This is a genomic window from Dokdonella sp. (assembly GCF_035703485.1).
Taxonomy (GTDB): Bacteria; Pseudomonadota; Gammaproteobacteria; order Xanthomonadales; family Rhodanobacteraceae; genus Dokdonella.
This window is the reverse complement of sequence record NZ_DASSYD010000127.1, coordinates 1-53897: the sequence shown is the minus strand read 5'-3', so window position 1 is coordinate 53897 and position 53897 is coordinate 1. Positions and strand designations below refer to the sequence as shown.

Annotated in this window: 48 protein-coding genes; 17 read left to right on the top strand and 31 right to left on the bottom strand. The window is 61.3% G+C overall.

What is annotated here, in order from left to right; genetic code table 11:
* Positions 1-196: hypothetical protein (locus VFN25_RS09805; RefSeq protein ID WP_325141336.1), on the top strand; the 196-nt coding region annotated here is incomplete at its 5' end.
* Between the two features lie 92 nt (positions 197-288).
* Positions 289-924, top strand: a complete 636-nt coding sequence (locus VFN25_RS09800; RefSeq protein WP_325141335.1) for a DUF4124 domain-containing protein — start codon at positions 289-291, stop codon at positions 922-924.
* Positions 925-976: 52 nt separating this feature from the next.
* Here the strand turns inward: VFN25_RS09800 and VFN25_RS09795 are convergent, their stop codons facing one another.
* The 3 genes from VFN25_RS09795 to coaBC form a co-directional block, all read right to left on the bottom strand.
* Entirely contained in the window at positions 977-3343 is a 2367-nt protein-coding gene (locus VFN25_RS09795) for a phosphomannomutase/phosphoglucomutase (RefSeq protein ID WP_325141333.1), read from the bottom strand.
* A 181-nt stretch (positions 3344-3524) separates the two neighbouring features.
* A complete protein-coding gene (gene dut / locus VFN25_RS09790; RefSeq protein WP_325141331.1) occupies positions 3525-3983 on the bottom strand; it encodes a dUTP diphosphatase in 459 nt (152 codons plus the stop codon).
* Positions 3980-5203, bottom strand: coding sequence for a bifunctional phosphopantothenoylcysteine decarboxylase/phosphopantothenate--cysteine ligase CoaBC (coaBC, locus tag VFN25_RS09785; protein WP_325141329.1), 1224 nt, complete (start codon positions 5201-5203; stop codon positions 3980-3982). The genes dut and coaBC overlap by 4 nt, the downstream gene beginning before the upstream one ends.
* Positions 5204-5324: 121 nt before the next feature.
* Here coaBC and radC point away from each other — a divergent pair, with 121 nt between their 5' ends.
* Positions 5325-5987 carry a RadC family protein gene (radC, locus tag VFN25_RS09780; protein WP_325141327.1) on the top strand — a complete coding sequence of 221 codons (663 nt, stop codon included), beginning with the start codon at positions 5325-5327 and terminating at the stop codon, positions 5985-5987.
* 19 nt (positions 5988-6006) lie between these two features.
* Here radC and VFN25_RS09775 read toward each other — a convergent pair whose 3' ends face one another.
* Entirely contained in the window at positions 6007-6243 is a 237-nt protein-coding gene (locus tag VFN25_RS09775) for a hypothetical protein (RefSeq protein WP_325141325.1), read from the bottom strand.
* A 149-nt stretch (positions 6244-6392) separates the two neighbouring features.
* Here VFN25_RS09775 and VFN25_RS09770 point away from each other — a divergent pair, with 149 nt between their 5' ends.
* The 5 genes from VFN25_RS09770 to VFN25_RS09750 all read left to right on the top strand — a co-directional run bounded on the left by VFN25_RS09770 (position 6393) and on the right by VFN25_RS09750 (position 12973).
* Positions 6393-7418, top strand: coding sequence for a hypothetical protein (locus VFN25_RS09770; protein ID WP_325141323.1), 1026 nt, complete (start codon positions 6393-6395; stop codon positions 7416-7418).
* A gap of 416 nt (positions 7419-7834) precedes the next feature.
* On the top strand, positions 7835-9517 hold the full coding sequence (argS, locus tag VFN25_RS09765; RefSeq protein WP_325141321.1) for an arginine--tRNA ligase: 1683 nt from the start codon (positions 7835-7837) through the stop codon (positions 9515-9517).
* A 70-nt stretch (positions 9518-9587) separates the two neighbouring features.
* Positions 9588-10190, top strand: a complete 603-nt coding sequence (locus tag VFN25_RS09760) for an SPOR domain-containing protein (RefSeq protein WP_325141319.1) — start codon at positions 9588-9590, stop codon at positions 10188-10190.
* Positions 10191-10369: 179 nt separating this feature from the next.
* Entirely contained in the window at positions 10370-11362 is a 993-nt protein-coding gene (locus tag VFN25_RS09755; protein ID WP_325141317.1) for a mechanosensitive ion channel family protein, read from the top strand.
* Between the two features lie 210 nt (positions 11363-11572).
* Positions 11573-12973, top strand: coding sequence for a choice-of-anchor Q domain-containing protein (locus tag VFN25_RS09750; protein ID WP_325141315.1), 1401 nt, complete (start codon positions 11573-11575; stop codon positions 12971-12973).
* 44 nt (positions 12974-13017) lie between these two features.
* Here VFN25_RS09750 and VFN25_RS09745 read toward each other — a convergent pair whose 3' ends face one another.
* The 16 genes from VFN25_RS09745 to fusA form a co-directional block, all read right to left on the bottom strand.
* The gene (locus VFN25_RS09745) at positions 13018-14268 is read right to left on the bottom strand and encodes a hypothetical protein (RefSeq protein ID WP_325141314.1); all 1251 of its coding nucleotides are present in this window, start codon (positions 14266-14268) and stop codon (positions 13018-13020) included.
* 68 nt (positions 14269-14336) lie between these two features.
* Complete coding sequence (locus tag VFN25_RS09740) at positions 14337-15104, bottom strand: phosphatase PAP2 family protein (protein WP_325141312.1); 768 nt, start codon at positions 15102-15104, stop codon at positions 14337-14339.
* 5 nt (positions 15105-15109) lie between these two features.
* Positions 15110-17071 (bottom strand): LTA synthase family protein, encoded by a 1962-nt coding sequence (locus VFN25_RS09735; RefSeq protein ID WP_325141310.1) that lies wholly within the window; start codon positions 17069-17071, stop codon positions 15110-15112.
* Positions 17072-17142: 71 nt separating this feature from the next.
* Entirely contained in the window at positions 17143-18456 is a 1314-nt protein-coding gene (locus tag VFN25_RS09730; protein WP_325141308.1) for a HAMP domain-containing sensor histidine kinase, read from the bottom strand.
* The gene (locus VFN25_RS09725; protein WP_325141306.1) at positions 18453-19151 is read right to left on the bottom strand and encodes a response regulator transcription factor; all 699 of its coding nucleotides are present in this window, start codon (positions 19149-19151) and stop codon (positions 18453-18455) included. The genes VFN25_RS09730 and VFN25_RS09725 overlap by 4 nt, the downstream gene beginning before the upstream one ends.
* A 55-nt stretch (positions 19152-19206) precedes the next feature.
* On the bottom strand, positions 19207-20058 hold the full coding sequence (locus tag VFN25_RS09720) for an alpha/beta hydrolase (RefSeq protein WP_325141304.1): 852 nt from the start codon (positions 20056-20058) through the stop codon (positions 19207-19209).
* A gap of 10 nt (positions 20059-20068) precedes the next feature.
* Entirely contained in the window at positions 20069-21037 is a 969-nt protein-coding gene (gene egtD, locus VFN25_RS09715) for an L-histidine N(alpha)-methyltransferase (RefSeq protein ID WP_325141302.1), read from the bottom strand.
* Entirely contained in the window at positions 21034-22314 is a 1281-nt protein-coding gene (gene egtB, locus VFN25_RS09710) for an ergothioneine biosynthesis protein EgtB (RefSeq protein ID WP_325141300.1), read from the bottom strand. Before egtB ends, egtD begins: the two co-directional genes overlap by 4 nt.
* An 88-nt stretch (positions 22315-22402) precedes the next feature.
* The gene (locus VFN25_RS09705; protein ID WP_325141298.1) at positions 22403-23017 is read right to left on the bottom strand and encodes a carbonic anhydrase; all 615 of its coding nucleotides are present in this window, start codon (positions 23015-23017) and stop codon (positions 22403-22405) included.
* Positions 23018-23141: 124 nt separating this feature from the next.
* Entirely contained in the window at positions 23142-23525 is a 384-nt protein-coding gene (locus VFN25_RS09700) for a thioredoxin family protein (RefSeq protein ID WP_325141296.1), read from the bottom strand.
* Positions 23503-28062, bottom strand: coding sequence for a DEAD/DEAH box helicase (locus VFN25_RS09695; RefSeq protein ID WP_325141294.1), 4560 nt, complete (start codon positions 28060-28062; stop codon positions 23503-23505). Before VFN25_RS09695 ends, VFN25_RS09700 begins: the two co-directional genes overlap by 23 nt.
* A 77-nt stretch (positions 28063-28139) precedes the next feature.
* The gene (locus VFN25_RS09690) at positions 28140-28547 is read right to left on the bottom strand and encodes a DUF3037 domain-containing protein (protein ID WP_325141293.1); all 408 of its coding nucleotides are present in this window, start codon (positions 28545-28547) and stop codon (positions 28140-28142) included.
* Positions 28525-29301 carry a HipA family kinase gene (locus tag VFN25_RS09685; protein WP_325141341.1) on the bottom strand — a complete coding sequence of 259 codons (777 nt, stop codon included), beginning with the start codon at positions 29299-29301 and terminating at the stop codon, positions 28525-28527. The genes VFN25_RS09690 and VFN25_RS09685 overlap by 23 nt, the downstream gene beginning before the upstream one ends.
* 92 nt (positions 29302-29393) lie before the next feature.
* Positions 29394-29870: a VOC family protein gene (locus VFN25_RS09680; RefSeq protein ID WP_325141291.1), complete on the bottom strand. Its 477-nt coding sequence runs from the start codon at positions 29868-29870 to the stop codon at positions 29394-29396.
* A 57-nt stretch (positions 29871-29927) separates the two neighbouring features.
* Complete coding sequence (locus VFN25_RS09675; RefSeq protein ID WP_325141289.1) at positions 29928-31091, bottom strand: acyltransferase; 1164 nt, start codon at positions 31089-31091, stop codon at positions 29928-29930.
* 417 nt (positions 31092-31508) lie between these two features.
* Positions 31509-33638 (bottom strand): elongation factor G, encoded by a 2130-nt coding sequence (fusA, locus tag VFN25_RS09670; protein WP_325141340.1) that lies wholly within the window; start codon positions 33636-33638, stop codon positions 31509-31511.
* 497 nt (positions 33639-34135) lie between these two features.
* Between fusA and VFN25_RS09665 the strand changes: the two genes are divergently transcribed.
* The 3 genes from VFN25_RS09665 (at position 34136) to VFN25_RS09655 (ending at position 37414) form a co-directional block, all read left to right on the top strand.
* Positions 34136-34921: a hypothetical protein gene (locus VFN25_RS09665; protein WP_325141287.1), complete on the top strand. Its 786-nt coding sequence runs from the start codon at positions 34136-34138 to the stop codon at positions 34919-34921.
* Between the two features lie 39 nt (positions 34922-34960).
* Positions 34961-36205 (top strand): exosporium glycoprotein BclB-related protein, encoded by a 1245-nt coding sequence (locus VFN25_RS09660; protein WP_325141285.1) that lies wholly within the window; start codon positions 34961-34963, stop codon positions 36203-36205.
* Between the two features lie 114 nt (positions 36206-36319).
* Positions 36320-37414, top strand: a complete 1095-nt coding sequence (locus VFN25_RS09655) for a glycosyltransferase (RefSeq protein ID WP_325141283.1) — start codon at positions 36320-36322, stop codon at positions 37412-37414.
* Positions 37415-37562: 148 nt separating this feature from the next.
* Here the strand turns inward: VFN25_RS09655 and VFN25_RS09650 are convergent, their stop codons facing one another.
* Positions 37563-38324 carry a type 1 glutamine amidotransferase gene (locus VFN25_RS09650; protein WP_325141281.1) on the bottom strand — a complete coding sequence of 254 codons (762 nt, stop codon included), beginning with the start codon at positions 38322-38324 and terminating at the stop codon, positions 37563-37565.
* Positions 38325-38445: 121 nt separating this feature from the next.
* On the opposite strand from VFN25_RS09650, the gene VFN25_RS09645 reads away from it, so the two are divergent.
* Positions 38446-38853: a YchJ family protein gene (locus VFN25_RS09645; protein ID WP_325141279.1), complete on the top strand. Its 408-nt coding sequence runs from the start codon at positions 38446-38448 to the stop codon at positions 38851-38853.
* 70 nt (positions 38854-38923) lie between these two features.
* Entirely contained in the window at positions 38924-40876 is a 1953-nt protein-coding gene (locus VFN25_RS09640; RefSeq protein ID WP_325141277.1) for a S9 family peptidase, read from the top strand.
* Between the two features lie 65 nt (positions 40877-40941).
* Here the strand turns inward: VFN25_RS09640 and VFN25_RS09635 are convergent, their stop codons facing one another.
* The 10 genes from VFN25_RS09635 to trmY form a co-directional block, all read right to left on the bottom strand.
* Positions 40942-41313 carry a tudor domain-containing protein gene (locus VFN25_RS09635; protein WP_325141275.1) on the bottom strand — a complete coding sequence of 124 codons (372 nt, stop codon included), beginning with the start codon at positions 41311-41313 and terminating at the stop codon, positions 40942-40944.
* Between the two features lie 171 nt (positions 41314-41484).
* Positions 41485-41670 carry a hypothetical protein gene (locus VFN25_RS09630; RefSeq protein WP_325141272.1) on the bottom strand — a complete coding sequence of 62 codons (186 nt, stop codon included), beginning with the start codon at positions 41668-41670 and terminating at the stop codon, positions 41485-41487.
* 107 nt (positions 41671-41777) lie between these two features.
* Complete coding sequence (locus VFN25_RS09625; RefSeq protein WP_325141270.1) at positions 41778-43130, bottom strand: sensor histidine kinase; 1353 nt, start codon at positions 43128-43130, stop codon at positions 41778-41780.
* A gap of 16 nt (positions 43131-43146) precedes the next feature.
* Positions 43147-43827: a response regulator transcription factor gene (locus VFN25_RS09620; protein ID WP_325141268.1), complete on the bottom strand. Its 681-nt coding sequence runs from the start codon at positions 43825-43827 to the stop codon at positions 43147-43149.
* Positions 43828-43988: 161 nt separating this feature from the next.
* Positions 43989-45836, bottom strand: coding sequence for an ABC transporter ATP-binding protein (locus VFN25_RS09615; protein WP_325141265.1), 1848 nt, complete (start codon positions 45834-45836; stop codon positions 43989-43991).
* A 94-nt stretch (positions 45837-45930) separates the two neighbouring features.
* Positions 45931-47031 carry a succinylglutamate desuccinylase/aspartoacylase family protein gene (locus VFN25_RS09610; RefSeq protein WP_325141263.1) on the bottom strand — a complete coding sequence of 367 codons (1101 nt, stop codon included), beginning with the start codon at positions 47029-47031 and terminating at the stop codon, positions 45931-45933.
* Positions 47028-47933, bottom strand: coding sequence for a 30S ribosomal protein S6--L-glutamate ligase (rimK, locus tag VFN25_RS09605; RefSeq protein ID WP_325141261.1), 906 nt, complete (start codon positions 47931-47933; stop codon positions 47028-47030). Before rimK ends, VFN25_RS09610 begins: the two co-directional genes overlap by 4 nt.
* 30 nt (positions 47934-47963) lie before the next feature.
* On the bottom strand, positions 47964-48539 hold the full coding sequence (locus VFN25_RS09600; protein WP_325141259.1) for an ATP-dependent zinc protease: 576 nt from the start codon (positions 48537-48539) through the stop codon (positions 47964-47966).
* Positions 48540-48718: 179 nt separating this feature from the next.
* Positions 48719-49072: a YkgJ family cysteine cluster protein gene (locus VFN25_RS09595; RefSeq protein WP_325141257.1), complete on the bottom strand. Its 354-nt coding sequence runs from the start codon at positions 49070-49072 to the stop codon at positions 48719-48721.
* Positions 49073-49294: 222 nt separating this feature from the next.
* Positions 49295-49897: a tRNA (pseudouridine(54)-N(1))-methyltransferase TrmY gene (gene trmY, locus VFN25_RS09590; RefSeq protein ID WP_325141255.1), complete on the bottom strand. Its 603-nt coding sequence runs from the start codon at positions 49895-49897 to the stop codon at positions 49295-49297.
* Positions 49898-50184: 287 nt separating this feature from the next.
* Here trmY and VFN25_RS09585 point away from each other — a divergent pair, with 287 nt between their 5' ends.
* From VFN25_RS09585 to VFN25_RS09570, 4 genes are all read left to right on the top strand, one after another.
* Positions 50185-51432, top strand: coding sequence for a DUF819 domain-containing protein (locus tag VFN25_RS09585; RefSeq protein ID WP_325141253.1), 1248 nt, complete (start codon positions 50185-50187; stop codon positions 51430-51432).
* 282 nt (positions 51433-51714) lie between these two features.
* Positions 51715-52335, top strand: a complete 621-nt coding sequence (locus VFN25_RS09580; RefSeq protein ID WP_325141251.1) for a CDP-alcohol phosphatidyltransferase family protein — start codon at positions 51715-51717, stop codon at positions 52333-52335.
* Positions 52332-52931 carry a lysophospholipid acyltransferase family protein gene (locus tag VFN25_RS09575; RefSeq protein WP_325141249.1) on the top strand — a complete coding sequence of 200 codons (600 nt, stop codon included), beginning with the start codon at positions 52332-52334 and terminating at the stop codon, positions 52929-52931. Before VFN25_RS09580 ends, VFN25_RS09575 begins: the two co-directional genes overlap by 4 nt.
* Positions 52928-53869, top strand: coding sequence for a phosphatidate cytidylyltransferase (locus VFN25_RS09570; RefSeq protein ID WP_414648923.1), 942 nt, complete (start codon positions 52928-52930; stop codon positions 53867-53869). Before VFN25_RS09575 ends, VFN25_RS09570 begins: the two co-directional genes overlap by 4 nt.
* The last annotated feature ends 28 nt before the right edge of the window (positions 53870-53897 follow it).

Sequence of the window (53897 nt, the reverse complement as noted above, 5' to 3'; positions counted from 1 at the left end):
TCGCGGCGCGCTGGCGCAGATGCACTGGCCGTGCTTCAAGCCAGCGCAACAAAGAGCTGCGCGCAGACAGGTGTCGCCTAACCGATTGTTTTTGTTGAAACAGGTGGCATCCAGAAGGTCCGCCAGCCGCACCGCGCGGCTCGTCAAGGCAACCAGCCTTCACTTCGCCACGCAGCACGTCCGGCGAACCTTCTGAATGCCATGACGGTTGGGCCACTTGATCAGCGTTGCCTTAAGCTGCGAACCGCCGCGCTCTCACCTATACTCGTTGTTCGAGGAGTTCAGCTCATGGCTAAAATTCATTTCCGCTTTTTCCTGGTCGTGGTTGTATGCATCGCCAGCGTTTCGGCCCTTGCGGCCGGCTCGGTGCGCTACAAATGGCGTGATGTGGAAGGCAACCTCCACTACACCGACAGCCTCCCCGACAACGCCAACGTCATTGGCTATGACGTCATCAACAGCCAGGGCATTCTGGTCAAGCGGGTTGCGCCGGCCCTGACAGCCGAGCAAAAGGAGGAGGCGAAAGTTGAAGCTGCCGCCGAGCGCTCCGCTCAGGCCGATGCCGAACGCCAGGCCCGCGAAGATCAGCAGTTGCTTGCAGCCAATCCAACTGAAGCGGATCTTCTCAATACGCAGCAGCAACAGATCGAGATGATCGACCTGCAGATCAAGAGCCTGCAAACCGTGCTGCAAAGCCTGGAGCGAAACCTGACTGACCTGCTCGGTCGAGCGGCCGAACTGGAGCGCGCGAATTCCTCGGTTCCAGCCAAGCTCACTTCTCAAATCGCCGATGTGCGCGGAAAAATCGATCATCAGCACGAGTTGCTGGAACGGCAACAAGCCGGCAAAGAGAAGGCGACCAACGGCTTCCACGCTGAACTTGAGCGCTATCGGGCATTGCGTGAGAAATACAAGCAGCGCTAGCAGCCTGTCGGGCTTTGCCAGGCGTTCATGAATGGTTCCGGAATGGTCCGGGCTAGAACGGCAATGCCATGTCAGGCGCGACGGCGAGCAATTGAGCACGGAACTCGGCCTGAATTCGCTTCAACGCGACTTCGTTGTCGGCGTCGAATCGCAAGACCAGTACCGGGGTTGTGTTGGAGGCGCGGACCAAGCCCCAGCCGTCCGGCCAATCGGCACGGATACCATCGATGGTCGTCAGGCGGGCATCCTCGAAGTTTGCCTTGGCCTTGAACGCATCGATGAACTTGTAGTGCTCGCCCTCGACCATCTCGATCTTCAGTTCGGGCGTCGACACACCCTTGGGCAACGCGGCGAATATCTGCTCCGGCGTGCGTTCGTCCAGATCTCCGGCAAGAATTTCAAGCAATCGCGCGGCGGCATAAATGGCATCGTCGAAGCCATACCAGCGCTCGGCAAAGAAGAAGTGTCCGCTCATCTCTCCGGCCAGTTGGGCCGAGGTTTCGCGCATCTTGGCCTTGATCAATGAGTGACCTGTGCGCCACATGATCGGGCTGCCGCCGTGTTGCAGGATCAGCGGTTGCAGATGGCCGGTGCACTTGACGTCGTAGATGATGGTGGCGCCCGGGTTGCGGCTCAGCACATCGATCGCGAACAACATGAGAAGTCGATCAGGGTAGATCACTTCACCGGTCTTGGTGACCACGCCGAGTCGATCGCCATCACCGTCGAAGGCAAGGCCGATGTCGGCGCCGGTCTGTTTCACCGACAGGATCAGATCCTGAAGGTTGTCGAGATCAGACGGGTCAGGATGATGATTCGGGAAGGTGCCATCGACCTCGCAATAGAGTTCATGCACCTCGCAGCCGATACCTTCAAGCACCGCCGGCGCAACGCCACCGGCGACGCCGTTGCCACAATCGACAACCACCTTGAGCTTCTTTTCAACCTGAATGTCGTCGGTGATGCGGGTCAGGTAATCGCCCCCCAGATCCATCACCTGCAGACCACCCGAGCCACTGCTGAAGTGATCTTCCGCGATTCGCCCATAGAGATCCTGGATGGCTCCTTCGGACAGGGTTTCGCCGCCAAGCACGATCTTGAAACCGTTGTAGTTGGGCGGATTGTGGCTGCCGGTTACCGACACGCAAGAACCGGTTTGCAAGTGGAAGGCACCAAAATAGGTCAGCGGCGTCGGCGCCACCCCGATATCGATGACATCGCAGCCAGCCGCACGCAGGCCCTCGATCAGTGCCGCGGACAGATCCGGTCCGGACAGACGACCATCGCGGCCAACGACAATTTCGCGCAAGCCGCGATGCTGTGCCTCGCTGCCGATGGCACGCCCGATCTGGCGCGCAACATCGTCGGACAGGGTTTCGCCGAGGATTCCGCGAATATCGTAGGCGCGGAAAATGCTGCGATTGACGCTGATCGGCTTGGCCTTGGCCTTGGCTTCTGCCTTGGCCGCGGGAGGCGCGGCACCCTTGGGCAAATCCCTGGCGTCATCGGCCTCGCGTTGAAGCGTTTCGGCGAAGGTCATGCCACTGCCAGTATCTTGCTTGCCGGGCCTTAGTTTGTCGGCCACGCCCTGCATGCCTACCTGGCGCAACCAGAGGGCGAAGAAACCGCCGAGCAGGCAAATCGCCGTCAATGGAATGAGAATCCAGAGATTGTGGGTAAGGAAGATTTTCGTTTCCGGATCGGCAATGGCAACTCGCAGTTGCGAACCCGGAATCGGCAAGCCCAGATCACTGGTCGAATTGCCACCCGATGAGCCCGCGCTGGCCATGACCGTATCGCCACGGCCATCACCCTGGCGCAAATCAATGCGCGTGCCGTTCCGGTTCATTTGCGTAAGCGTATCGACAATGAGTGACGCAGGCAGTGAAAGATAGGCATAGGCGCGCGGCTGCGGGCCGGACATCACCGGGATGGCGAGGACCAGTACCTGAGCGCCACTGGCTGACTTGCGCATTTGCGCCGGCGCCGGCTTTTTTTCAATCTGCGCCTGCATCAGCATCTGCGCGCGCGAATAACCAAAAGCCTTCAAGTCATCTTCGCGCACTTCAAGCAAGGCGGCGTCATAAAACTCCGCACCGACCAGCTCAGGCCAGGCCGCACGCATCGCCGCTGCCGCCTGAGTCAGGCCATCTTCCCCGAGCAGCGCACTTTGCACGGGTTCGGATGCGGCGATAGCCAACGCCTTTTCATCGAATTTCTTGATCTGTTCGGCGATTGCCTTGACGCTGCGATCCCGGCCCGATTCGGCGGCCGCAAAGTTGCCGCTTTCGTTCCAGGCCAGTGACGACTGCCAGAGCAGGAAGAAACCGAACACCATCAACACCGTGGCCGCGGCCAGGGGCAACAGAATCTTCAGCATCGGCTGAATGTCGGCAAGGATATTTGCGCGCTTCGGCATTTTCTTTTTCGTTGGGGTTGCCGGCTGATTTTCGCCTGCCATGTGTTCTGCCCTTGATTCGCAACGACGGCTATCCGACCCGATAGCCAAGTGTAGTGGTTCATTGCCGATGACACATCCAGTATGCCATCAGTATTTTGGTACAACGCGAAGCTGGCAGCCTGTTGGACTGGCTGGACTGCTAGTCGCGACCGGAACTGCCAAATCCACCGCTACCCCGTTGCGTTGGATCGAACGAATCAACCAGCTCGAACCGTGCTCGCGTGACCGGCATCAAAACCAGCTGCGCGATGCGCTCACCCGGTTTCAGCGCGAAGGCCTCGTTCGAGCGGTTCAGGCAGGAGATCATCAACGGACCTTGATAGTCGGCATCGATAAGGCCCACACCATTGCCAAGCACGATGCCATGCTTGTGGCCCAAACCTGACCGCGGCAGCACAATCGCACACAGTGACGGGTCACCGATATGGATGGCCATGCCGCTGGCAATCAGCAGGGATGCGCCGGGCTCCAGGGTCATCGGCGCATCGATCATCGCACGCAGATCCATGCCGGCCGAAGCGACAGTTGCGTAGTCCGGCAGTGGAAAATCACGGCCGAGGCGCGGATCGAGGATCTTCAATGCAACCGGGATGCTCATGCGCTCACCACCACGGGACGTGTTGCCCGGTAGCGTTCGGCAATCCGCTCGACCAGGGATTGCGCAAGCACGCGCTTGTCAGCGAGCGCGAGTTGTTCGCTGCCGCCTGACCAGATCAGCAGCAAGGCGTTCTCGCCACACTCGAACCCTTGCGCTTCGCCAACCTGGTTGGCGGCGATCATGTCGAGCCGCTTGCGCTCCAGCTTGCCGCGCGCGTAATGCTCAAGATCGTTGGTTTCGGCGGCGAACCCGACCAGGAATGGCGGCTGTGCCGATTGCCCGACCTCGGCAAGAATATCCGGGTTCTGGATCAACTCCAGGGCCAGCGCCTTGCCGGATTTCTTGAGCTTGGTCGGGGCGGTAGTTTCGGGTCGATAGTCGCCAACGGCGGCGGCCGAAATGAAGATGTCAGCGTCAGCCGCGGCAGCGATGACGGCATCGCGCATCTGGCGGGCACTGCGCACATCGATGCGCTCGACACCCGCTGGCGTGGACAAGCTCACCGGACCGGCGATCAGGCGCACCTCCGCTCCGGCCTGCGCCGCTGCGGCAGCCACGGCGAAGCCCATTTTTCCAGAGCTGCGGTTGCCGATGAATCGCACCGGGTCGATATCCTCGTAAGTCGGCCCGGCGCTGACCAGCACACGCAAGCCATCAAGCGAGCGCGGACCGCGCGCAGCGACCAAAGCCGCGATCAGTTCGTCAACTTCGAGCAGTCGGCCTTCGCCGGTCTCACCGCAAGCCTGGCTGCCGGCGGCCGGACCCAGCACGCGCACCTTGCGCTGACGCAGTCGCTCGACATTGGCCTGGGTCGCGGGATGCGCCCACATCTGCTGGTTCATGGCCGGTGCCACCGACACCGGCGCGGCTGTCGTCAGAACCAGAGTGCTGAGCAGATCGCCAGCGAACCCGTGAGCGAGACGCGCAATGAGATCGGCGCTGGCTGGGGCAATGATCACCTCGTCGGCCCAGCGGGCGAGTTCGATGTGACTCATCGCGGCCTCGGCGGATTCATCCCAGAGGCTGCTGCGGACCGGATTTCCGGACAACGCCTGAAACGTGACCGCGCCGACAAAGCGCGTTGCGTTCTCCGTCATGACTACACGAACCTCGGCACCCGCATCACGCAAACGGCGCACCAATTCCGCAGCCTTGTACGCCGCAATGCCGCCGCCGACCCCGAGCAGCACATGGACACGATCCAGCGAAGCATTACTCATGTAGGAAATTTCTGACATCGCAAAGGGGGACAAGCTTACCCAAAATCACGGCCCAGGCTGCTGCCGGATTGATGATTCATGGCCCAGGATGGTATTTCCGAGACCAAAGACAGCGACAGCGATGAGCATCCGAGACTGGCCAGATGGCGAAAGACCCCGCGAGAAGCTGCGCGCCCGGGGCAGCGGATCGTTATCTGATGCCGAGTTGCTTGCAGTGTTCATCGGCTCCGGTCGGCGAGGTGCCAGTGCCGTGGACATGGGTCGCGAATTGCTGATTCGTGCGGGCGGACTCAAACCCTTGCTGCACTGTGCACAGAAAAATTCCGGGTTGGGGCCGGTCGCCTGGTGCCGCGTTCAGGCCGCCCTGGAAATCGGTCGCCGCTACCTCGATTCCGAATTGCGCGAGAACGAGGCGCTGACCGATCCCGCCGCCAGCGCCCGATTCCTCAAATCACGCCTGGCGGCCTATCCCTATGAAGTGTTCGCCTGCCTGTTCCTCGACAACCGTCATCGCGTGATTGCCTTCGAGGAACTGTTCCGCGGCACCATCGACGGTGCCAGCGTGCATCCTCGCGAAGTCGTCCGACATTGCCTTGAACACAACGCAGCTGCAGTGATTTTTGCGCATAACCATCCATCTGGCGTTTCCGAACCGAGCGCGGCCGATCGCGCGATCACGCTGCGCCTGCGCGATGCCCTGGCCCTGGTCGATATCCGCGTCCTTGACCATTTCGTCATTGGCAGCGGTGATCCGACCTCACTGGCAAGGCGTGGCTGGATTTAGCAAGTTGCTCGAATTCTCCTCAGGCGGTCTGACACGTCTGCAAAACGCCCCTCAAATACGCATTTGCCGTATCGCTGATTGCGTCGAAGACAGCGGTATCGGGTCGCCAAAGCGCCTCGCCGACGGGAGCCCCCGAATGATGAAAAGGGGCAAAGGCTAATCCAGTGAGGCGGCGCAGCAGGATCAAACGCGCTGCGCTGCGCGATGCCAAAGCCGCATCTACCCGCAATCGCCATTCCTGCTCTCGTTTGCTCATGCGAACCCGGATGCAAGCCTGAGTTTCGAGAAATCTCGATACGAGGGTGTCCATCCGCCGAGTGCGCACTATACTCAGGCACGAGAACGAACCAGGGGTCCTCGCACTACGTGATATTCGACTTTCCAAAATCCTTTCCTGCGGACACCGTGGAACAGGCCGTTCCGGATCTTGCAGCCGCGCGCGCGCGCGCAGGTGACCTTCTTGATCCACTCGAAGCGATACTGGATCGGCGCCACCAACAACTGGCGCCGTTGCTTTCCACGCACACCAATGCCCGCGACCTGCTCGCCCGCTGCGCAAACGTCATTCGCATCGCCTATGTGCGCCTCGCGGTCCGTCACGGCAGCCTTGGCGAGGATTTCCACGCTTATCACAACGAAGGACATATCCTCGATATTCTCGGCAGCCGCATTGACCGCCTGATCGCGGCCAGCGGCTTGCACGCGCTCGGCCTGGTGGACTGGTGCGTGTTGAATCTGTTTGCCGCCTGCCACGATCTGCGCCAGCGTGAAACCTCGATGTATGAAGCCGGTGTCGGCGCCAATGAACGTGCCAGCATCGAGGAGGCGTTTCGTCTGCTTGACCACTGCGGCTTCAGTCGTGAGCAGCATGCCGACATCTATACCGCGATTGATCTGACCATCAGCGGCAGCACCTTCGATGCCCGCCCTCCGCCAGGCGGCGCGGCGTTCAATGCCGCTGAATTGGTGCAGTCCGGCGGTGCGCTGGCGGCCAAGCTGGAACAGAAACTCGACAAGCATCGAGCTGGCTGGCGTGATGACGCTCGCATCGTCCATGCGCAGAAGCTCGCCCTGATTGCGGCGGATCTGGATACGGCCAATGTCGCCGAACCGTTCGCCCGCTTTGCCGACAGCGCGGAAAATCTTTGTCTCGAACGTGAAATGTTGTGTCAGCGCGATCTCGATGCGAATGAAAGCGCGCAGCCGGTTCTCGGCTTTCTGACTGACGGCCAGGACCGCTTCTTCTTCGACTTGCACCGCTTCAATTCGGAATTGGGTCGGCAATCATTTGCTTCGACCAAGGACGAAAATGCCGCGCGATTGAAATCCCTGAGCCTCGGTCTACGCGCCCGTATCGCCATGCGTGGCCGCCCGGAAAGTGGTCGGCAGGTGCTCAAAGCTTATGCCGAAACCGTTGCAGGCCTTGTCTGACACGGCCTTGGGCGGCCTTGCCCCGCGCAAACCTATACACATGGCGAGACGATCCTGCAATCGCATGGTCACTTAGTGACGAAATCTGTTGCACGGCAACAAGCACGCAATAGAATCAACCACTTACAATCGTCGCTTTAGCGGATATTCAGCCAAGTGATTGATTTTTTTAGACTCCGCGTGAGCATTCGCAGATTCTTTCCCACAGAGTTATCCACAGCCCGCCCTGACTCACGACACGGCGAAATTGTCAATCGACACGGAGATCTGCCTTTCCCTGCCGGAAGCCAGGCCCGCTCGATGCGCACGCTGGACAAGCCGGAACACACGCGGTCACACGGACGTATCAGAATGCGGCTTTGGGAAAGCGGTCACGCAGCCTACAATAGCCAGCCCGTTTCCAGTTGAATCCCGCCGTGAAAGACGCCCTGCGCGAGCTGATCCATGGAGCGCTCGCTACCCTGCGTGCGCAACAGACCCTGCCTGACGATGTGACGCCGAGTTTCGTCGTCGAGCGTACACGCAATCGCGAGCACGGCGATTTTGCCTGCAATGTTGCCTTGACCCTGGCCAAACAAGCCGGTCGCAAGCCGCGGGACATCGCCATGGCGATCATCGCGGCGATCGATGATCCGCGTGTCGAGCGCATCGAGATCGCCGGACCCGGCTTCATCAATTTCCATCTTGGCTCGGCGGCCGTGCACGCTGAAGTCCTGACGATCCTCGACAAGGGTCGCGAGTACGGCCGCAATGCCAGTGGTGCAGGCCGCAAGGTGCAAATCGAGTTCGTTTCGGCGAATCCGACCGGCCCCTTGCATGTCGGCCATGGTCGCGGTGCAGCGGTCGGCGACAGCCTCGCTCGCGTCCTTGATGCGAACGGCTGGTCGACGACCCGCGAGTTCTACTACAACGATGCCGGCGCTCAGATCGAGAATCTGGCCTTGTCAGTGCAGGCGCGCTGCAAGGGCATCGAACCCGAACATGCAGACTGGCCTGATGATGGTTATCGCGGCGACTACATCAAGGATGTCGCCCGCGATTTCCTCGACCGCGGAACCGTGCATGCCGATGGCAAGGATGTCAGCGCCAGTGGCAATGCCGATGATTTCGATTCGATCCGCCGCTTTGCTGTCGCCTGGCTGCGCCGCGAGCAGGATCTGGATTTGCGCGCGTTCGGCGTCGAGTTCGATGTCTATTTCCTTGAATCCTCGTTGTACAACGACGGCAAGGTCGAGCAAACGGTCAAGGCCTTGATCGCCACCGGACATACCTACGAACAGGATGGCGCGCTGTGGTTGAAGACCACCGACTTTGGCGATGACAAGGATCGGGTCATGCGCAAATCCGAGGGCGGCTACACTTATTTCGTACCCGATGTCGCTTACCACGAAGGCAAATGGCAGCGTGGCTTCGAGCGCGTCATCAACGAGCAGGGCGCCGATCATCATTCGACCGTCAACCGCGTTCGCGCCGGATTGCAGGCGCTCGATGTCGGCATCCCGAAAGGCTGGCCGGAGTACGTGCTGCACCAGATGGTCACGGTGATGCGCGGCGATGAGGAAGTGAAGCTGTCCAAGCGTGCCGGCAGCTATGTGACCTTGCGTGATCTGATTGACGAGGTCGGTCGCGATGCAACGCGCTATTTCCTGGTCGCGCGCAAGACCGATTCGCAGCTGATTTTCGATATCGATCTGGCTCGTGCGCAGACCAACGACAATCCGGTCTACTACATCCAGTACGCCCATGCGCGCGTGTGCAGCGTGCATCGCCAACTCGCCGAGCGTGGCATCATCATCGATTCCGACGCCGGTCTCGGCGCGCTTGATCGCCTCGATGGCGAACATGAGCGCACGCTGATGAGCGAACTGTCGCGTTTCCCGGAGGTGGTCGAAGCCGCTGCCGTCAATCTCGACCCGCAACTCGTCGCACAATATCTGCGTGAGGTTGCAGCGGCGTTCCACGCCTACTACAACGCACATCAGTTCATCGTTGATGACGCGGTACTGCGCGATGCACGCATTGCGCTCGCCGATGCGGCGCGTGTGGTCCTCGCCAATGGTCTCGATCTGCTTGGCGTTTCCGCGCCGGAGAGCATGTGACGACCACTTGTTCACGTTTCTGCACGACGCCGGAATCGTCGCGCAAACATCAATTTCAGGAGATCAGGTAATGGCTTCACGTTCACGCAAACAGGCCACTCGTGGCGGTTCACGTCCGGCAGTGCCAGCCTGGATCTGGCTCGGCGTCGGCGTCTTGCTCGGACTCGTCGTCGCCCTGGTTTTTCTCGGCAGCGACTGGGCACCGATGTTGCGCAAGCAAACCGGTCCGCAGCCGAACCCGCAAGCTGTCGCTCCACGGGAATCCGAGCCACCACTGGTCAAGACCGAAGACAAGCCGCGCAAGAACTATGATTTCTATTCGGTGCTGCCGGAAATGGAGGTCGTCATTCCAGATGCCGAAATTTCGGCCAAGGCGCGCGCCGAAGCGACACAAGCACCCACAAACCCGGCGACGCCGGCGGTATCGGCAAGTGCGCGCTACCTGCTGCAAGCCGGCTCCTACCCGTCAGCGAAATCTGCTGACGAGGTCAAAGCCAGACTGGCCATCCTCGGTTTCGTCGCCCAGATCACTCCGGTGACGATCAACGGCAAAACCTGGAATCGCGTGCGCCTCGGACCGTATGCCAGCGCCAGCGAACTGGAAGCCGCGAAGGCCTCTCTGGCGGACAATGGATTCAACGCGATCGCGCTCAAGGAAGGAAGCGGACAGTAACAAACAGGGCACGCCATGGTTGAGGCAGCGCTGCCCTTTGCATGATTGGAAAGCCCGGATCGGTCCGGGCCCGACGCGGCGTCGAGGTTCCGATGAGGCTCGCATTCAAGTGCCTGCGTCTATGATCCCCACTCACTGACCGCACTGTGGATTCCATGCCCGACGCTACGCGATTCGACATGTCCGCCGTCTTCGAGCGACTGCTTGAGGAAAGCTATCGATTGATTGCCGCGCTTCCGATGCTGTTGCTGGCCTTGCTGATTGTCTGGATTGCATGGTGGGCCGGTCGCTGGATATCGCGGCGCGCCTGGATTGGGCGCGCATCGAAATCCAATCCCTTTCTGCAGGAGCTGGCGCGCACCACGGTGCGCTGGATCGTGCTTGGGATCGGCTTGCTGGTTGCACTGGAAGTCATGCAGGCGACCGCCCTGGTTGGCGCGGTTCTTGGCACTGCCGGCGTTCTTGGCGTTGCCCTGGGCTTCGCCTTCAAGAGCATTCTTGAGAATTATCTGGCCGGCATCCTCATGAGCGTGCGACAGCCGTTCGCGCCGCGCGATCACGTTGTCATCGACGGCAATGAAGGCATTGTCGTCTCGCTGACTTCGCGTGCGACCATCCTGATGACACTTGACGGCAACCATTTGCGCCTGCCGAATGCGCTGGTGTTTGGCAGCGTTACCCTGAACTACACGCGCAACCCGAGCCGCCGCTTTGATTTTGAAGTCGGCATTGGCGTCAACGAGGATCTGATTCGCGCGCAATCACTCGGCGTTAACGAGCTCGGCCGCATCGACGGGGTCATGGACAAGCCGCCACCACGCGCCCTGATCACCGCGCTCGGCGATTCCAACGTGCAAGTGCGCTATCACGGCTGGGTCGATCAGCGCGAACACGAGTTCCTCCAGGTCCGCAGCGAGGCGATCCGCCGCGTGAAGCTCGTCCTCGAAGAGGCCGGCATGGACATGCCCGAACCGATCTACCGTGTGCAAATGTCCGAGATCGGCAAATCCGACGCGGCCAGCCAGGCGACGCAAAGGCAATCACCACTTGCCGCTGCGGTGGAAGAGTCGGTGGATACCCGCGCGACCAAGGATGTCGAAGATCAAATCGACGACGAACAGCGAACCCATGCGCGCAACGATCTGCTTGATCCGGCGGCACCTCGCGAATAGAAGCCATTGCCAGACTGTTGAGACGACTCGGGAACTTCGCTTTCGTTGCGATTGCGTATGCATGCTGCGCTGAGGGTTGCGCCGGTACGTTGCCAGAGTCGGCAGATTCGAGGTAGTGCCAAATCTGTCGGCCACGTCCCTGAAGCTGGTGACGCCATCGGGTCTGATGGTGACCCTGACAATCCACCTGAGGCTATTGGAGAACGATCCATGCGCACTCTTTTTTCCGGACTCCTGTTATTGATGTCGTTGCCCGCGATGGCGACAACCTTCCATGTTGATCCAGTCAATGGCAGCGACAGCGGTGATGGCAGCAGTGCTCATCCGTGGAAATCCCTGCAGACGGTCTTTGCGAGCGGCCTCGTGGAAACGCAAAACTGGCCTTCCTATCCGTACCAGACCGGCATGTCACTGGTGACACTGAACGCCGGTGCGCCAGTCCGTGCTGGCGACACGATCCTGCTCGGCAACGGCTATCACGGTGATCTCGTCATCGAGCATGCCTACAACACGGCAGCCATCACCATCGCCAACGAAAGCGGACAGACTCCGCAGTTTCGCAGCATCGTCATTCGTTCGGCGCAAAACTGGATTCTGCGCGGGCTCCGGATCAGCCCGTCGTTTGCACCATCAAACGTGCAGCTCACGATGGTCAGCATCGCCAACCACAACTATTTCGGTCCAACCTGGGATATCGAACTCGCAGACAGCGAATTGTTCAGCGTGGCCGATGCTTCAGCATGGACTGCCAGTGAATGGATCAATCTCGCTTCAAACGGCATCGATGTCGGTGCCGATCGCATCAGCGTGCATGACAACACCCTGCGCAACGTGCGCTTCGGCATCAGCGTCGATGGCGCGCAAGCGAGTATCCGGCACAACCTCATCGATGGCTTTTCGGCCGATGGCATGCGCGGGCTCGGCGACCATGGCCTGTTTGAATACAACCGCGTGCAGAACGTAAAAATCGGCGATCCACCCGATGCCAATCATGACGACGGATTCCAGAGCTGGTCGGTTGGCAGTGGCGGCGTCGGCACCGGTGAAGTAGTCGGTGTGGTCTTGCGCGGCAATGTCTTCGTCAGCTCGACCGATCCGAATGATCCCTTGCGCAACAGCATGCAGGGCATCGGCTGCTTCGATGGCTTCTTCCGCAACTGGGTGGTCGAGAACAACATCGTCATCACCGATCACTGGCACGGGATCAGTTTCTACGGCATGACCGATTCACGCATCATCAACAACACGGTGATCGACGTGAACAATGTATCGCCCGGCCCGCCATGGATCATGGTCCACGCGCACAAGGACGGACGGCCCAGTTCCAACGTGATCGTGCGCAATAATCTCGCCACCGATTTCAGCCTCGACGGCAACGCGCTGGTTGTCGATCACAATCTTGAAATGAGCAATCCCGGCAGCGTCCTTGTCGCGCCGCCTTACGATGTCCACCTGCTACCCACCGGCACCGCAATCGATAGTGGAAACGCAACTCTGGCGCCACCCTTCGACATCGATGGCGTTCCGCGCCCGCAAGGTGCCGGTTTCGATCTTGGTGCCTACGAATGGCGAGTTGATTTATTGTTTGCGGATGGATTCGAGGGCAACTGAGAACCTGCTGGAACTCGTCGCTTTCGCCTCGACATTCGCATCGATTACGGATCCAGCCGACCCAAGGCTTCGGAAAGCGCAGCCTGATTGCCCTCCCAGCCGAGAATTCTTTGCTTGAGCTTTCCGTTCTCGAAAATCAGGAACTGCGGCACCTGCGCCACATCGACAGCTTTCCATTCAGCCCTGCTCCAGGGAATGCGCATCGGCAGTTCGGGATGTCGTGCGTTCCACATGCCGACGGCGGCCAGCTGCAGGTTGGCTCCGGGCGGCGTCAGGATCAGCAGCTTGGCCTGATGCAAGCGATTGCGCAGATCGCCGTTTGCCGCGATCGCTTCGAGGGCTTCGAGGCTGAAATGACAGGTCGCCCCAACCATCATGATGACCTGTGTTCCAGCGGTGTTCGCAATAGCTTGTCGATCCAGCGAATGGGTTTGCGGATCAAGATCCATGACGCTGCGCCCATTGAAACCCGAACCGAGTGAATCGGTGAGGTCGGGAATCTTTTCGGCATGCGAATCAGGATGTTCGGCGAGGAACTCACGCGCCTCATCGAACCGGCGCTGCACAACAAGACCGGAGAGCATGCGCGCATCGAAGACGCGTCGCGTATCGACTTTCCGACGCTCAAGTTCGGCAAACACCGTTTGCATGTCCCGATACGTTGCAGAATCGCCTGTGGCGCTCGCCACGTTCGATGCCGCGTCAAAAATCAGCATGAGGTCGGTAAGCGAACGACTGCCCAGGTCTGCCTGGTGAAGAACGGCTCCGAGTGTGCCGTTATAGTGCGCAACGACCTCGTCGAAACCCAGATTGGTTGTCGTGCCTGCCGTCTCCTCCAAGCGCACATGGGTGTCGATCAATGTGGAGGTCGCTTTCCATTCGCGTTCGATGGCACGGTCCGGTTCGCCAAATCGAAGCGGCGGACTCTGCGGAAGTGATTGCACAATCGACGCCGACAGCTTCTTCAAGTCAAGAAAATCGAGAACCTCCTCGACTTGATCCTTCCCGAGTTCTCGGATCATGGCTGCCATCGACAGACCGCCGATTCCCTTGCCGTCTGAATTCCAAACCAGGCCGGCGATGAATTCCCGTTTGCCGAACGGGGTAAAGGCATCGAGTGGTGTCGCGCCGGCGCGCATGCGCTGATCGAACTCCACCTTCGAATGGACAACACGCGGCAGCGCATTTTCGATTCCAGATACGCATGGCTTCTTTACCTCGCCAGTCGCGCAAGCCGTCATCGGCAATACCGAGGCGAGAATTATGCACAATGGAATCAGCACACGTTTCATCATCACCCCGGATCCTGGGCAACTTCTGCAGGGAAATAGTCCCTGGATGAAATAATGGAGCAAGGTCTGCGCTATTGGAAGTCGTGGCGATTTACTGATTCCGCCACGCCTTGAGCGGCGCCCGAATTGTGGTCTGCGCGTCTACGCACAATCAGTGGCAGAAAGAACAGGCTCGTGACCAGCCAGTCGACCGCCGCCGCCCACAGTGAGTGACTCGGAAAGTGCGCGCCCTGCACCATGCGCACGAGGCTGAATACGATTCCGGCGGCAATTGCAGCGGCCAATCCCCACCAGCGCCAGGTGGCTCGCCCACTGGCCCAACCGGCAAAGTACAAGGCAATCAGGGTGAAGCCTGCTCCGGCGTGTGCATTCGGCAAGCAGTGCCCCGCGTCGGCGCGGGCATGCGCAAACCAGTGCTGCACGTAGTCGGCATAGCTGCCGTAGCGGACGAGATCCCAGGGACAATGCGCGGCGGTGAATTGCTTGAGCACGCCGATCAGCAGCGGGCCGATACAGACCGATGCAAGCATTGCCCAGAGAACGCCTCGCCACGTGCGCAACGGTTCGAACCGTGATGCGGCAATCGCTGCGATCAGGGCGAGCAAGCCAAGACCGATCGGCAGGATCAGCAACAATTGATGGCCAATCAGCTCCAGCCAGACCGAGTGGCGCATGCCGAAGCCATGCAAAGCCGGGGTGTAGAAGGCATCCTCGACGCGCAAATCCCAGCCTGAATCACGCAAGAAGAGTGCACCGGTGACAAGCAGCGCGCTGATCAGCAGGACGTGTACGAATAGGTAGCGCGTCAACGTCGGTCGGCGCGGCTCAGTCCACCGCATGTAGATCACTTCTCGCGCTGGCGACCATCGGCAAACATTTCCCAGGAGAGTTGGAACAGGGCCTCGGTATCGCGTTCGAGTTCCACGTTGGCCGGCGCCGGGGTCAATTCATCACGTTGCAAATCATAACGTTCGGTGGTGACGGTCTTGCGGAAGCCCAAAGTCGCGAGCTCGCCGTGGCGCATCATCGCAATGTCACGGTCGTGATTGAAGATGGCATAGCCATCGTCAGGACCCATGCGCAGGATGTCGCGGCCCGGCAACCAGGATTCGTAATTCAGGCGCAACAGGCCGAGCACGGTCGGGCCGATGTCTACCTGGCTTGAAAGCGTATCGACGCGCTGCGGGGCGATGATCGCCGGCGCGTGCACGATGAATGGAATCGTGTAGTTCGAGACAGGGATCTTGGCGCGACCGTAAACCCGTGCGCCATGATCACCCGCGATCACCAGAACGGTGTCCTTGTACCAGGGCTTTTTCTGCAGTTGGTCGAAGAACTTGCCGATCGCGTAGTCGGCGTAACGCACACCGGCTTCTCGCCCGCCACCTTTGGGCTTCACACCGGGGATACCCTCGGGAAACAGGTAGGGCCGATGGTTCGAGGTGCTCATGACCAGCGAGAAAATCGGTTCGCCGCGCGCGATCTGCTTGTCGAAATCAGCGAGTGCGTTGTCAAACAATTCCTCATCGGAAATGCCCCAGATGGTCGCGAACTTGGGTGATGGCATGTCGGTGCGATCAAGTACGCGCCAACCATTCGCCCGGTAGTAGGCGTTCATGTCATCGAAGGTGCCATAGCCACCGTAGATGAAACTTGGCGAATAGCCCTGCTTGCGCATGATGGTCGAGAGGTTGAACAGGTTCTTGTTGCCGGTGCGCTTGATCACCGACTCCGGCGGCACCGGCGCCAGCGAGGTCGTCAACGCCTCCATGCCGCGCACAGTCCGCGTACCACTGGCGTACAAGTGGGTGAAGCTGAGGCTCTGCGCGGCAATGCGATCGATGTTCGGGGTGTAACCCTTGCCGCCGAGGCTGCCGACGAATTCCGCACCCATCGACTCCTCGAACAGGAAGATCACGTTCAACTTGCGCGGCGGGCCGAGATCGGAGTTGTCGACGTGGCGGGCGAGCGGATTGCCGGGTGCGTCAGGCGCCGCCAGCCAGCGCGTATTCGATTGTCCAATCAACTTGCGCACGCGGGCGATCGCCTCTTTCTCGGGCAAGGTGATGTAGTAGCGCTCGTAATCGATACGCGCATTGCGAAAGGCGCTGAAGAACGAATACACACCGTTCGAAGCGACCTCGTCGGCAACCCGATTCGATGATAGCGAGTGCACGGATTCGAGACTGATCGCCCATACCGAAACCACGGTGGCCAGCACCAGGACGAGCATGATCAGGCTGCGTCGACCGAAGCGGATCGTCCTGACGAAGCCATCGCTGATCGGTCCGCGCAGCAGGAAAGTGATCAACAAGGCACCCAGCGCACACAGCGAAAGTACCGTGTCGACCGGATAGGAGTCGCGGATGTTGCCGATGACTTCGGTCGGATAGATCAGGTACTCGACAGCCGTATAGTTGAAGCGCGAGTTGAATTCCTCGAAAAAGAAATACTCGGCGGCAATCAGGTAGAGAAAGCCGAAGACGGCGACGGCGAAAACGAGATGGATGATGACGCGGCCAATACGCGAGGAATACCAGCGCGCCGGCATCAGCCAGATCCACAAGGCGAAGGGCAGACACAGGTACAGACCAGCCAGCGCATCGAGGAGCAGGCCGGCGCCAAATGCATAAGGCAATTCGATCAGCGACATCTGCCCGACATGCACGCTGATTGCGGCGAGCACGATGCGCGTGATCAACGAGGTGGCAAGGAAGATCAGCCACAACAGCAACAGGTGCCGATACTGACCCCAGCGCGGTCGTGTCTCGGCTGACGAAACATCTGAAACAAGTGCATCTGACATTCGACCAACAACTCCCGGGCTGCATGCAAGTGCGCAAGCCTAGGCGGCGTGATGTCGAAGTCCTGTGCTGATCATGTCGAATTTTCGTCGAAGGCGATGTGAAAGCGGGTTCCACGCTGTTCGCCCTCGGTTTCCGACGAAACGCTGATCAGCCATCCCTGCTGCTCGCAAACGCGCCGGGCGATGGCCAGACCGAGACCGTGATCCAGCGCCGGCATCTGCCCGGGTTCGGCCTGATCGAGCAGGCGGCCATGCTGGTAGCGTTCGAACACGAACGGCAGGTCGTCCTGGTCGATACCCGGACCATCATCGGCAATCAAAAGGCCTTGATCGACCCGTCGAATGCTCAAGGTCGCCGGCGCGGCATGATCGATGGCATTGCCGATGAGGTTGCGCAACACGATCAGCAGCGCATAGCGCTCGGCGCGCAGGGAACTGGCGTGCGGCACTTCATTGCGCATCTGCAGGCCGGCTGACTCGGCGCGGACGCCTAGCGTCGAACAGACATCATCGATCAATTCGTGCAGATCAAAGTGCTGCCGATTCGACGCTGCATGCGGACTGCTCATCGCACGCGCTGCCTGGATTGTCGCACTGACCTCATCGACCATTTGCGCCATGCGCGCGTAGCGCTGGCGTTGATCCGTCGTCGATTGCGTATCGAGGCCAGCCATTTCGATATCGGTGCGCAGTGCAGCAAGGGGCGTGCGCACCTCGTGGCTGAGATTGGCGGCGAACTCACGCTCGCGGGCGATCGAGCGATCGACCCGATCCTGCATGCGATTGAAGGCTTCAAGCAAGCGACCGGCCTCGTCGCTGCTGGTCGCACGTCGTTCGTCAGTGTGGGAGGTCCCAGGATCCCAGCTTGCGATCCGTTCGGTAATCGCGTGCATGCGTCCGACGACGATTGCGGCCGTTGCCCGCGCCAACCAGTACCCCGCGATGACGCAAGCGCTCCATAGAACGAGCATGATCAAGCCAAACTGGCTGACCCGTGCTTCGTTGGGGGTTGCGTCGAAGACAACAGTCAAATGTCCGACAGGCGATTCGGCGACAGTGGCATGCAACACGCGATCAGCGAGTTCCAGCTCGTGCGGACCGCCCGACAATCCACGCAGGGCAGCCGGCATCGCCTTGTCGTGAAAGCCATCGGCGATCCAGGCTTCGGTGCGCGGGCCGATTTCGATCGGCTGGTGTGTCGCATCAATTTCGCCGAGATCAAGGCGCTCGATGAGACGGCGCATCTCGATCTGCACAAGCTGGTCGGCAAGCTCGTCCTCCTGCTGGTACATGATCGTGAACGCCAGCGCTGCCATCAGGCCGACAAACAATGCAACGGTTGCGGTCATCGCCCAGGTGACACGCCAGGTCAGCGTATTGCTCATTGTGAATCCGCGGCCACGATCAACCGAAATCCAATGCCATGGATGGTCTCAATGCCATCGAACCCGGCTTCTGCAAGCGCCTTTCGCAAGAGATGAACCTGACTGCGCAAGGCATCCGTCTCCGGTGGATCGTCACCCCACAGGGCGCGTTCAAGTTCGCCGCGAGGCACGACCCGACCCGGATCGCGCATCAATACATCAAGAATGCTCCAGCCCTTCGGAGTCAATTTTACCGCCACACCATCGACCTGCAATTCATGCCGCCGTGGATCCAGACTGAGTGGTCCGCATCGCTTCAGCGGCGCACTGACACGTCCGCTGGCGCGTGCGATCAGGGCGCGCACGCGCGCCTCAACTTCGACCAGAACAAACGGTTTGGTCACGTAGTCGTCGGCACCCCGGGCGAAACCTGCGAGCTTGTCACCGATCTCGTCACGCGCCGTCAGCAGCAACACCGGTACATCCAGGCCCAGCTCATTGCGCATGCGATGCAACACGGTGAGACCATCCACCGATGGCAGCCCGACATCCAGAATGACTGCCTCGAAGGCGTCAACGGTCAATCGATGCAAGGCGTTGTGGCCATCGTAGGCCGCATCGACGGAAAACCCGCGCGACTCGAAGAAAGCGAACAGATTCCCGGCAATGGTCGGGTCGTCTTCAACTATCAGCAGGCGTGGCAACGCTTTGGACATGCTGGATCTACCCATATTCGGCACAGGCGGACACTGTACGTGGTTGCGGGCAAACTCAGAAACAAGGCGGTGCCGCCCGCGGCGCGCGCTCCGGCCCATCAATGATCAATGACTCGGCATCGGGCAAGGGCTGGCCAAGAAAGAAAGCCAGGGCCACCTTGTTGCAAGCCTCGATGGCGTCGAATGGGGTGCCATGGCGCGAGCCACTGATCACGGCGAATCGTGCGCCAAAACGTTCGGCGTAGGCGCGCTTCTCGGGCAGCGGGGTGTAATCATGTTCGCCAGCCAGCATCAGCCACTCACTGCGGATGGCAGACATCCGATCGAGCGCGCACCACTGGGCCAGGGCTCTGACTGATTGCAGATACGGTTTGCGCGATGTGGCGCCGACGACTTCGACGACACGACGGCGCATCGGCTCCTGGTGCGGTTCCCGGAACATGCGCTTGGCGGCGATTCTGGCCAGGCGACGCATGCCGACCCCGCGCACCAGGATGATCTGGCTGATCAGTTCCATGCGCTTGCGCCAGCTGTCCAGCCGATAGCTCGGCAGGGAATTGATCGTCATCAGGCGTGCAATCACATCGGGTCTTTGCAAAGCCATTTCGGTCGCCACCGCGCCGCCAAGGGAAAATCCCATGACCTGGATTCGATCGATGCCGAGCTGATCGAGCAAAGCCCAGAGATCCAATGCAAATTGCGCTATCGAGTAAGGTCCTCCCGGTGCATCGCTGAGTCCCGAGCCACGCAAATCGGGAATGATCAGGCGAAAATGCCGGCTCAGCGATTCGATCTGGAATGCCCAATCCGCACCGCTTGAGCCCAGCCCATGGATCAGGAGCAACGGCTCGCCCTGACCCAGATCGCGATAGTGGAGGCGGAAGTGATCGAGCTGCAGTACCGGCATGACGAAACGCTCAGGCGCGCTCAAGCATCTGCACGGCAAACCAGTGGTTCGAATCCATCCACGTGCGCACCACACGCAAACCGGCCTTGGCTGCCATCGCAGCGAAATCCTCCTGCGAATACTTGCAACTGTATTCGACCAGCATCGCTTCATCCCGCGCGAAGTCGACCTTGCATTCACCAATCCGCACGGTCTGATCCTTGCGGCTGACGATATGCGTCTCGATGCGCCCGGCAAGCGCGTTGTAGTGAGCGCGGTGGTCGAACTGGCCGAGATCAAAATCGGCATCGAGTTCACGATTGATCCGGGTCAGCAGATTGAGCGTGAAGTCGCGGGTGACACCGGCGGCATCGTTGTAGGCCGCTTCGAGGATGGCGTTGTCCTTCTTCAGGTCAATTCCGACGATTGCCGCGCCATTGCGTCCCATCTCGATGCACATCGTGCGCAACAAGCTGATCGCCTCAGCCTGCTCGAAATTGCCGAGTGTCGAGCCCGGAAAGAACACCACGGTCCGGCGAGCGGTCTCATCGGGGCTGGGCAAATCGACCGGCTGGGTGAAATCCGCGGTCACCGGCAACATGTCGATGTCCGGGAATTCTTCGGCCAGATTTTCGACGCTCGCATCGAGCGCGCTGGGGGAAATCTCCACCGGTACGTAGCCGACCGGCTCGTCCAGCGCGTCGAGAAGCAGGCGCGTCTTGATGCCGGAACCACTGCCATATTCGACCAGCAGCGCATGCGGTCCAAGCGCGGCCGCGATATCCGCCACGTTGCTCTCAAGAATCCCAAGCTCGGTGCGGGTCAGGTAATACTCGGGCTGCTCGCAGATCTGCTCGAACAGTTGCGAACCGCGTGCATCGTAAAAGTATTTTGAGGGAACTCGCTTCGGCGTCCGCGCCATGCCCTTGAGGACATCGCTGGAGAAGTCATCATCGCTGGTGGCATCTGCTGGCGTTTGCGCGGCGCAAGTGGGAATCATCGATCCTTTCCGAGTCGGAGCCCCATGAATTGCCAGCGATCGGCCGGGGTGAAGAAATTTCGGTAGCTGGCGCGAACATGTCCACGCGGAGTCACGCAGGAGCCGCCACGCAACACATACTGACCGCACATGAACTTGCCGTTGTACTCGCCAAGCGCACCGCCAGGCGCACGATAACCGGGATAGCTGACATACGGACTGCCGGTCCATTCCCAGACATCGCCGAACATCTGCTGCAGACCCGAGCCAGCAGATGCCGCCAACGGATGCAACAGACCACTGTCGATGAAGTTTCCTTTCGCGGCATCGAGGCCCTGCGCGGCCGACTCCCATTCGGCCTCGGTCGGCAGTCGCATGCCAGCCCAACGCGCGAAAGCATCAGCTTCGAAGAAGCTGACGTGACTTACCGGCGCATGGGGATCAATCGGCTTGACGCCGGCAAGGGTGAACTCGGTTTCGAGAGTGTCGGACCAGTACAGCGGATGGGCCCAGGCCTGCTCGCAAACCGTCTTCCAGCCTTCGCTCATCCACAGCGTCGGGCTGCGATAGCCGCCTTCGCGAATGAACTCGGCGTACTCGGCATTGCTGACCGGACGGCTGGCCAGCGCGTGACCATGCAGCAACGTGCGGTGCCGCGGCGTTTCACAATCAAAGGCGAAGCCGTCGCCGACCGGGCCGATCTCGATGATCCCTTCCCGGCCATTGATGAATTCGAGTGGCGTCGCGCTGGATTCCTCGGCCGGCTGACGCTCGCGGTACGCCGGTTGCAGCGGATTCAGCGAAAACAGATGCTTGATGTCGGTGAGCAGCAGTTCCTGATGCTGCTGCTCATGGTTCAGACCGAGAATCACCAGCGATGCCAGTTCGGCATCGACACCGTGCTCGAACAGCCTCCCCATGCATTCATCCACGCAGGCGCGATAGGCCAGCACTTCGGCCAGCGTCGGCCGCGTCAGCAAACCACGTTGCGGACGCGCATGCATCGGCCCGACCGACTGGTAGTAGGAGTTGAACAGGTACAACCAGTCGGTATTGAACGGGCGATAGGCGGGATCACGACCGAGCACGAACTGCTCGAAGAACCAGGTCGTATGGGCGAGGTGCCACTTGCTCGGACTGGTGTCCGGCATCGATTGCGCCACGGTGTCCTCAACCGCGAGGCCGTCGATCAGATCAAGACTCGCCTGGCGCACCCTGGAATGGAAGTCGCCAAGCGTCGAGTCAACTCCGTCGGATTGATCCGGATTCGATACTGAAACGGTTTCGGGCTCAAGCATGCGGCTCCCCGCTGCGGGTCAATCCTGACATTGTCCACGCACCGTGTTTACCCTATCTGAAGCGTTGCTGGCAAACCCGATCCGCAGGCTAATAATCGAAAAACTCGACCACGCCTGTTTCCAGCGAATATTCGGCACCAACGATACGCAGGCCCTTTTCTTCGATCAGGTACTCAAGCACTTGCGAGCCACGGCGCAGCTGATTGACCGACATGCGGATGTTGTTGCGCACCGAGCGGCGAATCAGCTCCTCGGGATTCTTGGCAATCTCGGTTTCCATCAACGCTTCGACCGACGGTCGCACGCGATCGACAATCGAGCGCAATTTGCGCGACTGATCTTCCGGCTTGCGACCCAGCTCCTCGATCGTCGCGAGAATCGCGCCGCATCCCGAGTGGCCAAGTACCACAACCAGACGCGTGCCATGCCGCGCCGCGGAGAATTCGATGCTGTCAATTTGCGAGGGCGCGACGACATTGCCGGCAACACGAATCACGAACAGGTCGCCAAGGCCCTGGTTGAAGACAATCTCGGCCGGCACACGTGAGTCCGAACAGCCGAGAATGATGGCAACCGGCTCCTGTCCTTCGACCAGTTCGCGCCGTCGCGATTCACTGGTATCTCCATTGTTTCCGCCGAGTTCGGCGACAAATTGTTGGTTGCCGGCGCGTAGTCGCTCCAGCGCTTCATCAGCTGTGATCATGAGGCCTCCTGAGTTCAAGGGCGGGCGAGGACTGGCGCGAAACGCGGTCACTTCGCATGGGTAGCCCCCTATTGTGAAGCATCAGGCAGGCACTGGAAAAGTGGCAAGCCGAATTTCGGCAACCTCAGCCCTCCCCATCATCCACTCCACGCAAGCGTTCGATCGCGTCGACAAACGCGTCGGCACCGGGCCACTCGGTGATGCGACCGAGCTTTTTGCCCTGACGGAAAACGAAGAACACAGGAATGCCGTGCAGGCCGAAACGCGTTGCCATTTCGGGATCTGCATAGACGTTGGCATGCAGCCAGCGCACATCCGGCCACTGAAATCGCTCACTGGCAGCCAGTATTGATGCCTTGGCGATGTCGCAGTTCACGCAATCACGCCCCCACAGAAACAGGATGTCGAGGCGGGCCGGCGAACGCGCGAGTTCATCGTCAAGATTGGTAGACGTCACTTCTCGCACCGGAAATGCGAGCAGGAACTCAGTGGTCGTTGCTGTGCTCATGCGTTGCGAACTCATCGGTGATCTGGGCTTCACGCTGGCCACGGAATACCAGCGCGTGCTGCCAGTCAGCAGCAAGGGGTTCGTTGCTGCCATCGAGTCGAGCGGCTTTGCCACCGATCAGCGTAGCGACCGCGATGCCATCAATGTAGAGGATGCGTGAGCCGACGATCGCTGGTGTCTTCGCGCCGCTGCTCAAGATGCCGACCAGATTCAACGGATCACTGGCGGCGATGACGACCTTGCTGCCGTCACGTCCTCGCGAGCGCGCCTTGCGCATCAGCGGGATCGCTTCGGCCAGGGCAAACTGCTCGCCGGACAGACCGGTGATAAATCGTCCGCCACGAATCTCGCCGCGCGCTTCCAGTTGTCGATAGACGCGCAGCAGTTCACGCCACGGCGGCAGCCACGAGGCTTCACGCGCAAGCAGGCGCCAGCAGATGACACCGTAGCGGCGCAGCAGGGTGCGCGCGACATGCTCGATGGATTCCTTCTCCGCTTCACGTGCATGTTCCGGCGTCGACTCAAGTATCGGCATGCGGGTCAGCGCCCAACGACCGGCATCCTCGATGCCCATCAGGTTGGCGCGTCGACTGCGCCGCGCGTGCTGGGTCCGTTTCGCTGCCGGCACGAGCAGGGCGCGCAAGCCGGCGTAGCTGTCGGCATTGATCAGGCCACGACTGACCAGCTCACCCAGCGCTTCCTCCAACTCGACCTTGAGCAGGCGCGTGGCTTGCGCGATTTCGTCGAAGAATGCGGCGCCGTGGCTCTTCAGGTACTCGAGCACGGCTTTGGCGCGCGATGAAGTCTGGATCTCGTCCTGTGCCGGATTCGCCGCCAGTTGCGCCCAGATGCGCAGACTGCGCCGCGGCAGGATCAGGATCGGCGTGCTGCGCACGGGTCCGGCGGCACGTTCGCGATTGGCCGATGCAGCGCTGGCGAATCGCGTCCAGACAATGCGTCCGCTGCGGCACTGCTCATCGAGCCAGTGGATCGAATAGTCGGCGATGCGCGAAGGCAGCAACTCCGTTTCCCAGGCGCCGGCCGCCGACTCGAAACCTTCCAGCTGGCCGAGAACGCTGGCCAGCGCATCGGGTCCGCGCGCCTGCGCGCCCGGCGTGATGCGATGCCAGTCGAAAAGAAAACGCATGTAGTCGCGCGCCTCGACCGGTTCAATCTCGCGGCGCAGGCGCTTGAGCGTGTAGCGATGGATGCGCGCGAGCAGATGACGCTCGCACCACTCCTCGGTTGTTGCGGATGGCGTGAAGCGGCCGCGCATGACGAAGCCCTGGGTTTCCAGCGCAACGAGGGCGGCATCGATTTGTGGCACGGCCAGATTCATCGAATCGGCAAGTGCCATCGCCGTGGTCGGCCCGAGCGCGGTCAGGCGCGCACGCAGCAGGTCAATCACCGCCTCTTCGGGCGTCCATTCGATGGCCGCGTATTCGCTCGGCGCTTCGATGGCCGGTTGCATGGTCGCCGCCGGGTGGATCGCCCGGATCTGCGGCAGTTTCTCGGCGGCCACCCAAATGGCATCGTCGCCCACTGCAGGAAGCGGCTTCAGCCGCGATGCTCCTGTTCCACTCAAAGCAGAAGCATCATGGCTGAAGCCATTTCCTACGAAGAGCCGAGTTGCGCGCTTCTGCCTGGCGAGCTGCGCCAGCCAGTCCGCCCATTGCGGTTGGCAGGCCACTTCGTCGGCACTGACAAAACCGATGCCCATCAGGGTTTCGTGCATCTCGTCGGCATCGCGCGGATCAGGCCAGGCTTCCTCACGCACGCCTTCGATCGCCGACAGATCGAGCGCAGCAAGATCGTCACTCGATTCGGGATCGCTCCAGCGGCGCATCTGCACGGCCTGGGTGCGGCGCTCCTCCAGCGGCGCATCATCGAGGAACGCATACGGCCGCGCGCCGAGGATTTCTGCAGCCAGCGGCGAAGGTTCGGGCAGGTCGCGCGCGACGATGCCGATGTCGCCGCTTTCGAGGCCGCGCAGGACATCGAGCCAGCCTTCGACATCCATCGCTTCGTGCAGGCAGTCGTGCAGGGTTTGCGCGACCAGCGGATGATCGGGAATCTGGCGCTCGCCGACGATGTTTTCGAGGCAGGCGACCTGGTCCGGAAACACCGTCGCAAGCAGATCCTCGGATTTCATGCGCTGCAGTTGCGGCGCGATCTTCTGGCCGCCAGAGAAACGCGGCAAGGCCAGCGCAGTGGTCGCCACCCAGCGCCAGCGCACGCCGAAGACCGGCGCGTCGAGCAGGGCCTGGACCAGGATGTCCTGCGCGCTGGCCGAGTGCAGATAGCGCGACACCTCGATCAGTGGAAAGCTGTGGCTGGTCGACAGCGACAGGATGATCGCGTCTTCGGTCGCCGCCGCCTGCAACTCGAAATTGAACGAACGGCAGAACCGCTTGCGCAAGGCCAGTCCCCAGGCCTTGTTGATGCGACTGCCAAACGGCGAATGAATGATCAGCTGGGTGCCGTCCGACTCGTCGAAAAAGCGCTCCATGACGATCTGTTCGCGCGTCGGCAGCAGGCCCAGCGCATTGCGCACGCGGGCCAGATAGTCGACCAGTTGCCGGGCGGCGATGGCGTTGATGCCGACCTCATCGATCAGCCACGCACGTGCAGACGCCAGTCGGCCATTGCCATTGCTCGTCGTAGGAAGCGGCTTCAGCCGCGATGCTTTTGCTTCGGATGTGGAAAGAGCATCACGGCTAAAGCCGTTTCCTACAAAAGCCGGTTCAGCGCCTAACCTTGTCCCCACCTCCGTTCGCAAACGCGAGACGCCGATCGACAACTCGTCGCTGCGGCCTGGCGCTTCGGCGATCCAGAACGGGATGCTTGGCGGCAGACCGTGGGCATCCTCGACACGTAACTTGCTGCGTTCGACGCGCAGCACGCGATAGCTGGTATTGCCGAGCTGGAAGATGTCGCCGGCCATGCTCTCGATGGCGAAATCCTCGTGCACGCTGCCAACCGTGATCGCCTCGGGTTCAACCACCACCGCATAGTCGGCCGTATCCGGAATCGTGCCACCCGAGGTCAGCGCGGTCAGCCGTGCATTGCGCCGACCCTTGACCTTGCCGTGCACGGCGTCGCGATGCAGATAGCCCGAGCGCGCGCCGCGTCGCGTGGTGAAACCGTCGGCAAGCATGCGCACGACCGCATCGAAATCCTTGCGCGCGAGATTCCGGTACGGCCAAGCCCGACGCAGCCAGTCATACAGCGCACCTTCGTCCCATTCGCCACAAGCGACTTCGGCGACGATCTGCTGGGCCAGCACATCGATCGGTGCCACCGGAATCTTCAGCGCATCGAGTTCGCCACGGCGGATGCAATCGAGCAGGGCCGCGCATTCGACCAGATCATCACGCGATTGCGGAAACAGCCGCCCTTTCGGCGTCGCCCCGACCGCATGACCGGAGCGACCGACACGCTGCAGCAGAGCCGCGATCGCATGCGGCGAGCCGAGCTGACAAACCAGATCGACATCGCCGATATCGATGCCGAGTTCAAGTGAAGCGGTGGCGATCAGCACCTTGAGCTCGCCGCGCTTGAGCCGTTGCTCGGCATCCAGACGCAGCTCTTTGGCCAGGCTGCCGTGATGTGCGGCGACGTGTTCCTTGCCGAGGCGTTCACCGAGATGACGCGCCGCGCGCTCGGCCATGCGTCGCGTATTGACGAAAACCAGGGTCGTGCGATGCGCTTCGACGAGTTCGGCAAGGCGGTTGTAGACCGTTTCCCAGACCTCGTTCGACATCACCGCTTCCAGCGGCACCGGCGGCATCTCGATGGCCAGATCGCGCTCGCGCACATGACCCGAATCGATGATCGCGCAGTCCGGCGTGCCATCAGCATCGACATGACTGGTGCCGACCAGAAACCGTGCGACCTCCTCGATTGGCTTCTGCGTCGCCGACAAGCCAATGCGAATCAGGCGACGCTGGCACAGCGCTTCGAGGCGTTCGAGGGTCAGCGAAAGATGGCTGCCGCGCTTGTCATCGGCAATCGCGTGGATTTCATCGACGATTACCGAACGCGTCCCAGCCAGCATCAGCCGACCCGATTCCGAGCCGAGCAGCACGTACAGCGATTCCGGCGTGGTGACGAGGATGTGCGGCGGCGACTTGAGCATGCGCTGGCGATCGGCGGCCGGCGTATCACCGGTGCGCACTCCGGCGCGGATATCGATATTGATGTGGCCGCGGCTTTCGAGTTCGGCGCGGATGCCAGCCAGCGGTACTTCGAGATTGATCGCGATGTCATTGGACAGCGCTTTCAGCGGCGAGACATAGACCACCGTAGTCCCTTCAGCCAAACCAAAATCGAGGCCCTCGCGCACCAGGCCGTCAATCGCGGCAAGAAACGCCGCCAGGGTCTTGCCTGATCCGGTCGGCGCGGCGATCAGCGTATGTCGACCTTCGCGTATCGTTGGCCAGGCCTCGATCTGCGCCGGCGTCGGCGCAGCAAACGTGCGCGCGAACCAGGCCGCGACAGCCGGATGAAACAGGTCCAGGACGGAGTTTGACGACATCGCTATTCAGGGGCGCAAACGGATGGCCAGCCTACACCGGCGACCGTCTCAAGGCATGCGACTGGGCAGCGCTTCGTTCAGAATCCAATCGGTTCGGCGCGAACCCGCAGCATCGTCTGCACAAGATGATCGAGCGCCGCGTGTGGATCTTCGCAGCGCCCGCCATGCACGGCCGACGTCTGGATCACCGCACTGCGTGGCGCGACCAGCCAGTGGAAACGCTCACGCTGGCTCAGTCGGCCGAGCGCGCCCGCTGCAGGACCCCCCGCGCAGATCAGCGGAATCGTCGCCAGGTGTGCGCGAATCTGATCGAGATCTGCCTTCGGATCCAGCGCCAGCAAACGGCTTTCATCGAGCGCGATGCGCGCTTCGAGCAAGCGTGCCTGCACACTCGAAAGAATCACCCCGGCGTTGATGAACTCCTCGCGCTCCGGGCGAGGCACCACACGCACGATCGCGTAGTCATACCAGATCGGCGCGGGCACGGATGGCCTCCTCGACAAAGGCACGCGGCGCTTCGATGCGCTGCAGCAGATAGTCGGCATAGGCCTGGCGATGCGCGGCGACATCGGCAAAGGCAGCTTCCGCAGACAACCAGGATTCGGGAATCTGCGCGACGATGTCAGCAATCAGCACTGGCGTGATCTTTTCCGCAAGCGGCGCATCCACTTCGGCGAGACGGCTGGCCAGCGGCAGCAAAACGTGATCCCTGATCTGCACGAACGGTTTTCTGCTGCGCTCGCCGACATTATCCCAGCCGTGATGGAAATACAGCGCGGCGCCATGATCGATCAACCAGAGCTTGCGATGCCAGGTCATCATGTTGGCGTTGCGCGGGGTACGGTCGACGTTGCTGACATAGGCGTCGAGCCAGACGATGCGCGAGGCGAGTTCGGCATCGGGCGGCGTCGCCAGCGCATCAAAGGTGACCGCGCCGGGCAGATAGTCGAGGGCGAGATTGAGGCCCTTGCTGGCGCGGATCAGGTCCTGGATTTCGGGATCCGGTTCGGTGCGCGCAAGCTCGTCGTCGACTTCGACGAAAACCACTTCGGGCATCGGCAGATCGAGCGCGCGGGCAATTTCGCCGGCAATCAGTTCGGCAATCAGCGCCTTCGCGCCTTGTCCGGCACCGCGGAACTTGAGCACATACATGCCCGAATCATCGGCTTCGATGATCGCCGGCAATGAGCCACCCTCGCGCAGCGGAGTGACGTAGCGGGTCGCGGATACGGTACGAATCTTCATCGTCGGCGATGCTCGCACCGATGCGCCGGAATGCAAAGCATCGTCGAGGATTACCCTACCCGGGTCGACATTCGCCGCAACTGCTTTCAGCCGCCCTGCGACTCACTCCAGGCCGCCATGCGCTTCTGCATTTCCTCGGGCGGAACATCCTCGACGTGGGTCGCCAGCGACCATTTGTGGCCGAACGGATCAATCACCGAGCCCATGCGGTCACCCCAGAACTGGGTCTCGACCGCGCGATCCTGCCTTGCGCCGGCCTTGATCGCCCTGGCGAACGCGGCATCGGCATCTTCGACATAGATCATGAACGCTGCGGTCGGGCCGCCGCGCGCATTCGGCCCCTTGATGTTCATGTCGGCGAATTCATCGGACAACATGATGTGGGTATCGCCAATTTTCACTTCGGCGTGACCGATCATGTCACCCATCGGCAGGCGGTACAGCTCAACTGCGCCAAACGCCTCGGCATAGAAATCGATCGCCTTGGCCGCATCATCGACGGTCAGATAGGCGGTTACCGTGTGATAGCCATCCGGAATATATTTCACCGCTTTCGTGTTCATGATCGAGTCTCCGCAGGAATGTGCAGGGATCGTACATCGTCTGCGCCCGTCGCATGCTTACAGTGTCGCCACAGGCACCTTTGAGCGCCGGAGCCAGCGCGCGCGCAAGGCGCGGTCGCAAGGTATCGACCAGCCGTGGGCGAGCGCTGCGCCGAGCAACCAGCACAACACGACAACCGGCGCGTACCAGAGAAAGCCGAACCATGGGTCGGCGTCGACCTTGCTGTAGATCGCAACCACGCCAAACACGATGAACATGTGGGTCAGGTAGATCTCGTAGCTCAGTCTTCCCATCGACGCCAGCCAGTGCGTGCCTCGCGGAGCATTCGAAGTTTCGCGATGCAGGGCGACAAGAAGGATTCCGGCGGAAAGGGTCAGCACGAGCATCAGGCCGTTGCCAAGCAACTTCCACAGCAGCGAACCGAACAGTAGATTGCACGCAATGCCGACGACACCGAGCACGCACAGTGCGCGACGCGTTCGCATGCCGGGCTCGCGCATCTGGTGCGCGAGCAAGGCGGCGATCACGCCCGTGGCAATCGCCGCCATTCCAGGCAGATAGGCCTTCTCCTGCCAGATCTCGTTGCCGGCCAGGGCCGCACGCGTGATCGGCAAGGACAGGGCCAGCAAGGCCAGCAGCAGCAACAGAGCCGACTGCTTTCTAAGCAACAGGCAAAGCAAAGGGAAGCCGAGATAGAAGACTTCTTCGATCGACAGCGACCACAGCACATCCCAGTTGCCCGGCAGATAGCCGGTCATGCCCTCGTACCAGTTCAGATGCAGGGTGAACACCGCGAGCAGCGCGCGTGACAGGGATTGGCCTTCGCCCTTGATGGTCAGGAACGGCACGCCGAACAGGTGCAGAGCACTCAAGACGAGCATCAACAGGACCAGACACGGCAGGATGCGCGTACTTCGTCGAACATAGAACGCGCGCACATCGATCGTCGCCAGACTGCCCCAGCGATCCAGCGCATTGCTGGTGATCAGGAAACCCGAAATCACGAAGAACAGGAACACCGCTTCATAGCCGTTGTAGACGAAAGCGTTGAGCAGGCTGCGTGGCAGCAAGGTCTCCAGCCCGCCGTCCCTGAGCGGAATGCGCAAGGCGATGTGATGCACGACCACGAGCAGGATCGACAGCCCACGCAGCAGATCGATCGCGGCGTTGCGTGGCAGACGCGCCACAGCGAGCGGCGGATGCTTGTCCGATTGCGTCATTGAAAGTCAGCGGGATCGAGTTGGTCCATTATTCCTGATCAACTGCCCGTGCGCTTGGTCACTTTCGGCTTCTCATACTTCTTCTGCATAAAGATCAAGCGTGTCGCAAGTGATTAAGGCAACGCTGCGAAGGCTTCCGCTTTTCGTAGGAAGCGGCTTCAGCCGCGATGCCTCTTTTCCGCAACGCGATCAGGATGGGCATCAGGAGCAGGAGCATCGCGGCTGAAGCAGCTTCCTACAGCTGATTCGTGGGATGTTCAGGCCTCCGCAAAAGTAACACCCGCGTTCGCAAGCGAGACGCGGGTGTTGTCTTTGGCGGAGTCAAACGGATTTGAAACCCATCCGAATCCGCAGTCTGGAAAAGCGCGCGAAACAGCTGTTACCGCTAACCGCTAACGGCTCTCCCGCTAACCAAACTTACTTGGCTTCCTTCTCCATCAACTTCTCGACCATGCTTGCCGGCACTTCGGCGTAGCTGTCGAATTCCATGGTGAAGGTGCCGCGACCGCGTGTGGCGGAACGCAGGAAGTTGATGTAGCCGAACATTTCCGAGAGCGGAACAAAACCCTGGACGAACGACTGCAAGCCCTTCTGGCCCTGCTCGCTGACCGTTCCGCGACGACGGTTGATGTCGCCGATGATGTCGCCGAGGAACTCGGCTTCGGTGACCACTTCGACGCCCATGATCGGCTCCAGCAACTTCGGGCGGCTGCCGCGATGTGCTTCGCGGAAGGCGCCCTTGCCGGCGATTTCGAAGGCCAACGCCGAGGAGTCGACGTCATGGAACTTGCCGTCAATCAGGCGAGCCTTGAAGTCGACGACTTCGTAGCCGGCAACCTGACCCTTGCGGCTCTCGACGCGAATCGCGTGCTCGACGGCCGGGATGTATTCGCGCGGAATGCGACCACCGACGATTTCGTCGGCGAACTCGATGCCCGAACCCGGCTCACCCGGCTCGAAGGTCATCTTCACTTCGGCAAACTGACCCGAACCACCGGACTGCTTCTTGTGCGTAAAGACCAGTTCAATCGGCCCACCAAAGGCCTCGCGGAAGCTGACCTTGGGCTTGCCCATGACGGCTTCGACGCCGAGCTCGGTGCGCATGCGATCGACGGTGATTTCCAGATGCAGTTCGCCCATGCCCTTGAGCACGGTCTGTCCGGTTTCCTTGTCGACTTCCATGTGCAGTGACGGATCGGCCTTGGCCATCTTGTAGAGTGCGCTCGACATCTTGTCGATGTCATTGCGATTCTTCGGCTCAACCGAGACGCTGATGACCGGATCCGGGAAGCGCATGCGCTCGAGCAGCACCGGCGAGGACGGATCGGACAGCGAATCGCCCGTTTCCGTGTCCTTCATCGAGACAAACGCGCAGATGTCGCCGGCGCGCACTTCTTCGATGTCCTTGGTCGCATTGGCCTGGACTTCGACGATGCGGCCGACGCGCTCTTTCTTGCCGCGGGTCACGTTGAGCAGAGTGTCGCCCTTCTTGATCACGCCGGAGTAGACGCGGCAGAAGGTCAGCGTACCGAACTGGTCATTGATCACCTTGAACGCCAGCGCACGGGCCGGTGCATCGTCGGTGACTTCCTGTTCGCCGATGATCTTGCCGTCGATGTCGACCATCGAAATGCCACCGTTCTCACCCGGATACGGCAGGTAGTCGACGACACCATCAAGTAGCTGCTGGACGCCACGATTGCGATAGGAAGAGCCGCAGAACACCGGCACCAGCTTTCCGCTGACCGCGCCCTTGCGGATGCACTTCTTGATCATCTCGTCATCATATTCACCGGTCTCGAGCAGACGCTCGAAAGCTTCGTCGTCCATGGCGAGGGCGGATTCGAGCAGATCCTGACGCAGCTGCGGCAAGCGGTCGACCCAGTCGTTGTCGACGGTCGAGGCAAAATTCAGGCGCGCGCGCAGGTCGGCCAGCGGCACCGTCTCCCACTTGCTGTCCTTGTCGTCGGATTCCCAGATGTAGCCGACGTTGGCGACCAGATCGGCAATGCCGATGAACTCGTCACTGCTGCCGAGCGGAACCTGGCACAGCAATGCGTTGGCGCCGAGACGCTCACGGATACCCTTGACGCAATGGGCGAAGCTCGCGCCGATGCGGTCCATCTTGTTGACGTAGCACAGGCGCGGCACGTTGTACTGATCGGCCAGGCGCCAGTTGGTCTCGGTCTGCGGCTCAACACCGGCAACGCCGTCAAATACGACAACCGCGCCATCAAGCACGCGCAGCGAACGATTCACTTCGATGGTGAAATCGACGTGTCCGGGGGTATCGATGACGTTGACCTGATGGCCCTTCCACTCGGTCGAAACCGCCGCGCTCTGGATGGTGATGCCGCGCTTGCGTTCCTGCTCCATGTAATCAGTCGTGGTCGAGCCCTTGCCGTCCTTGGTCGCATGCGTATCTACCACCTGGTGCTTGCGCCCGGTGTAATAGAGCACGCGCTCCGTGGTCGTCGTCTTGCCCGCGTCGATATGGGCGATGATTCCGATGTTGCGGTAGAGCTTGAGCGGTTTCTGCCTGGCCATGATTTTTCTCTGATACTTGGATGAATTGATTGGCCGAGCAGAACCACGATCGCCATCGATCGTGTCTTTCGACCACGAAAAACGCGACACCGAACCCGGCAGCATTGGCGCGGTCGTCGCGCTGCTGTCGGGAGGATGTCGTGGAAACTGCCCGAATATTTCCGCCTCGACGCAGACCGGAGTCTGCCCGGGCATCCGGGTATGGCCCGGACCGGCGCCGGATTTTACACGAACTGCGGGAATTTCGCTCGGATTCCATTTGAGCGCTCCCGCGCACCCCGTTTGAGCGGCCCGCGCAGGGTTCATTGGCGGCGAATTGGCCCGAAGCCGGTTGTTCCTCGCAAATTGTGGGTTCAAACGGCTTTTCGTGATTGAGGTGATCGTGGGCGCTATCGCGAAATGAGCGAAATATCGCCTGGATTCAAGCGACAAGCGGAAGTGGGTGTCATTCAAGAATAATCTGGGCTAGGGTGGCGACTCATTACAGAGGGCCTGGAATGATTCAACCAACCCGGATTGCGCGCATTCGCCGCAATCGTTCATCTCTTGTCGTCTGGCTATTGGCCGGTTTCCTTGCTCTATCCGCCACGGCGGCCACCGCCGGATGGCAGATCCCGGCCGGCGCCACGGTGCAGCTATCTGACGGCCACGTGGGGCTCGGCGGCACGGATCTCGTTGTATCGGGGAGCTTGGCCCTGGGCGCCGGTACGGTCGAGATGGCCCGGGCCATCTCGATCAACCCGGGCGGTGTCATCGATGCGGGCAATGGCTTGCTCGAACTGACTGGAACCTGGTCCAACTTTGGCAGCTTTCTTGCCGGAGCGAGCACGGTGCGATTCATTGATGGTGTTCTGGCACAGGCCGGCGTCAACGGCGACACCCTCTTCCATGACCTCAGCTTCATCAGCAGTAGCGGCAAAACCCATGTCCTGGCCGTTGGCAGTACGCAAGGCATCGACGGCCTGCTGACCATCCTCGGCCTGTCGGGTCAGGCGATCCAGATGGCCAGCGCGACGGCCAACCAGGTGGCCTATATGAATCTGCTGCCGACTGGCGCGCAAAATATTCACAATGTTGGCGTCTCCGATATTCATGCGATCGGCCAGCCACAGGCACCCGATGAGACCAATCAGGGCGGCAGCGGCAACGACCTCGGCTGGTTCGGCAATACCGCACTCATCGAAGGCATCCCGTTACCTGTGCTTTCACCAGGCTGGCTTGCGCTGCTCGGCATGCTGCTGATCCTCGTGGTCGCGCGCAAGCGCCGCACGCAAACCCGTTGAGCGCCGCCGCGCACCCCATTGCTTGAACAGGACACCCTCATGATTCGACACACCGTACTTGCTTTCGCCATCCTGCAGACACTCAGCATTGCCGCTGTCCAGGCTCAGGACATAACCGTCACTCCACCCACCGGGGGTGGCTTCATCGTCGACAACGGCGTGTCGTCGTTGTTTGCAATTGATGCCGCTGGCCGCATCACCATTGCCAACCTCGCTGCCGCGGCCACGCATACCAGTCCGATCTGTTTCGAAGTAGCCACCGGCGTCCTCGGGCCTTGCTCGAATGCCGGCCTGGTGGGTCCAACCGGACCTGCGGGGCCGCCCGGACCGATCGGACCGACCGGTGCAACCGGCGCTGATGGTGCAGTCGGCGTCACTGGAGCTACAGGCGCCACCGGTGCTACCGGCGTGACCGGAGCAACCGGCGTGGCGGGTGTCACTGGCCCGATTGGGCCAACCGGAGCAACCGGGACCACTGGAGCAACCGGTGTGACTGGAGTCACTGGCGCCACAGGACCGGTCGGGCCAACCGGGGCCACCGGAGCAACCGGCTTTACAGGACCCACTGGAGCGACCGGAACGACTGGAGCAGATAGCACAGTTGCCGGTCCTCCCGGGCCTCCCGGAGCTGACGGAGCTGATGGAGCTGCGGGCCCTCCCGGCCCTCCCGGCCCTCCCGGACCTCTCGGAGCTGACGGAGCTGCGGGCCCTGCCGGCCCTGCCGGCCCTGCTGGTCCTCCTGGTCCTCCTGGTCCTGCTGGATCGGGTGCCGGCGCCATCATTCCGTTTGCTTCTGGTCAGCCGGTAACCATCACGACGATAGCGGGCGGCGTGTCTGGAACCCGTGCGCTGATCGGTTTCGGTAGCTGGGGGTCAGCGACGGCACCGGGTGGAACCATCGACTTGACGGGCAGTGGTGGCGCCAACATCAACTTTGCGTTCAGCGTCCCGAGGAATGGAACGATCACCTCGATATCGGCGTTTTTCAGTAATTCAACGCCGCTCGCACTGGTAGGCAGCACAGTTACGATCAACGGTCAGTTGTACGCCTCTGCCACGCCAGACAATACGTTCAGCCCGTTGTCGGGAGCTACGGTTACCCTTGCGCCGTCATTGACCGGCGTGATCGCCAACGGAACGGTGTCCAACGGCAGCGTGACCGGGCTTTCGATACCCGTAACCGCCGGAACACGTCTGCTGTTTGTCGGATCGGCAACCGCCTCGGGTCTCTCGCTGGTCAATTCGCCGAGTGGCTATTTCAGTGGCGGACTGACAATCGACTAACGCATGCGATTCGCGTCGCTTTCCCAATGGAAGGCGACGCGCCATTTGAATTGCGCAAAATGCGTTTCGCTGTCGCGCGCCGGTAACGCCCAACGCTTTCGATAGCCGGAGATCGTGCGCTACATTGCCCCGATGCGAATCTGTCTTTCCATGATCGTCCGCAACGAAGCGACGGTGATCGAACGTTGCCTGCGTTCGCTGCGACCTTTCATCGATTGCTGGGCGATTTCCGATACCGGCTCTGATGACGGCACCCAGGATCTGGTTCGGCGCGCATTGGCCGATCTACCAGGCGAGCTGATTGAGCGGCCATGGCTCGATTTCGCGCACAATCGTAATGAGGCGCTTGACCTGGCCGCGCAACACGGTGATTACGCGCTTGTCATTGATGCCGACGAGATCCTGATTGCCGATGCCGGCTTTTCATGGCCGAAGCTCGATGCCCCGGGCTACCTGCTCGAATTTCATTTCGGCAATACCCGCTATCGCCGCATCGCGATGCCACGCCTGGATGCCGACTGGCGCTGGCGCGGCGTCCTCCACGAAGCGCTGGTCTCGAGCCATGCGGCCGAGGCGGAATTCCTGCCGGGTCTGCATATCCAGGTGCACACCGATGGCGCGCGCAGCCAGCGTCCGCAAGCGGAAAAATTCGCTGCCGATGCCGAAATACTGCGACAGGCGCTGCGCGACGAACCCGACAATGCACGTTACGCGTTCTATCTGGCCCAGAGTCTGCGCGATTCCGGACAATTCGCCGACGCACTGGAAGCCTACCGCCGACGTGTTGCGATGGGCGGCTGGGCCGAAGAGGTTTATCAGGCCATGCTCCAGGTCGCCTTGCTCAGCGAGCGCTGCGAGCACGCCGATGCCGATATCCTCGTCGCCTACCTCAACGCCTATGAATTCCGTCCGAGTCGAGCCGAAGCGCCGTGTGAGCTGGCGCGATATTGCCGCCTGCAGAAGCGCTACGCGCTGGGACGCGATTTTGCCGCCATCGCGCTGGCGAAGCCGCCCACCGACGATCTCCTTTTTGTCGATCACGGCATCCTGGCCTGGCGCGCCCGTGATGAGCTGGCCGTGTCCACTTACTGGTGCGGCGACTATGCCGAGAGCGCCAGACTGTGCCGGCAATTGCTGGCCAGTCCGCTACTGCCCGACACTGAGCGTGCGCGCGTTGAGGCCAACTTGGCCTTCGCGCTCTCGGCCTGACAATCTGACAACCGTTGCCGGGCGAGACGAAAGCCTGGGCGGCGCAAGCTCGAATCTGGCGGCTGGCGGCTCGCTGTTTTCCCTCCCCCCCCCTGCGAGAAGAAAGCCAAAGCCCGACAGACTCGACCCGAGTCGCTGGGTCAGGCCTTCAAGCCAACGCAAGCTCGCGCATCGAAACGACCGGGGCTCGCCGCGCCGGGCCAATCCGATCAAGAAAGCGACTGAACACGGTATGCGCGGATGCCCGCATCGTTGCCATCGCCTGCCGTGTCTGCGCCAGGATCGATGCCGCATCCTGACCTGCTCCGGCGGCGACCAGTTCGGCGTGGTAGCGCGGCAAGCCGACCCAGCGCTCGATCAGGGCCTGATCCATTTCCAGATGGAACTGGAATCCGTAGGCATTGCGGCCGTAGCGGAAGGCCTGGTTTTCGCAGGTTTCGGTGCGGGCCAGATGACTTGCGCCGTGCGGTATCGCAAAGGTTCGGCTATGCCACTGGAACACCGGTGAGCGCGATCCAAGTCCGCTGACCAGATCATCCACGCGGCCCAGCGGGTTGGCTTCAAGCTCGTACCAGCCAATCTCGGGCTGGCGGTTGCGAATCACCGCCGCACCGAGCGCATGGGCGAGCAATTGCGCACCGAGGCAAATGCCGAGTATTGGCTTGTCCTGCTTCAGCGCCTGCTCGATCACGCCCAGTTCGGTACGCAGATGGCGGCGCGTGGCCTGCTCCTCGACGTTCATCGGCCCGCCAAGCACAATCAGCCCGTCGTAGCGATCCATGCAGGGCTGCGCGTCAGGCTGGCGCTCGAAGTTGACGAAGCGCATGCGATGGCCGCGGCGCCGGATCAACGGATCCAGAGTCCCCAGGGGCTCGGCGGCAACATGCTGGAAGACGAGGATGCGCGACATGGAACTCGGGAAGAGGAAAGCCGGAATCGAACACCCTAGCGTATTGACGTCTGGACGTCCAAATGCCAAATCGTTCCATCGATATGCAGCCGCGCCAGCGCGCCGCTCCGGAATCCATTGAATGAAAGTCCCCTGCCCTGAACAATGCCCCTGCTCGAAAGAACGACGCTACGCCACTTGCTGTGCGCGCTGGCACGGCGGAACAGCGGCTCCCGATGCCGAGTCACTGATGCGCTCGCGCTACAGCGCCTATGCATTGGGGCTATCCGCCTACCTGATCGAAACCTGGCATGCCTCGACGCGACCGGCGACACTCGATCTCGCAGAAATGCCGGGCCAACGCACGATCTGGCTCGGCCTCAGCGTGAACAATCATCGCGTCATCGACGAGCGCCACGCGGAAGTGGAATTCATCGCCCGCTACCGCGTCGGTGGCGGACGCGCATCACGCCTGCATGAGCGCAGCCGCTTTGTCCGCGAGGACGGTCGCTGGTTTTATCTGGATGGACAGATGGACCCGCAAGCATGACTTGCACAACTTGCGCGCCACCGGCGCTGTGCTAGCGTCCATCTTCCTGAATAGAGATGGGGAGTCTCCCATGCATTGCCGAACCCTGATCCTGCTGTCTCTGCTCGCGCTCGCCGCCTGCAGCCCCGCGCCCGAATCACCGACGTCGGTTGCCGACACACCGTCGACCACGCCAGCGGCCGAAGTTGTGCAGCCGGTCAAGCAGCATCCGATCGAGGATTTCATCGACACAACCGGTGTTGCCGGTGCGTCATTCTCGCCGGATGAAAGCCGGATCCTGTTCTCGTCGAACAAATCCGGTGTCTGGAATGCCTACACGATGCCGACCAGCGGCGGTGAGTGGACGCCAGTTACCACCTCGACCACCGACAACACCTTCTCGCAAGCCTGGTTCCCGGCCGATGATCGCAAACTGGTCACTCGCGACCAGGGCGGCAACGAGCTCAACCATCTCTATGTCATCGAAGCCGATGGCAGCGAGAAGGATCTGACCCCCGGAGAAAACCTCAAGGCTCAATTCCTCGACTTCAACCCGGACGGCACCGCTTTTTATGTCGGCACCAACGAACGAGACGAGAAGTTCTTCGACCTCTATCGCTATGACGCAAAGACCTACCAGCGCAGCCGCCTTTTCGAAAACAAGGAGGGCTATGAAATAGGCGCGCTCTCGCCCGACGAGCGCTGGTTGGCGTTGTCGAAGACGCGCACGACCAACGACAACAACCTGTTTCTGCACGACCGCAACAGCGGCAAGACCATCGACCTCACCCCGCACACCGGCAATGCGAGTTATTCGGCCGAGACCTTTTCAGCCGATTCGGCCAATCTGCTCTATCTCAGCGATGAGGGCAGCGAGTTCAAGCGTCTGCGTCGCTATGTGATCGCCGATGGCAAGCACGAGGATGTGCAGTCCGCAGCGTGGGATATCGTCTATGCGCGCTATTCCCAAAATGGCAAGTATCTCGTCGTCGGCACCAATGTCGATGGCAGCACCGAAGTCAGCATCACCGATACGGCCAGCAAGCAGCCCATCAACCTGCCCGAACTGCCGGCCGGCGAGATTCGTGGCGTGTCGATCGCGCGTTCGGAAAACAGCATGGCCTTCTATGTCAACGGTGATCGCCAGCCGAACGAACTCTATACGCTGACTTTCGGCGCGCCCGAGGCCAAGCGCCTGACCACTTCGTTGAGCCCGAAGATCAATGCCGATGAGTTGGTCGACTCCAGCGTCGTGCGCTTCAAGAGCTTCGACGGTATGGAGATCCCGAACATCTTGTGGAAACCGCATCAGGCCACCGCCAGCAACAAACTGCCGGCTCTGGTTCTGGTCCATGGCGGCCCCGGTGGGCAGACCACGCGTGGCTACAACACCATTGCCCAGTTCCTCGCCAACAATGGCTATGTCGTGCTCGGCATCAACAATCGCGGCAGTTCCGGCTACGGCAAGACCTTCTTCGCCGCCGACGACCAGAAGCACGGCCACGAACCGTTGCAGGATTGCGTCGAGGCGAAGACCTACCTGCAGTCACTCGACTATGTCGATGGCGAGCGCATCGGCATCATCGGCGGCAGCTATGGCGGCTACATGACCCTGGCCGCGCTGGCCTTCCATCCCGAGGAATTCAAGGTTGGCGTCGACCTGTTCGGGGTCAGCAACTGGTTGCGCACGCTGGAGAGCATCCCGCCGTACTGGGAGAGTTTCCGCGAGGCGCTGTATCAGGAGATCGGCAACCCTGAAACTCAGCGCGACATGCTCATCGCGATTTCGCCGTTGTTCCACGCTGACAAGATCACCAAACCGCTGATGGTGCTGCAGGGAAAGAATGATCCGCGCGTGATCCTCGCCGAATCCGATGACATCGTTGCCGCCGTGCGCAAGAACAATGTGCCGGTCGAATATGTTGTCTTCGACGACGAGGGGCACGGCTTCAGCAAGAAGAAAAACCAGATCGAAGGCTACGGCAAGATTCTGGTCTTCCTCGACACGTACCTGAAGGGTGACGGCCCGGCCAAAGCGCCCTGATCGCGCTGCGCTCAATTTCACGCGGTCCGCACTTTGCGGGCCGCGTGTCCGTGGCAGTTCGCGGACTATTTGGATCGACAGGCTCCCGTACTGAGGCGTTCTCGATCGCCATCGTCGTACTTGATGTCGAGCTTGTTGCCATCCTTGCTGATCCCGGTGATCTGACCGTCATACCAGTCGGCGCCTCCGGACCAGCGGCACTGAACTCGCGTTCCAAGCCCCCAGGTGTACGGACGGACCTGCTTTGAGGAGACCGTCTCGCGGGTGCCGTCATCGTAGATGATGGTGACCTTGTTGCCGCTACGGCTTTGCACGACACCGGGAAACCAGTAGCCGCCCCCATGCCAATTGCCGAGTACCCAATCGCCAGGCGATTGCGCTGCCGCCCCCGCGCAGATCAGCAAGCCGATCATCAGTGCCAGCAGAATCTTTTTCATCGCCACTCCCCGATCATCAACGGATGTCAGTGGAGTCTACAAACTTTTCCTCCGCGCGCACGCGCCGGATACATGCTCCGGAACCAGGCGCTGGCGAAAAGGCACCCTGAATGCAGATAAAAAAAGGCGCCGAGTCAGACCCGGCGCCATGATCGTGGGGAGAAAGAACAATCAGTTCTTGGCGACGCACTTGCCGTTCTTGACCACTTCGCCCTTGGCGCAATGATGCGCGCGGGTTTGCGCGTGCTTCGCTGGCGCATTGGCCGGAGTTGCCGGAGTCGTGGTCGGGGTGGCGGCGAATGCAGCGGCGCTGACAAGGCCGAAGGCAAGGGCTGCGAGGGTGCTGGTAATCTTCATGGCATTGCTTCCATTGTGGGTTGTCTGTTCGGACCCCGGTGGTTGGCCGGTGAGTGCAGAATGCTCCGCTGCCGATTTCACCCGCCTTTCCGCTTCATTAAATCTTTTTAATGTTGAGGCAACGCAAACGCGAGCCGCACGCGAAGCCCGGGCCGGGCCGACTCAAGGCGCAGGTCGGCACCGTGGCGAATCGCGATCGCGCGCACGACACTCAAGCCGAGCCCGCTGCCGACCGTGCCGCGATGCTGTTCGAGGCGAACGAAACGATCAAACACACGCTCGCGCTGGTCATCGGCGATGCCGGGCCCCTGATCGCTGATCACGAGCACCGCCTCGTCGCCCTCGCGGGTCAGCGTTACCGAAATGTCGCTGTCCTCGCCGGCGTACTTGATCGCATTGTCGAGCAGGTTCGAGACCATCTGAAACAGCAGATCGCGATCACCGACGATACTTGCGCGGGCCACGCGCATGAGCAGATGTTGCGACTTCGTTTCGGCCAGCGCCTGCCAGAGCTCAGCCGCGTCATTGACCACTGCATCGAGAGCAATCGCCTCCATCGGTGCGGTCTGAGTGGCTTCGATACGGGCCAGCCGCAACAGGCTGTTGAAGGTGGCGACCAGCTGATCGATTTCGGCGATCGCGGCATCCAGATTGCGCTGTGAAGCCTCCCCCGCGCTATCCGCTTCGATCGCTTCGAGCCGCGCCTTCAGGCGCATCAAGGGCGTGCGCAGATCATGGGCAATCGCGTCGGTTGAGTGCTGGATGCCGCCGACCAGATCCTGGATGCGGTCGAGCATGCGGTTGAGGGTGCGTCCAAGTCGCGCAAAGCCATCATTGCCGGGGCGCTCGGGCACGCGTTCGTCGAGGTGTCCTGTAGCAACGCGGTCAACGGTATCCAGGGAAGCCAGCAACGAACGGTTGATCGAGCGTCGCAACAACCAGCCAAGCAACACCGAGAGCAAGGCCAGCAGGGCAAGGCTGACCGCACCGAGGCGCGTGATCAGCTCGCGCAAACGCTCCTGGGCACCGGTGGTCCTGCCGGTCACGAGCCAGCCCCCTCCGCGCAGCTGATGGGCAAAGGCGAGCACCTCGTCGCTTTCTGGCGCATCCCGTGAGGGATAGCGGATCCAGCCACCTCGGCTGGGCAGCTTGACGGTCAGTTCCTTGCGCCGACCGGCAAGCACCTTGCCGCTCGGCGCAATCAGCAAGTACACCGCATCCCGGTTGTTCGGCGACTGACTGCGCTCGGCGATCGTGCGTATCAAGCCGCTGCGGCCATCGCTGCGATACACCTCCATCAAGGCCTGGTATTCAAGGGTGACCGCCTGCTCGATATCCCGCTCCAGCAGGTGATCGAAAGCCCAGAAACTGACTGCGCCGACCACGCCAAATGCGATCAGCAACAGGCAGCCGTAGATCAGAACGATTCGATGCAGACCGGAATGAAAGCGCGCGCGCATGCTGCAATCTCGCTGGTCAGCTTCTGAGACCGAGCAGGTAGCCAGAGCCACGCACCGTGTGCAGCAGGGCGGTGTCGCGATCACGGTCGAGCTTCTGTCGCAGGCGCGAGATATGCACGTCGATGACATTGGTCTGCGGATCGAAGTGATAGTCCCAGACCGCCTCCAGCAACATGGTCCGGGTCACCACCTGATCGGCGTGGCGCATCAGGTATTCGAGCAGGCGGAACTCGCGCGGTTGCAGCTCGATCAGCTGTCCACCACGGCGCACACGGCGCTTGAGCAGATCCATTTCCAGATCGGCAACGCGCAGGCGCGTCACTTCCGCGGCGCTGCCCGATTGCCGGCGCAGCAGGGCTTCGAGCCGCGCCAGCACTTCGACAAATGCGAACGGCTTGGCCAGGTAGTCGTCCGCGCCATGGCGCAGGCCTTCGACGCGTTGTTCAACCTCGGCCAGCGATGAAAGCATCAGCACGGGAATGCGGTTTCCGTCCGCACGCAATCGGCGCACGATCTCGATGCCATCGAGGCCAGGCAACATGCGATCGAGCACGATCGCATCGTAGCTTTCATGCTGCGCCCGATGCAGGCCATCGACGCCGCTGGCCAGCGCGTCGGCATTGTGACCGGCTTCACGCAAGCCCTTGCTGACGAAATTGGCAATCACCGGATCATCTTCAACGATCAACACGCGCATGCCGGGCACGCTCCCGCAGGGATATCGCCCTCCGCCGGTTTTTGCCTGAGCTTGCGACTGCTGAGTCGAACGCCAACGCACCGCGTGCAGCGAAGGTTCGCGCGGGTGCGGACTGCGACAACAAACGATGCGCCCGGTTCCGTCGACCCGGCAGAAACCGGCTACTGGTAGCCCTTCGCCTGCAGCGAGAACAGATGCGCGTAATGGCCTTCCTGCGCCACGAGTTGCTGGTGGTTGCCGTGCTCGATGATGCAGCCGTCCTGAATGACGATGATCTGGTCGGCCATGCGTACCGTCGAGAAGCGGTGCGAGATCAGGATCACAATGCGATTTTTCGACAGCGCGCGGAAGTGCTCGAAGATGGTCGCCTCAGCTTCGGCATCCATTGCCGCCGTCGGTTCGTCGAGGACGAGGATGTCGGCCTGTGAGCGCATGAAGGCACGCGCCAGGGCGATCTTCTGCCATTGGCCGCCGGACAGTTCACGGCCATCGTTGAACCACTTGCCGAGCTGGGTGTTGTAGCCGCCAGGCAGGCCTTCGATGAATTCGTCGGCCATGCCTTTTGCGCTGGCTTCGCGCCAGCGGGCTTCGTCTTCGAAGTGATTGACGTCGCCGGCACCGATGTTTTCACCGACCCGCATCTGGTAGCGTGCAAAATCCTGAAAGATCACGCCGATGCGCCGGCGCAGTGCGTTCTCGTCCCAGTCGACCAGATCAACGCCATCAAGCAGGATGCGCCCACTATCCGGCGCGTAGAGCCGCGTCAGCAGCTTGATCAAGGTGGTCTTGCCGGAACCATTCTGACCAACCAGAGCCAGCGATTCGCCGGGTCGGATATGCAGGCTGATGTCGTGCAGGGTCGGCGAATCGGCACCGGGATAGGTGAAGCTGACATTTTCGAAACGGATGCCGTCGCTGGGATCGGTACCCACCAACGCCGTACCCGTGGGCGCACGCACCGGCGTTTCCAGATACTCATAGAGAGTCGACAGGTAGAGGTTGTCTTCGTACATGCCGCCAATCGAGGACAGGATCGCCGAGACCGCCGACTGGCCCTGGCGAAACAGCATGAAATACATGGTCATCTGGCCGAGGGTGATGCGCCCCATGACTGTGGTGAAGGCAATCCAGGCGTAGGCGCCGTAGAGCGTCAGCGTACCGATCAGGCCGAGGCCGAGGCCCCAACTGTCGCGACGCAGGGTCAGCGCGCGATCGGCGCTGTAGAGTTTGTGGAAAATGGCGCGGTAGCGATCAAGCAGCAGCGGGCCGAGGCCAAACAGTTTGACTTCCTTGGCCCCATCCTCACGCGCGAGAACAGTCTCCAGATACATCTGCTTGCGTGTTTCCGGCGAGCGCCAGCGAAACAGCGTGAAGGCTTCGCCGGAGAACCGGGTCTCGGCGATAAACGCCGGCAGGCCGGCCAATACCAGGATCAACATCGCCCACGGCGAAAAGCTGATCAGCAAGGCGGCATAGCTGGCCAGGGCAATCAGGTTCTGGGCCAGTCCGAAAGTGCGATTGACCAGCGACAGCGGCCGACTCGATGCCTCGCGGCGCGCGCGCGTGAGCTTGTCGTAAAACTCTGAATCCTCGAAATGGGCCAGATCGAGGGTCAGCGCCTTGTCCAGGATCATTTCGTTGACGCGCTGCCCGAGCTGCGCGCGCAACAGGGATTGGCAGAACGAAATGCCGCGCTGGGCGGCGGCCATCAAGGTAACCAGCAGACCTTCAAAGGCGACCAGCCAGAACACCCGGGTCAGATGTTCCTCGCCGTTGCCGTGTACGGCCTGTGCCGCCGAGACCACCGCATCGACGATATGCGCGCCGACCCAGGCGATGCCGGCCGGCAACAATCCGGCGCTCAGGGTGAGCAGCGCCAGGGCAATGGTCAGCGGGCGGCTCGTGCTCCAGACCAGCTCCACCGCGCGACGGCTGTACTGAAACGTGCCACGAATGCCGCGGATCGGGTTGCCGCCAGCCGTCGCCGGTGGAGATTTGTGCGCGATCATCTAGTTCGGCCAGGTCACGGTTGCGGGAATCAGGGAGATGAGGACGATCTGGCCTCATGAAAGGTCCGGCGCCTGCGCGCACGCTGTAGCAATGTCAGGACCCTTCGTCGTCGACAAGCAGTGGATCGGCTTCGAGCGCGCCGTGGACGTTTTCGACGTGTTCTTCGGCTACGCCCGGATCGTGCATGTGGGCGATGTTCATCAGCGCGTCGCCGCTGTTGACGATTGGCAGCATCGTACAGCCGATGATCAGACCGTCGACGCTGGCCAGCACGTCCATTTCGACATCGCCGAACGGATCGGAAACCACGCCAAGCCGCTCGCCTTTCTCGACCGCCGCACCGAGCGTCTTGAACATGCGCAGGATGCCGCCGCAAGGTGCCCGCACCCAGCGACTCGCCGAGGTCTCCAGCGGCTTGCGGCGCTTCTCTGCCGGGTTGCGCGCCGGCAGCATGTGCAGGGCCTGAAGGACGCCGAGGATACCGCGCACGCCGGCGCGGACCGGCAGCTCATCGAAGCGCAGCGCCTCGCCAGCCTCGTAAAGCAGGGTCTCGACACCGAGCGACTGGGCGGCGGCGCGCAGCGAGCCTTCGCGCACGCTCGAAGTCAGCGTGATCGGCGCGGCAAACGCGCGCGCCAGATCGATCACGCGCGGCGAGCTGTCCGGACTGATGCGGATCTGCGGCAGGTTCATGCGGTGCACCGCCGCGCTATGCAGATCGATACCGAACTCGCAACGCTTGACCACTTCATTGAGGAACAAGTCAGCCAGTTGTGCGGCCAGCGAGCCGCGGCCCGATCCCGGAAAGCAGCGATTGAGGTCACGCCGGTCGGGCAGGTAGCGCGACTGGTTGAGGAAACCGAACACGTTGACGATCGGAATCGCCAGCACGGTGCCGGCAATGCGGTTCAAGCCGCTGCTGCGCAGGACCCGACGGATGATCTCGACGCCGATAATTTCGTCGCCATGCACGGCCGCCGAGAGAAAGATCACCGGCCCCGGCTTGCGCCCATGGATGACATGCACCGGCAGGTTCACCGGGATGTGATTGGCGAGCACGCCAACCGGCAGTTCAATGGTCGCCCGGGTGCCCGGCGCGATGCGGTGTTCGCCGATCTCGAAGGCGGGGCGCGCGGACTTCTTCGCCTGGCCAGCCGCTTTCGCGGATCCGCTTCTACGCGCCGGCGCGCTCATCCGCGTCCCTTGGTCCTGTTCTTGCCGGGTTTGGCGTTGCGCTCGATGAAATCGATGATCAGGCCGGCGACGTCGATGCCGGTTGCCTTCTCCACGCCTTCCAGGCCCGGCGAGGAATTGACCTCCATGACCACCGGACCGTGATTGGAGCGGAGCATGTCCACGCCGCAGACATTCAGACCCATCGCCTTGGCCGCGCGAATGGCCGTGGAACGTTCCTCGGCGGTGATCTTGATCGTCTTCGCGGTGCCACCGCGATGCAGGTTCGAGCGGAACTCACCCTCGGCACCGGTGCGCCGCATCGCCGCGACGACCTTGCCGCCGATGACGAAGGCGCGGATGTCCTCGCCACCAGCTTCCTTGATGAACTCCTGGACGAGAATATTGACGTGCGCACCGCGGAAGGCCTCGACAATCGACTTCGCCGAACGCTGGGTATCGGCAAGGACCACACCGATTCCCTGGGTGCCCTCGAGCAGCTTGATCACGACCGGCGCATTGCCGACCACATTCAGCACTTCCTCGGTCTGCTTGGGATCGTGCGCGAACGCGGTCACCGGCAAGCCGATGCCATCACGCGCGAGCAATTGCATCGAGCGCAACTTGTCCCGTGCGCGACCGATGCTGACCGACTCGTTGAGCGGGTACACACCCATCATCTCGAACTGGCGCAGCACGGCCAGGCCATAGAACGTGATCGAGGCGCCGATGCGCGGAATCACCGCGTCATAACCGGTCAGTTTCTGCGTGTTGTAGTAGACCTCGGGGCGGTGCGAGGTGATGTTCATGTAGCAGCGCAAGGTATTGACGATATCAAGGGTATGACCCCTGGCCTGTGCAGCTTCAACGAGGCGCTTGTGCGAATACAGGTTGGCATTGCGCGCAAGCATCAGGATCTTCATCGGGGTTCTCCGTAATTCATCTGTCGTGCGCTATCTGGATTTTGATTTTCTTGTAACGGGACGAGGCGCCAGCGCGGCAGCGGGATGTCCGGCCAGACGCGTTCGCGCAGGATCAACAACAAATCGCCCCTTCAGCGCGGAACGACCGATCAGCATCGGCAACTCCATGTCCGAGCGATCTGTCAGGGTCACTTCGGTTGACCAGGTCTGCCCGGCCATGCTCAGCTCAAGCAGGATGACCGGACGGATCTGGCTGCTGCCGATCGAACTTTTCACCGACCGGTGTTCAGCCAGCGGCAGGCGAAAGCGGTGGGTTCTGGATTGGTCGATATCGGGCAGATCGAATTCTACCCAGATCGCCGAGCGATGTTTGATGTAGATGATATCGACCGCATGCAAGGCTGAGGTGCGCGCCCCGGTATCAAGCTTGGCAAGCAGGCGGATGCCGCCGAGTGTCGACAGCAAGACCGACTCCTTCCAGCCAAGCACCTGCTTTTTGCCAACGCTGCGCAGCGGCTTGATCCCGGCCTGGACTTTCTTTGCCGGCGCGCGCGCGCGACTCGGCCTGTCGGCATTCGAATCGGATTTGTCTGGAGATCCTGACATTGCGCGACTATACGCGGCTCGCTCGGCGGCATGCAGTCAGGCCGCCTGCAGCGGTCAGCGGCGACGTCTGGCTTGCCGCCCAGGCACGATCGAACGCAACCCGAACCTCGTCCTCGACAGACCCGGGCGCGACGCCGAAACCGGCAATGAATCCCGATCGAAAACGCGACAGCTGATGATCAAACCAGCACCTGCCGCGTACTCGCCAGAAACGCGTGGATCTCCTCTTCGGTCCGCGTATCGATCATGTACACCGGCCGTTGACCGTTCGGACACAGCAAGCGCGGCGTCGTGCCGAAGAGCCGGCAGATCAGGGGGCGCTCGGCATAGACCTCGCAGCCGTGTGTGCCGAGATGCGGGCAGCTCAGTTCGGCCAGTGCAGCGGCATGTTCGGCTTCAGTCTTGACCGGCAGCCTGGCCATTTCCTCGGATGAGCCGGTAACCGGCCCGCAGCAATCATGGCAGCCGACAATGCAGGTAAACGAGGGGATGCGCGCACGCAACGCATCAATCTTGCGGTTATTGGTATCCATCCCTCAGGCCTCTTGTTCGCGCTCTGTGCAGTGTTTGCGTGACCACGGTATCCCAGATGCTGGCCAGGATCGACCCGGTCGCACCGCTTGCGGGCAACGCCGACCAACTCGCCGGCTGCGTTCGGAACAGGTGCGATGTGCCGTGGAGTCCGCCAACGAAAATTTCGAAAGACTTCGGCTGCAAGCCGTCCGATCTTTCAAACGGATAATTCCTCCGTCCCCTTATTGGGGTCCGCGAAGATCCAGCTCATGGTGAATGAGGACAACGCACTGCGATGCAAACAGCATTCGCGTTCCGAGGCTGATTTTCTTTGCACCGAGCCGTTCCAGGCTGTTGAAGCTTTTCTTCGGCATCGGTATGTGGTCGGTGAGCAGGAAACACGGGGTGCCGGAAAACCTCATGTCGCGAATCGACTCGCCCTTCTTGTCCATGACAAACAATTGATGATCCATGGCCAACTCAGCCACGAGTTTCTCGAAGCTGATCGTGCGCACGGTGATGCCTGGCTCGACAAGGCGACTCTCTTCCTTGCCCATTCCCTTCGAGGCATCCAGTGCCCTGGCAATCTTGCCGAGCAAGGCCTGTTCGTGAAAGCCGCCGATATCGCGCATGTCATTGGCACTGAAACGGATCGTTCGCGAGAAGTCGGCGGTGCTTTCGAGCACGAGGTACACCACGACGTCGGCACGATGCGATTGCGCCACGAACATCGCGTTCATCAAGGTGTGGGCGAGGATTTCCGTGTGCGCCTCTTTGCCAACCGCCGCCAGCAGGCTGTGACTGTCGGTCGGGGCTGATCGCGCTCTGAGTACAAGAACTCGCATCGCAGTGTCCTTCGAGCCAACAGGTTCCGGAGTCTGCAGGATTCTTGCACGCCGACTGCGGGGAATCCTGATCGGCGCACTCTGCCATTCACCGCGTCGTGTGGGTAAATCCGCAGCCGGAATCGGCGAAGTATAGGCGAGGCACGCTGACGATAGACCAGAGACCCACAACGCTTGAACGCTTCATCGAGCTGAAATTCCCACCGCCTATTCAGTGATCCTGTTGATGACAATGTGCGAGGATCGGACTCCCAGCTATTCCTCTTCGACTGGAACTGAACAACAGAATGCAGGAAATTGAAATCTCGACCGCGCTGATCACCGATGACACCGTGGTCATGGGCCTACTGGCAGTCTCACTTGGTCTGGTGTTCTGGACCGCCGCGCGCCCGACTGGCTTCTTCAAACGCTTCTATACCTATGTGCCGGCGCTGCTGCTTTGCTATTTCATCCCGGCCATTTTCAACAGCACCGGCCTGATTGATGGCAACGCCAGCGGCCTGTATCCGATGGCACGTGACTATCTGCTGCCAGTTGCCCTGGTCTTGCTGACCCTGTCGATTGATTTCGAGGGCATCCGCCGCATGGGGCCGAAGGCGATCATCATGTTTCTCGTCGGCACCCTTGGCGTGATGTTCGGTGCGGTGTTCGCATTCGGCGTGTTCGAGATCATTTCGCCACAGACGGTGGCCGGCGACACCTGGCGTGGCATGACCACGGTGGCCGGAAGCTGGATCGGCGGCGGCGCCAACCAGGCCGCGATGAAGGAAGTGTTCGCGGTCGACAGTAATCTGTTCGGACAATTCATTGCCGTGGATGTGCTGGTCGCCAACGTCTGGATGGCGGTGATCCTTTTCCTCGCCGGACGCGCCGAAGCCTTTGATCGATGGACCGGCGCCGACACCAGCGCGATCGATGACATGAAACGTCGGATCGAGAGTTTCAACGCCGAGCATGCACGCATGCCGGCTTTGAACGACGTCATGGTGATTCTCGCGATCGGACTCGGCGCAATGGGTGTGTCGCACGCCATCGGCAAGCCGCTTGCTGCATGGATCGGCGAGACGGCGCCCGTACTCGCGCGCTACAGCCTGACCTCGGGTTTCTTCTGGGTGGTGGTGATCGCCACCACGATCGGGCTGGCCTTGAGCTTCACCCGTGCACGCCGACTCGAAGGTGCCGGCGCATCAAGAATCGGTTCGGCGGCGCTGTATGTGCTGGTTGCAACCATCGGCATGCACATGGATATCGGCGCCCTGTTCGATCGACCGCGCCTGTTCGCGCTCGGATTCTGCTGGATCTCGGTCCATGCCCTGGTCATGCTCGGTATCGCCAAGCTGATTCGCGCACCGCTGTTTTTCATGGCCGTCGGCTCGCAAGCCAATATCGGCGGCGCTGCCAGTGCACCAGTCGTCGCCAGCGCCTTCCATCCAAGTCTGGCCCCGGTTGGCGTGCTCATGGCCGTGCTCGGCTACGCGCTGGGCACCTACTGCGCGTGGCTGACCGGATTGATGCTGCAGGCGATGGCTGGCTGAGAACCGAAGCCTCTCATCACTCGGCCTGAGCGGCGCCCGGCTTGTTTTTCGGGCGCCGGAATGAAATGCCGAGCACCACTCCTTTGTCGCCGTCACGCAGGCAGGGCTCCAGTGACTTTGCTCTCGATGTCCTCGCCGCCTGACCGCGCAGCATCCCTGTCAAGTAAACGCTCGCCTCCCACCTGCCATCAGTCACGACCCCAAGAGAAACGCACACTTGCTGCGGCGCAATTCCGCCATCGCGATTCGATAAGATGGCCGCCTCTCAGGGAGTGGCGCGGGATGCAAGACAACAACCGTCGACCGATCGCGGTGCGCAGTAGCAAATGGGCGAAACGTATTGCTGCCGCACTTGCCGACAGCACGATCACGCCCAACCAGATTTCCTGTATCAGTGTGCTGTTCGCGCTCGCCGGCAGCGCCGCCTTGCTGGTCTGGCCGGGCCGTCTCGGCATGTTGCTGTGCGCGGCAAGCATCCTGCTGCGCTTGCTGTGCAATCTGTTCGACGGCATGGTCGCGGTCGAGGGCGGGCGTGGAACCGTCACCGGTCCGCTCTACAACGAGCTGCCCGACCGCCTCGCCGATTCGCTGTTCCTGGTCGCACTCGGCTACGCCGTTGGCATGCCGTGGCTGGGCTGGCTATGTGCCCTGCTCGCTGCACTGACTGCATACATCCGTACACTCGGTGGTGCGCTCGGGCAGGAGCAGGATTTTCGCGGTCCGATGGCCAAGCCACATCGCATGTGGTTGATGGGTATCGCCCTGGTCGTCGCCGCCGTGGCAATGCCCTGGCAGCAGCAGATCCTGATTGGCACGGGCGCGATCATCGCCATCGGATCGGCGCTGACCTGCATCACGCGAACGCGCGCAATCGCGGCACGCCTGCATGTGCAGCGCACATGATCACCTCGCGCATTCTGGTAGTGCTGGTGCGCCTCCTGGTCGGCGCGCACGGGCGCTGGATCGGCAGCAAGCCGGAGCCCGTGCAGCGAATCTATTTCGCCAATCATTCCAGCCATCTGGACACACTGGCGTTATGGGCCGCCCTGCCACCCGCATTGCGTGCGAGCACCCGCCCGGTCGCCGCGTGCGACTACTGGGGCCACGGCGGAATTCGCGGCTTCATCGCCGATCATGGCTTTCGCGCGGTCTATATCGAGCGCGAGCGCAGCCAGAGCGCGGGCGATCCGCTGCAACCCCTGTGCGACGCGCTCGATGCCGGAGATTCACTGATCATCTTCCCCGAAGGCACGCGCAGTCAGCAGCCGCTGCCGGTGCCGTTCAAGTCCGGCCTGTATCACCTTGCGCAGCGTTTCCCCGACGCCGAGCTGGTAGCGGTTTATCTGGATACCTTGCATCGCTCGATGCCCAAGGGCAGCTGGCTTCCGGTGCCGCTGACCTGCAGCGTGCGCTTTGGTCGCGCCCTGCAGCTGGAGCCGGGCGAGGACAAGGATACTTTTCTGCAACGCGCCCACGCGGCGGTGGTGGAGCTGGCATGAGCATGCACGACAAGTTCTGGATGGTGATGGCTGGCGTACTCGCCCTGCTGGTGTTGGCCAGCGCGATCGGCTGGTGGCTGGCGCGACGTGCGCGCACCGACAGTAGCCGCGAGGTGGTCGCCAATCTCAACGCGCGCATCGGCGCCTGGTGGTGGATGGCAGCGCTGCTATGCGCCTGCTTCGTTCTCGGCCGGCTGACCACGTTGGTGTTTTTCGCACTGGCTTCGGTATTTGCGCTGCGCGAATTCATCACCCTCACGCCAACGCGACGCGGTGATCACCTGCCGCTGGTGCTCTGTTTCTATGTGGCGATCCCCCTGCAGTACTGGCTGATTGGCATCGACTGGTATGGCCTGTTCGCAATCTTCATCCCGGTCTACGGATTCCTCCTGCTGCCGGCGATCACCGCGCTGGTTGGCGACACCGAGAGCTTTCTCGAACGCACCACCAAGATCCAGTGGGGGCTGATGCTGACGGTGTATTGCGTGAGTTATGCGCCAGCGGTTCTGTTGCTGCATATCCCCGGCTACGAGGGCCAGAGCCTGCTGCTGATGCTGTACCTGCTGCTGGTCGTGCAGATCAGCGATGTTTTGCAATACGTGTTCGGCAAGTTGTTCGGCAAGCACAAGGTGGCACCCACGGTCAGTCCATCAAAGACGGTCGAAGGGCTGGTCGGTGGCGGCCTTTCAGCCACCCTCATCGGCACCGGATTATGGTGGATCACCCCGTTCACCCCGCTGGAATCGGCCGGCATGTCGCTGATCATCGTACTCGCCGGCTTTCTTGGCGGACTCGCCCTCTCGGCGGTCAAACGCAGCCTCGGCGCCAAGGACTGGGGCAACATGATCGAGGGCCACGGCGGCATCCTCGATCGACTGGATTCGGTGTGCTTCGCCGCCCCGGTGTTTTTCCACGTGGTGCATTACGCGTACATGTAGGCGCGGCTGTGTATGGCGCTTCAGATCA

Bases quoted from the DNA above. Each gene is read 5' to 3' on its own strand.
- trmY (WP_325141255.1), bottom strand. From the start codon at position 49,897: ATGCGAGTTCTTGTACTCAGAGCGCGATCAGCCCCGACCGACAGTCAC.
- VFN25_RS09745 (WP_325141314.1), bottom strand. From the start codon at position 14,268: ATGATGAAACGTGTGCTGATTCCATTGTGCATAATTCTCGCCTCGGTA.
- VFN25_RS09755 (WP_325141317.1), top strand. From the start codon at position 10,370: ATGTCCGCCGTCTTCGAGCGACTGCTTGAGGAAAGCTATCGATTGATT.
- VFN25_RS09570 (WP_414648923.1), top strand. From the start codon at position 52,928: ATGAGCATGCACGACAAGTTCTGGATGGTGATGGCTGGCGTACTCGCC.
- VFN25_RS09680 (WP_325141291.1), bottom strand. From the start codon at position 29,870: ATGAACACGAAAGCGGTGAAATATATTCCGGATGGCTATCACACGGTA.
- VFN25_RS09665 (WP_325141287.1), top strand. From the start codon at position 34,136: ATGATTCAACCAACCCGGATTGCGCGCATTCGCCGCAATCGTTCATCT.
- VFN25_RS09595 (WP_325141257.1), bottom strand. From the start codon at position 49,072: ATGGATACCAATAACCGCAAGATTGATGCGTTGCGTGCGCGCATCCCC.
- VFN25_RS09725 (WP_325141306.1), bottom strand. From the start codon at position 19,151: ATGTCCAAAGCGTTGCCACGCCTGCTGATAGTTGAAGACGACCCGACC.
- VFN25_RS09775 (WP_325141325.1), bottom strand. From the start codon at position 6,243: ATGAGCAAACGAGAGCAGGAATGGCGATTGCGGGTAGATGCGGCTTTG.
- VFN25_RS09800 (WP_325141335.1), top strand. From the start codon at position 289: ATGGCTAAAATTCATTTCCGCTTTTTCCTGGTCGTGGTTGTATGCATC.
- VFN25_RS09695 (WP_325141294.1), bottom strand. From the start codon at position 28,062: ATGTCGTCAAACTCCGTCCTGGACCTGTTTCATCCGGCTGTCGCGGCC.
- VFN25_RS09585 (WP_325141253.1), top strand. From the start codon at position 50,185: ATGCAGGAAATTGAAATCTCGACCGCGCTGATCACCGATGACACCGTG.
- VFN25_RS09580 (WP_325141251.1), top strand. From the start codon at position 51,715: ATGCAAGACAACAACCGTCGACCGATCGCGGTGCGCAGTAGCAAATGG.
- VFN25_RS09575 (WP_325141249.1), top strand. From the start codon at position 52,332: ATGATCACCTCGCGCATTCTGGTAGTGCTGGTGCGCCTCCTGGTCGGC.
- VFN25_RS09630 (WP_325141272.1), bottom strand. From the start codon at position 41,670: ATGAAGATTACCAGCACCCTCGCAGCCCTTGCCTTCGGCCTTGTCAGC.
- VFN25_RS09610 (WP_325141263.1), bottom strand. From the start codon at position 47,031: ATGAGCGCGCCGGCGCGTAGAAGCGGATCCGCGAAAGCGGCTGGCCAG.
- fusA (WP_325141340.1), bottom strand. From the start codon at position 33,638: ATGGCCAGGCAGAAACCGCTCAAGCTCTACCGCAACATCGGAATCATC.
- VFN25_RS09625 (WP_325141270.1), bottom strand. From the start codon at position 43,130: ATGCGCGCGCGCTTTCATTCCGGTCTGCATCGAATCGTTCTGATCTAC.
- VFN25_RS09675 (WP_325141289.1), bottom strand. From the start codon at position 31,091: ATGACGCAATCGGACAAGCATCCGCCGCTCGCTGTGGCGCGTCTGCCA.
- VFN25_RS09600 (WP_325141259.1), bottom strand. From the start codon at position 48,539: ATGTCAGGATCTCCAGACAAATCCGATTCGAATGCCGACAGGCCGAGT.
- VFN25_RS09720 (WP_325141304.1), bottom strand. From the start codon at position 20,058: ATGCCGGTACTGCAGCTCGATCACTTCCGCCTCCACTATCGCGATCTG.
- VFN25_RS09640 (WP_325141277.1), top strand. From the start codon at position 38,924: ATGCATTGCCGAACCCTGATCCTGCTGTCTCTGCTCGCGCTCGCCGCC.
- VFN25_RS09700 (WP_325141296.1), bottom strand. From the start codon at position 23,525: ATGAGCACAGCAACGACCACTGAGTTCCTGCTCGCATTTCCGGTGCGA.
- VFN25_RS09740 (WP_325141312.1), bottom strand. From the start codon at position 15,104: ATGCGGTGGACTGAGCCGCGCCGACCGACGTTGACGCGCTACCTATTC.
- egtB (WP_325141300.1), bottom strand. From the start codon at position 22,314: ATGCTTGAGCCCGAAACCGTTTCAGTATCGAATCCGGATCAATCCGAC.
- VFN25_RS09650 (WP_325141281.1), bottom strand. From the start codon at position 38,324: ATGTCGCGCATCCTCGTCTTCCAGCATGTTGCCGCCGAGCCCCTGGGG.
- VFN25_RS09620 (WP_325141268.1), bottom strand. From the start codon at position 43,827: ATGCGCGTGTTGATCGTTGAAGATGATCCGGTGATTGCCAATTTCGTC.
- rimK (WP_325141261.1), bottom strand. From the start codon at position 47,933: ATGAAGATCCTGATGCTTGCGCGCAATGCCAACCTGTATTCGCACAAG.
- VFN25_RS09795 (WP_325141333.1), bottom strand. From the start codon at position 3,343: ATGCCGAAGCGCGCAAATATCCTTGCCGACATTCAGCCGATGCTGAAG.
- VFN25_RS09730 (WP_325141308.1), bottom strand. From the start codon at position 18,456: ATGAGCAATACGCTGACCTGGCGTGTCACCTGGGCGATGACCGCAACC.
- VFN25_RS09750 (WP_325141315.1), top strand. From the start codon at position 11,573: ATGCGCACTCTTTTTTCCGGACTCCTGTTATTGATGTCGTTGCCCGCG.
- dut (WP_325141331.1), bottom strand. From the start codon at position 3,983: ATGAGCATCCCGGTTGCATTGAAGATCCTCGATCCGCGCCTCGGCCGT.
- coaBC (WP_325141329.1), bottom strand. From the start codon at position 5,203: ATGAGTAATGCTTCGCTGGATCGTGTCCATGTGCTGCTCGGGGTCGGC.
- VFN25_RS09760 (WP_325141319.1), top strand. From the start codon at position 9,588: ATGGCTTCACGTTCACGCAAACAGGCCACTCGTGGCGGTTCACGTCCG.
- VFN25_RS09660 (WP_325141285.1), top strand. From the start codon at position 34,961: ATGATTCGACACACCGTACTTGCTTTCGCCATCCTGCAGACACTCAGC.
- radC (WP_325141327.1), top strand. From the start codon at position 5,325: ATGAGCATCCGAGACTGGCCAGATGGCGAAAGACCCCGCGAGAAGCTG.
- VFN25_RS09705 (WP_325141298.1), bottom strand. From the start codon at position 23,017: ATGATCACAGCTGATGAAGCGCTGGAGCGACTACGCGCCGGCAACCAA.
- VFN25_RS09645 (WP_325141279.1), top strand. From the start codon at position 38,446: ATGAAAGTCCCCTGCCCTGAACAATGCCCCTGCTCGAAAGAACGACGC.
- VFN25_RS09635 (WP_325141275.1), bottom strand. From the start codon at position 41,313: ATGAAAAAGATTCTGCTGGCACTGATGATCGGCTTGCTGATCTGCGCG.
- egtD (WP_325141302.1), bottom strand. From the start codon at position 21,037: ATGATTCCCACTTGCGCCGCGCAAACGCCAGCAGATGCCACCAGCGAT.
- VFN25_RS09735 (WP_325141310.1), bottom strand. From the start codon at position 17,071: ATGTCAGATGCACTTGTTTCAGATGTTTCGTCAGCCGAGACACGACCG.
- VFN25_RS09615 (WP_325141265.1), bottom strand. From the start codon at position 45,836: ATGATCGCGCACAAATCTCCACCGGCGACGGCTGGCGGCAACCCGATC.